The sequence below is a fragment of the Pseudonocardia sp. DR1-2 genome (genome assembly GCF_023717215.1).
Taxonomy (GTDB): Bacteria; Actinomycetota; Actinomycetes; order Mycobacteriales; family Pseudonocardiaceae; genus Pseudonocardia; species Pseudonocardia alni.
The window spans coordinates 911,047-968,481 of record NZ_JAMQOF010000001.1 but is presented as its reverse complement, the minus strand read 5'-3'; the positions used below and the strand labels follow the sequence as shown (position 1 = coordinate 968,481).

49 protein-coding genes (2 of these 49 cut by a window edge) are annotated in these 57,435 nt (G+C 74.8%); 21 read left to right on the top strand and 28 right to left on the bottom strand.

Annotation, left to right across the window (positions count from 1 at the left end):
• Positions 1-1,923 carry the start of a nitrate- and nitrite sensing domain-containing protein gene (locus tag ND486_RS04475; protein WP_251782944.1) on the bottom strand. 2,457 nt of this gene lie to the left of the window's left edge, so the window shows 1,923 of its 4,380 coding nt (coding positions 1-1,923); it begins with the start codon at positions 1,921-1,923; its stop codon lies beyond the left edge, outside the window.
• Positions 1,924-2,286: 363 nt separating this feature from the next.
• Here ND486_RS04475 and ND486_RS04470 point away from each other — a divergent pair, with 363 nt between their 5' ends.
• From ND486_RS04470 to ND486_RS29555, 3 genes are all read left to right on the top strand, one after another.
• Positions 2,287-3,948, top strand: coding sequence for a DNA repair helicase XPB (locus ND486_RS04470; protein ID WP_251782943.1), 1,662 nt, complete (start codon positions 2,287-2,289; stop codon positions 3,946-3,948).
• Positions 3,949-4,026: 78 nt separating this feature from the next.
• Positions 4,027-4,245, top strand: a complete 219-nt coding sequence (locus tag ND486_RS04465; RefSeq protein WP_251782942.1) for a hypothetical protein — start codon at positions 4,027-4,029, stop codon at positions 4,243-4,245.
• A gap of 120 nt (positions 4,246-4,365) precedes the next feature.
• Positions 4,366-4,947, top strand: coding sequence for a PspC domain-containing protein (locus ND486_RS29555; RefSeq protein WP_308215801.1), 582 nt, complete (start codon positions 4,366-4,368; stop codon positions 4,945-4,947).
• Between the two features lie 82 nt (positions 4,948-5,029).
• Here ND486_RS29555 and ND486_RS04455 read toward each other — a convergent pair whose 3' ends face one another.
• Positions 5,030-5,638 (bottom strand): TIGR03086 family metal-binding protein, encoded by a 609-nt coding sequence (locus tag ND486_RS04455; RefSeq protein WP_062398267.1) that lies wholly within the window; start codon positions 5,636-5,638, stop codon positions 5,030-5,032.
• 63 nt (positions 5,639-5,701) lie between these two features.
• Between ND486_RS04455 and ND486_RS04450 the strand changes: the two genes are divergently transcribed.
• Positions 5,702-6,667: a YafY family protein gene (locus ND486_RS04450; protein ID WP_251782941.1), complete on the top strand. Its 966-nt coding sequence runs from the start codon at positions 5,702-5,704 to the stop codon at positions 6,665-6,667.
• A 91-nt stretch (positions 6,668-6,758) separates the two neighbouring features.
• On the opposite strand, the gene groL is transcribed toward ND486_RS04450, so the two are convergent.
• A complete protein-coding gene (groL, locus tag ND486_RS04445) occupies positions 6,759-8,387 on the bottom strand; it encodes a chaperonin GroEL (RefSeq protein ID WP_020622657.1) in 1,629 nt (542 codons plus the stop codon).
• A gap of 218 nt (positions 8,388-8,605) precedes the next feature.
• Here groL and glp point away from each other — a divergent pair, with 218 nt between their 5' ends.
• From glp to ND486_RS04425, 4 genes are all read left to right on the top strand, one after another.
• Positions 8,606-9,859, top strand: coding sequence for a gephyrin-like molybdotransferase Glp (gene glp, locus ND486_RS04440; RefSeq protein WP_251782940.1), 1,254 nt, complete (start codon positions 8,606-8,608; stop codon positions 9,857-9,859).
• A 603-nt stretch (positions 9,860-10,462) separates the two neighbouring features.
• Positions 10,463-11,173, top strand: coding sequence for a phosphatidylserine decarboxylase (locus tag ND486_RS04435; RefSeq protein WP_226354032.1), 711 nt, complete (start codon positions 10,463-10,465; stop codon positions 11,171-11,173).
• 10 nt (positions 11,174-11,183) lie between these two features.
• The gene (gene pssA / locus ND486_RS04430; protein ID WP_062398260.1) at positions 11,184-12,191 is read left to right on the top strand and encodes a CDP-diacylglycerol--serine O-phosphatidyltransferase; all 1,008 of its coding nucleotides are present in this window, start codon (positions 11,184-11,186) and stop codon (positions 12,189-12,191) included.
• 22 nt (positions 12,192-12,213) lie between these two features.
• Positions 12,214-14,583 carry an AAA family ATPase gene (locus ND486_RS04425; RefSeq protein WP_251782939.1) on the top strand — a complete coding sequence of 790 codons (2,370 nt, stop codon included), beginning with the start codon at positions 12,214-12,216 and terminating at the stop codon, positions 14,581-14,583.
• A gap of 77 nt (positions 14,584-14,660) precedes the next feature.
• On the opposite strand, the gene ND486_RS04420 is transcribed toward ND486_RS04425, so the two are convergent.
• Positions 14,661-15,356 (bottom strand): LytR C-terminal domain-containing protein, encoded by a 696-nt coding sequence (locus ND486_RS04420; RefSeq protein ID WP_251782938.1) that lies wholly within the window; start codon positions 15,354-15,356, stop codon positions 14,661-14,663.
• 16 nt (positions 15,357-15,372) lie between these two features.
• Entirely contained in the window at positions 15,373-15,690 is a 318-nt protein-coding gene (locus tag ND486_RS04415) for a DUF3263 domain-containing protein (RefSeq protein ID WP_100878847.1), read from the bottom strand.
• Positions 15,691-15,894: 204 nt separating this feature from the next.
• On the opposite strand from ND486_RS04415, the gene ND486_RS04410 reads away from it, so the two are divergent.
• Both ND486_RS04410 and ND486_RS04405 read left to right on the top strand, forming a co-directional pair.
• A complete protein-coding gene (locus ND486_RS04410) occupies positions 15,895-16,476 on the top strand; it encodes a peptide deformylase (protein WP_251782937.1) in 582 nt (193 codons plus the stop codon).
• A 106-nt stretch (positions 16,477-16,582) separates the two neighbouring features.
• Positions 16,583-16,837 carry a hypothetical protein gene (locus ND486_RS04405; RefSeq protein WP_179761701.1) on the top strand — a complete coding sequence of 85 codons (255 nt, stop codon included), beginning with the start codon at positions 16,583-16,585 and terminating at the stop codon, positions 16,835-16,837.
• A gap of 31 nt (positions 16,838-16,868) precedes the next feature.
• Here the strand turns inward: ND486_RS04405 and ND486_RS04400 are convergent, their stop codons facing one another.
• From ND486_RS04400 to ND486_RS04340, 13 genes are all read right to left on the bottom strand, one after another.
• Positions 16,869-17,636, bottom strand: coding sequence for a formylglycine-generating enzyme family protein (locus ND486_RS04400; RefSeq protein ID WP_251782936.1), 768 nt, complete (start codon positions 17,634-17,636; stop codon positions 16,869-16,871).
• 179 nt (positions 17,637-17,815) lie between these two features.
• Positions 17,816-18,145: a DUF202 domain-containing protein gene (locus tag ND486_RS04395; RefSeq protein WP_251782935.1), complete on the bottom strand. Its 330-nt coding sequence runs from the start codon at positions 18,143-18,145 to the stop codon at positions 17,816-17,818.
• A complete protein-coding gene (locus tag ND486_RS04390; protein ID WP_251782934.1) occupies positions 18,142-18,528 on the bottom strand; it encodes a DUF202 domain-containing protein in 387 nt (128 codons plus the stop codon). Before ND486_RS04390 ends, ND486_RS04395 begins: the two co-directional genes overlap by 4 nt.
• Entirely contained in the window at positions 18,525-20,174 is a 1,650-nt protein-coding gene (locus ND486_RS04385; protein ID WP_251782933.1) for a sulfatase, read from the bottom strand. Before ND486_RS04385 ends, ND486_RS04390 begins: the two co-directional genes overlap by 4 nt.
• Positions 20,171-21,535: a sulfatase gene (locus ND486_RS04380; RefSeq protein ID WP_251782932.1), complete on the bottom strand. Its 1,365-nt coding sequence runs from the start codon at positions 21,533-21,535 to the stop codon at positions 20,171-20,173. Before ND486_RS04380 ends, ND486_RS04385 begins: the two co-directional genes overlap by 4 nt.
• Positions 21,532-23,106 carry a sulfatase gene (locus tag ND486_RS04375; protein ID WP_251782931.1) on the bottom strand — a complete coding sequence of 525 codons (1,575 nt, stop codon included), beginning with the start codon at positions 23,104-23,106 and terminating at the stop codon, positions 21,532-21,534. The genes ND486_RS04380 and ND486_RS04375 overlap by 4 nt, the downstream gene beginning before the upstream one ends.
• 38 nt (positions 23,107-23,144) lie before the next feature.
• The gene (locus ND486_RS04370; RefSeq protein WP_251782930.1) at positions 23,145-25,232 is read right to left on the bottom strand and encodes an ABC transporter ATP-binding protein; all 2,088 of its coding nucleotides are present in this window, start codon (positions 25,230-25,232) and stop codon (positions 23,145-23,147) included.
• Entirely contained in the window at positions 25,229-26,089 is an 861-nt protein-coding gene (locus ND486_RS04365; RefSeq protein WP_179761709.1) for an ABC transporter permease, read from the bottom strand. Before ND486_RS04365 ends, ND486_RS04370 begins: the two co-directional genes overlap by 4 nt.
• Positions 26,090-26,092: 3 nt before the next feature.
• Positions 26,093-27,040 (bottom strand): ABC transporter permease, encoded by a 948-nt coding sequence (locus tag ND486_RS04360; RefSeq protein WP_251782929.1) that lies wholly within the window; start codon positions 27,038-27,040, stop codon positions 26,093-26,095.
• Positions 27,037-28,581 (bottom strand): ABC transporter substrate-binding protein, encoded by a 1,545-nt coding sequence (locus ND486_RS04355; RefSeq protein WP_251782928.1) that lies wholly within the window; start codon positions 28,579-28,581, stop codon positions 27,037-27,039. The genes ND486_RS04360 and ND486_RS04355 overlap by 4 nt, the downstream gene beginning before the upstream one ends.
• Positions 28,582-28,675: 94 nt before the next feature.
• Positions 28,676-29,272: a TetR/AcrR family transcriptional regulator gene (locus ND486_RS04350; protein ID WP_251782927.1), complete on the bottom strand. Its 597-nt coding sequence runs from the start codon at positions 29,270-29,272 to the stop codon at positions 28,676-28,678.
• Positions 29,273-29,319: 47 nt separating this feature from the next.
• The gene (locus tag ND486_RS04345) at positions 29,320-30,723 is read right to left on the bottom strand and encodes a sulfatase-like hydrolase/transferase (RefSeq protein WP_251782926.1); all 1,404 of its coding nucleotides are present in this window, start codon (positions 30,721-30,723) and stop codon (positions 29,320-29,322) included.
• Positions 30,720-32,516: a sulfatase gene (locus tag ND486_RS04340; protein ID WP_251782925.1), complete on the bottom strand. Its 1,797-nt coding sequence runs from the start codon at positions 32,514-32,516 to the stop codon at positions 30,720-30,722. Before ND486_RS04340 ends, ND486_RS04345 begins: the two co-directional genes overlap by 4 nt.
• Positions 32,517-32,631: 115 nt before the next feature.
• Between ND486_RS04340 and ND486_RS04335 the strand changes: the two genes are divergently transcribed.
• Positions 32,632-35,085, top strand: coding sequence for a glycoside hydrolase family 3 C-terminal domain-containing protein (locus ND486_RS04335; RefSeq protein WP_251782924.1), 2,454 nt, complete (start codon positions 32,632-32,634; stop codon positions 35,083-35,085).
• Between the two features lie 3 nt (positions 35,086-35,088).
• On the opposite strand, the gene ND486_RS04330 is transcribed toward ND486_RS04335, so the two are convergent.
• Both ND486_RS04330 and ND486_RS04325 read right to left on the bottom strand, forming a co-directional pair.
• Positions 35,089-35,733, bottom strand: a complete 645-nt coding sequence (locus ND486_RS04330; RefSeq protein ID WP_308215800.1) for a response regulator transcription factor — start codon at positions 35,731-35,733, stop codon at positions 35,089-35,091.
• Entirely contained in the window at positions 35,730-36,884 is a 1,155-nt protein-coding gene (locus tag ND486_RS04325) for a sensor histidine kinase (protein ID WP_251782923.1), read from the bottom strand. The genes ND486_RS04330 and ND486_RS04325 overlap by 4 nt, the downstream gene beginning before the upstream one ends.
• Positions 36,885-37,006: 122 nt before the next feature.
• On the opposite strand from ND486_RS04325, the gene ND486_RS04320 reads away from it, so the two are divergent.
• Positions 37,007-37,819 (top strand): ABC transporter ATP-binding protein, encoded by an 813-nt coding sequence (locus ND486_RS04320; protein ID WP_226367756.1) that lies wholly within the window; start codon positions 37,007-37,009, stop codon positions 37,817-37,819.
• The gene (locus ND486_RS04315) at positions 37,816-39,930 is read left to right on the top strand and encodes an FtsX-like permease family protein (RefSeq protein WP_251782922.1); all 2,115 of its coding nucleotides are present in this window, start codon (positions 37,816-37,818) and stop codon (positions 39,928-39,930) included. Before ND486_RS04320 ends, ND486_RS04315 begins: the two co-directional genes overlap by 4 nt.
• A 47-nt stretch (positions 39,931-39,977) precedes the next feature.
• Here ND486_RS04315 and ND486_RS04310 read toward each other — a convergent pair whose 3' ends face one another.
• Positions 39,978-40,409 carry a nitroreductase family deazaflavin-dependent oxidoreductase gene (locus ND486_RS04310; RefSeq protein ID WP_251782921.1) on the bottom strand — a complete coding sequence of 144 codons (432 nt, stop codon included), beginning with the start codon at positions 40,407-40,409 and terminating at the stop codon, positions 39,978-39,980.
• Positions 40,410-40,608: 199 nt separating this feature from the next.
• On the opposite strand from ND486_RS04310, the gene thiC reads away from it, so the two are divergent.
• The 5 genes from thiC (at position 40,609) to ND486_RS04285 (ending at position 47,105) form a co-directional block, all read left to right on the top strand.
• Positions 40,609-42,246 (top strand): phosphomethylpyrimidine synthase ThiC, encoded by a 1,638-nt coding sequence (thiC, locus tag ND486_RS04305; protein WP_251782920.1) that lies wholly within the window; start codon positions 40,609-40,611, stop codon positions 42,244-42,246.
• 195 nt (positions 42,247-42,441) lie between these two features.
• The gene (gene thiD, locus ND486_RS04300) at positions 42,442-43,293 is read left to right on the top strand and encodes a bifunctional hydroxymethylpyrimidine kinase/phosphomethylpyrimidine kinase (protein ID WP_174525526.1); all 852 of its coding nucleotides are present in this window, start codon (positions 42,442-42,444) and stop codon (positions 43,291-43,293) included.
• Positions 43,294-43,483: 190 nt separating this feature from the next.
• On the top strand, positions 43,484-45,745 hold the full coding sequence (locus ND486_RS04295; protein WP_178375839.1) for a xanthine dehydrogenase family protein molybdopterin-binding subunit: 2,262 nt from the start codon (positions 43,484-43,486) through the stop codon (positions 45,743-45,745).
• Positions 45,742-46,290 carry a (2Fe-2S)-binding protein gene (locus ND486_RS04290; RefSeq protein ID WP_073576649.1) on the top strand — a complete coding sequence of 183 codons (549 nt, stop codon included), beginning with the start codon at positions 45,742-45,744 and terminating at the stop codon, positions 46,288-46,290. The genes ND486_RS04295 and ND486_RS04290 overlap by 4 nt, the downstream gene beginning before the upstream one ends.
• Positions 46,287-47,105, top strand: coding sequence for a xanthine dehydrogenase family protein subunit M (locus ND486_RS04285; protein ID WP_208818860.1), 819 nt, complete (start codon positions 46,287-46,289; stop codon positions 47,103-47,105). Before ND486_RS04290 ends, ND486_RS04285 begins: the two co-directional genes overlap by 4 nt.
• Positions 47,106-47,156: 51 nt before the next feature.
• Here the strand turns inward: ND486_RS04285 and ND486_RS04280 are convergent, their stop codons facing one another.
• Together ND486_RS04280 and ND486_RS29550 are read right to left on the bottom strand one after the other, a co-directional pair.
• Entirely contained in the window at positions 47,157-47,840 is a 684-nt protein-coding gene (locus ND486_RS04280) for a response regulator transcription factor (RefSeq protein WP_251782919.1), read from the bottom strand.
• On the bottom strand, positions 47,837-49,189 hold the full coding sequence (locus ND486_RS29550) for a histidine kinase (protein WP_251782918.1): 1,353 nt from the start codon (positions 49,187-49,189) through the stop codon (positions 47,837-47,839). The genes ND486_RS04280 and ND486_RS29550 overlap by 4 nt, the downstream gene beginning before the upstream one ends.
• A gap of 110 nt (positions 49,190-49,299) precedes the next feature.
• Between ND486_RS29550 and ND486_RS04270 the strand changes: the two genes are divergently transcribed.
• Positions 49,300-49,899, top strand: coding sequence for a hypothetical protein (locus ND486_RS04270; RefSeq protein ID WP_251782917.1), 600 nt, complete (start codon positions 49,300-49,302; stop codon positions 49,897-49,899).
• The gene (locus ND486_RS04265) at positions 49,889-51,025 is read left to right on the top strand and encodes a DUF418 domain-containing protein (protein WP_251782916.1); all 1,137 of its coding nucleotides are present in this window, start codon (positions 49,889-49,891) and stop codon (positions 51,023-51,025) included. The genes ND486_RS04270 and ND486_RS04265 overlap by 11 nt, the downstream gene beginning before the upstream one ends.
• Here the strand turns inward: ND486_RS04265 and mftM are convergent.
• Positions 50,979-51,689, bottom strand: coding sequence for a mycofactocin oligosaccharide methyltransferase MftM (gene mftM, locus ND486_RS04260; RefSeq protein WP_208818864.1), 711 nt, complete (start codon positions 51,687-51,689; stop codon positions 50,979-50,981). The two genes, ND486_RS04265 and mftM, sit on opposite strands and share 47 nt — an antisense overlap.
• Before the next feature lie 127 nt (positions 51,690-51,816).
• Positions 51,817-52,419, bottom strand: coding sequence for a hypothetical protein (locus tag ND486_RS04255; protein WP_251782915.1), 603 nt, complete (start codon positions 52,417-52,419; stop codon positions 51,817-51,819).
• 135 nt (positions 52,420-52,554) lie between these two features.
• Here ND486_RS04255 and ND486_RS04250 point away from each other — a divergent pair, with 135 nt between their 5' ends.
• A complete protein-coding gene (locus ND486_RS04250; RefSeq protein WP_251782914.1) occupies positions 52,555-53,550 on the top strand; it encodes a zinc-binding alcohol dehydrogenase family protein in 996 nt (331 codons plus the stop codon).
• A gap of 85 nt (positions 53,551-53,635) precedes the next feature.
• Here the strand turns inward: ND486_RS04250 and ND486_RS04245 are convergent, their stop codons facing one another.
• The 3 genes from ND486_RS04245 to mdo all read right to left on the bottom strand — a co-directional run.
• Positions 53,636-55,177 (bottom strand): VWA domain-containing protein, encoded by a 1,542-nt coding sequence (locus tag ND486_RS04245; protein ID WP_224401329.1) that lies wholly within the window; start codon positions 55,175-55,177, stop codon positions 53,636-53,638.
• Positions 55,178-55,189: 12 nt separating this feature from the next.
• Positions 55,190-56,464, bottom strand: a complete 1,275-nt coding sequence (locus tag ND486_RS04240) for a MoxR family ATPase (protein ID WP_251782913.1) — start codon at positions 56,462-56,464, stop codon at positions 55,190-55,192.
• Positions 56,465-56,600: 136 nt separating this feature from the next.
• Positions 56,601-57,435, bottom strand: partial view of an NDMA-dependent methanol dehydrogenase gene (gene mdo, locus ND486_RS04235; RefSeq protein ID WP_062398219.1) — the 3' portion only. It continues 458 nt past the right edge of the window; 835 of the gene's 1,293 nt are visible here — the last part of the coding sequence; the start codon falls outside the window, past its right edge — the gene reads right to left on this strand; the stop codon is at positions 56,601-56,603.

The window sequence follows — 57,435 nt, the reverse complement described above, 5'->3', positions numbered from 1 at the left end:
CTGCGGCGGGACGGTCACCGAGGCGCTCAGCCCACCCGAGCCGCCGCCGACGGCGGCCGAGGCGAGCCGGACGCCGACGCGGTGCCGTGCGGCCAGCCGGCCGACCACGAACAGGCCCATCCGCCGCGAGGCCGACACGTCGACCTCGGCCGGGCCGGACAGCCGCTGGTTGGCATCGACCAGCTCGGAGTCGGTCATGCCGACACCGCGGTCGGAGATCTCGACCAGTAGCGACTCGTCGGCGGTGCGGGTCGTCGACATGACGACCTGCGAGTCCGGCGGCGAGAAGTTCGTCGCGTTGTCCAGCAGCTCGGCGAGCAGGTGGACGAGGTCGTTCGCGGCGCGACCGGCGATCGTCGCGTTCGGCGGGGTCTGCACGACGACCCGCTGGTACTGCTCGACCTCCGACACCGCGGCCCGCAGGACGTCGACGACCTGCACCGGCGCCACGTTCCGCTTCGCCAGGTCGGTGCCCGCGAGGACCAGCAGGTTCTCGCTGTTGCGGCGCATACGGGTCGCGAGGTGGTCCAGCTGGAACAGGTTCGACAGCTGGTCCGGGTCCTGCTCGTTGCTCTCCAGCTGCTCGATCAGCTGCAGCTGGCGCTCGACGAGCGCCTGCGAACGGCGGGAGAGGTTGACGAACATCGAGTTGACGTTCTGCTGCAGCGCGGCCTGGTCGGCGGCGAGGCGGATCGCCTGGCCGTGCACGGCGTCGAAGGCCCGCGCCACCTGGCCGATCTCGTCGCGGCTGTCCAGCGGGACCGGCTCGACGAGTGCGTTCGGTGCCTGCCCGGACCGCATGCTCTGCACCGCCGCGGGCAGCTTCTGCTCCGCGACCTCGAGCGCCGAGCTGCGCAGCAGGCGCAGCGAACGGACCATCTGACGGCCCAGCAGCAGGATGATGCCCGCGGTCAGCAGGATCGTGAGCATCAGCAGCACGGAGTTGAGGCCCGCGGTGTTGCCCGCCTGCTCGGCCGCCGCGGCCCGGCCGTCGACGAACGCCTGCTCGGCGGCGGCGGTGGACTGGTCCACCGCCGCGACGGACCGGTCGACGGCGGCGTTCCACGCGTTCGGGTCGACCGGCGGCGCGACCCCCGGCGGGACCGAGAGTGCCTGGTCACGCAGCGCGTTGCGCTCGCCGTTCGCCTGTCCCGCACCGAAGTTCCCGAAGGACTCGGCCTGCTCCGGCGTCAGCGACGACTGGAAGTCACCGGCCGCGGCCTGGAACGAGGCCTCGGCCCCGGTGGCCTGTGCGCGCTGCTGCTCCTCCAGCGTCCCCGCGGCGAGCGCGCCACCGATCACGGTGCGCTCGAGCTGCAGGGCCTCGCGGGCGCTCGACCCGGCGGCGATCGCCGTGGTCAGGCCGGCGGTGTCGGCGGTCTGCAGCCGCCCCACCAGCGCCCGGTCCAGCCCCAGCGTGCGCTGGACGACCGCGGTGTAGCGGCCGGTGAGGTCGGCGGCCGCGGTCGGCCCCTCGGCGACCTGCGACCGGATGACCGGCAGCTGGCCCAGCGTGGTGTCCGCCTGCCTGCGGGCCGTGGCCAGGTCGGGGGCCTGCTGCTCGGCGGTGTCGAGCCCCGCCGTGGTGGCCTGCAGCGCCTGGTCGGTCGTGGCCTGCGCCCGGTCGACGGCGGCCCGGTCGCCGAGCCGGTTGCCCGCCACGAAGCGGACCGCGGCGTCGCGCTCGGTCTGCAGTGCGCCGGTCAGCGTCTCGATCTGGCGGTGCACGTCGACCAGGCCGCTGCCGCGGCCGAGCTCCTCGGCCACGTTGGCCTGGTCGACGACGCGGACGGCGCCGATGGACAGGGCGAGGACCGTGGGCACCAGACCGACGACCGCCAGCTTGGCGACCAGGCTCCAGTTCCGCGGGTCGAGTCGCTCCGACCACGTGCTCGGGCGTTCCGTGCTGGTCACGGTGGTCACGGCGAGATCTCCCTGTCGGTCTCCGGTCCGGGGACGGGCGGCGCGGCGGGCACGAGGTCGGGGAGCATCAGCTGGTCCGGTGCGCCTTTCGGGGTCACGACGGGAACCGCTCGACCACACCACGACCGACACGGGGCGGCGGTTGCCGCGTCCCGGGGGAGTCGGACGGATATGATCGTGCCGGGTCCCGTCTGTGCGTGACGGACGGCTGCCGAGTCTAGCCCCCGGAACCCTCGTCTCCCGAGTGGCGTAGGGCCGGTTGCCTCATGGTCACGTGACGTGACACACGCCGACCGCTCGTCTCCGCTCGGCGTCCGGCGGACCCGCACAGCTCCGTTCCCCGGCCTCGAGAGGATTCGTTCCGTGACCGACGGCCCCCTGATCGTCCAGTCCGACAAGACGCTGCTGCTCGAGGTGGACCACCCCGACTCCGCGGCGGCCCGCGCGGCCATCGCGCCCTTCGCCGAGCTGGAGCGGGCACCCGAGCACGTCCACACCTACCGGGTCACCCCGCTGGCCCTCTGGAACGCGCGCGCGGCCGGGCACGACGCCGAGCAGGTCGTCGACGCGCTGGTCCGCTGGGCCCGCTACCCGGTCCCGCAGCCGCTGCTGGTCGACGTCGTCGACACGATGGGGCGCTACGGCCGGCTGCAGCTGTCCAACCACCCCGCGCACGGCCTCGTCCTCACCGCGCTGGACCGCGCCGTGCTGGAGGAGATCCTCCGGCAGAAGAAGATCAGCCCGATGCTGGGCGCGCGGCTCGACGACGACACCGTCGTCGTGCACCCGTCCGAGCGCGGGCACCTCAAGCAGGCGCTGCTGAAGGTCGGCTGGCCCGCCGAGGACCTCGCCGGGTACGTCGACGGCGAGGCCCACCCCATCGAGCTGGAGCAGGACGGCTGGACGCTGCGGGACTACCAGCGCCACGCGGTCGACGGGTTCTGGGAGGGCGGCTCCGGGGTGGTCGTGCTGCCCTGCGGCGCGGGCAAGACCCTCGTCGGTGCGGCCGCGATGGCCAAGGCGGGCGCGACGACCCTGATCCTGGTGACCAACACCGTCTCCGGGCGGCAGTGGAAGCGCGAGCTGATCGCGCGGACGTCGCTGACCGAGGAGGAGATCGGCGAGTACTCGGGCGAGAAGAAGGAGATCCGCCCGGTCACCATCGCCACGTACCAGGTCGTCACCCGCAAGACCAAGGGCGAGTACAAGCACCTGGAGCTGTTCGACTCCCGCGACTGGGGCCTGGTCGTCTACGACGAGGTGCACCTCCTCCCGGCGCCGGTCTTCCGGATGACGGCGGACCTGCAGTCCCGCCGCAGGCTCGGCCTCACCGCGACCCTGGTCCGCGAGGACGGCCGCGAGGGCGACGTGTTCTCCCTGATCGGCCCGAAGCGCTACGACGCCCCGTGGCGCGACATCGAGGCGCAGGGCTGGATCGCGCCCGCCGAGTGCATCGAGGTGCGGGTGACGCTGACCGACGCCGAGCGCATGTCCTACGCGACGGCGGACTCCGAGGAGCGCTACCGGACGGCGTCGACGGCGAACACCAAGCTCAACGTCGTGCAGGCGATCCTGGACCGGCACAAGGGCGAGCAGACGCTGGTCATCGGGGCCTACCTCGAGCAGCTCGACGCGCTGGGGGAGAAGCTCGGTGCCCCGGTGATCCAGGGCTCGACCCGCAACAAGGAGCGGGAGAAGCTGTTCGACGCGTTCCGCCGCGGCGAGATCGACACCCTCGTGGTCTCCAAGGTCGCGAACTTCTCCATCGACCTGCCCGAGGCGACGATCGCGGTGCAGGTCAGCGGCACGTTCGGGTCCCGGCAGGAGGAGGCCCAGCGGCTCGGGCGCCTGCTGCGCCCGAAGAACGACGGCCGCCAGGCGCACTTCTACTCGGTGGTGTCCCGCGACACCGTGGACACCGACTACGCCGCGCACCGGCAGCGCTTCCTCGCCGAGCAGGGCTACGCCTACCGGATCGTCGACGCCGACGACCTCCTCGGCCCCGCCCTGCCCGACGCAGGCTGAGCCCCCCCGGATCGGGGGCCTCCGTACGGCGCCGATCACGGGCACACTGGTGCGGTCCGCGACGGCCGGGGAGGGCACATGTCGACCGCCCTGTGGATCCTCGTCGGGATCGGGGCGTGGCTGGTCCTGTCGGTCGTCGTCGCGCTGGTGCTCGGCCGGGTGGTGCGCATGCGGGACCGGCAGGTGCCCGACCCGCCGTACCGGCCGGGCCCGCCGTCCGCGGCCCCGCCGGAGCAGCGCGGCCCGGTCGAGCCGCCGCCCGGCCACCCCCCGCCCGGGCCCCGTCCGCCGGGCTGAGCGGCACCGCGACCCCGGGACGCGCGGGGCCGTGCCCCTGAGACGGGGCGGTCCCGGTTCCGGGTCGGTCTCCGGGCTCGTCCCGAGTCCCGGCGCGCGCCGGGGCGACAGCCTGGAGCCATGGAGAACAACGCGAGCACGACCGGTACGGCACCCACCGGGACCGACGTCCACGACGCCTCGACCGGGGCCGACGACGCCGCGGTGACCGACCGGGTGCCGGTCGCCGCGGCGGCCACCGGCTCCGACGCGACCGACCCCGGACCGCTCGGTGCCGCCACCTCCGGCATGCCGGAAGGCGCCGGTACCGCGGGCGCCGGCACCGCGGGACCCGAGGTCCCGCCCACCGGCACCGGTCCCTCCGACGCGGGCCCGGCCGCCGCTGCGGACCCCGGGGCCGCCCACCCCGGTCCGGGCACCGGGGCGCCCTACACGACGGGGGCGCCGCACACCGCGGGCACGCCGTACGGCGGCGCCGGGACCCGGACGACGGCGCAGGGGATCGGCGACCGCGTCGCCGCGTTCCGGCTCCGGCGCAGCAGGACCGACCGGATGCTCGGTGGTGTCTGCGGCGGTCTGGCCGCCGACCTGGGTGCGGACGCCGCGCTGCTGCGCATCGCGGTCCTCGTCCTGACCCTGGTCACCGGTGGCGCGGCGGCACTGGTCTACCTCGCCGCCTGGCTGATCGCACCGGCCGCCTGAGCCGGTGGGGCGGGCGGGGCTCCGGCGTCGCGGCTCACGAGGGGGAGCCGCGACACCGGAGCTCGTAGGTCCGCCCGGCCCGTCAGCCCACCCAGCCCGTCGACACCCGGCCCGACCAGTTCGCCAGCCGCTCGGTCGGCCCCGCCTCCGGGCGGTGCTCCACGACCGGGCCGAACGGCACCGGGCCGCCACGCCGCTCGGCGGGCAGGTACGCGTGGGCGGTGGCGAGCGCCGTCGTCGCCAGCTCCCGGTCGGCCTCCGGGTCCTGCCCGGTGGCAACGGCCAGGTCCCAGCCGTGCACCAGCGTCTCGTTCAGGTACACGGCCAGCGCGGCCCGCGCCGGGACCTCGCCGAAGGGCAGCCGCGCGACCCGGTCGAGCAGCGCCTCGCCGTCCGGGCCGGACCAGACGGCCTGCAGCGCCGCCGCCTCGTCGACGTAGGCCGACACCGGGTCGTCGAGGACGTCGTCGCTGACCAGCGGGGCGGCCATTGGGTCGGTCCCGGCGGCGAGCGCCGCCGGTCTGCGCAGTGTCGTGACCAGGTGCGCGAGCAGGGTGCGGACGTCGAAGTCGTCGCAGGGCGTGGGGTCGGCCATCCGGTCGGCGGGCACGGCCCGGGCGAGGCCGGCGACCCAGTCGAGGGCGGCCAGGTAGGCGGGGCGGGGGTCGGTGGTGAGCGTCGGGTTCGTCATGGGCGCCAGCGTGCCCGCGATACCTGACACCTCCTGTCGTGATTCCATGCCATTCTCCGGGACGTGCGCGCCGACCGGCTCCTGTCCCTCGTGCTCCTGCTGCGCCACCGCGGCCGGACCACCGCCGCCGTGCTCGCGCGTGAGCTGGAGGTCTCCGAGCGCACCGTGCTGCGCGACGTCGAGGCGCTGTCGGCCGCGGGCATCCCGGTCTACGCCGAACGCGGCAGGCACGGCGGCTTCGCACTGCTGCCCGGCTTCACCACCGACCTCACCGGCCTGACCCCGGGGGAGGCGGTCGCGCTGCTCGGCTCCGGCGCGACGTCGACGCCCGGCGCGCTCGGGCTGGGGCCGGAGTTCGCCTCGGCCATGCGCAAGATCGTCGCCGCGCTGCCGGACGCCGCCCGGGAACAGGCCACCGACGCCGCCGGACGGGTGCTGGTCCGGCGTGGTGGCTGGCTGCGCGACACCGACGACGGCGCGACCACCGACGTGCTCACCGCCGTCCAGCGCGCGGTGTTCGGCGGGGTCCGGCTCCGCATCCGCTACCGGACCGGGACCCGGCCGGGCGCGGAGCCCGGACCCGCCGCCGAACGCGTCGTCGACCCGGTCGGGCTGGTCCAGGCGTCGGGGCGCTGGTACCTGCTGGCGCTGCGCGACGGGGAGGACCGCACCTACCGGGTGTCGCGGATCGAGGAGGCCGAGCCGCTGGCCGAGCCCGCGCACCGGCCCGAGGGCGTCGACCTGGAGGAGCTGTGGCTGCGCCGCCGTGAGGACTTCCGGGCGCGGCGGCCCGGGGTCCGGGTCCGCCTCGCGCTGCCCGCCGACCGCCGCGACGCGCTGTCGGCCGTCACCGTGGACGAGGAGCGGACACGGGACGGGACGACCGAGGTCGTCGCCGCGTTCGGGGACCTCCTCCACGCCGGGCGGGCGCTGTGGCCGCTGCTGCCGGACGTGCGGGTGCTGGACCCGCCGGAGCTGGTGACGGCGCTGCGGGAGCGGGCCCGCGCGGCCGTCGTCGCCCTGGGGTGACGGCGGCCCCCGGACGCGCCGCGGGGGCGGCACCGGCGAACCGGTACCGCCCCCGCGGGGTGGTGCTGTGTGCCTGGTGAGGCAGGACCGATCAGAAGTCCATGCCGCCCATGCCACCGGTCGGGTCAGCGGGGGCGCCGCCGCCCTTCTCCGGCTTGTCGGCGATGACCGCCTCGGTGGTGAGGAACAGGGCCGCGATCGAGGCCGCGTTCTGCAGCGCCGAGCGGGTCACCTTGGCGGGGTCGATGATCCCGGCCTTGATGAGGTCCTTGTACTCGCCGGTGGCGGCGTCGAGGCCCTCACCGGTGGGCAGGTTGCGGACCTTCTCCGCGACGACGCCGCCCTCGAGGCCGGCGTTGACCGCGATCTGCTTGAGCGGGGCCTCCAGCGCGACCTTGACGATGTTCGCGCCGGTGGCCTCGTCACCGTCCAGGCCGAGGCCCTCGAACAGGCCGGCACCGGCCTGGATGAGCGCCACGCCGCCGCCGGCGACGATGCCCTCCTCGACGGCCGCCTTCGCGTTGCGGACGGCGTCCTCGATGCGGTGCTTGCGCTCCTTGAGCTCGACCTCGGTCGCCGCGCCGGCCTTGATGACGGCGACGCCGCCGGCCAGCTTGGCGAGGCGCTCCTGGAGCTTCTCGCGGTCGTAGTCGGAGTCGGTGCGGTCGATCTCGGCACGGATCTGGTTGACCCGGCCGGCGATCTGGTCGGCGTCACCGGCGCCGTCGACGATGGTGGTCTCGTCCTTGGTCACGACGACCTTGCGGGCGGTGCCCAGCAGGGACAGGTCGGCGGTGTCGAGCTTGAGGCCGACCTTCTCCGAGATGACCTCGCCACCGGTCAGGATGGCCATGTCGGCCAGCATCGCCTCGCGGCGGTCACCGAAGCCCGGGGCCTTGACGGCGACGGACTTGAAGGTGCCGCGGATCTTGTTGACGACCAGGGTGGCCAGGGCCTCGCCCTCGACGTCCTCGGCGATGATGGCGAGCGGCTTGCCCGACTGCATGACCTTCTCCAGCAGCGGGAGCAGGTCCTTGACGGTCGAGATCTTGGAGGAGACGAGGAGGACGTACGGGTCCTCCAGCTCGACCTCCATGCGCTCGGCGTCGGTCACGAAGTAGGGCGAGATGTAGCCCTTGTCGAAGCGCATGCCCTCGGTGAGCTCGAGCTCGAGCCCGAAGGTCTGCGACTCCTCGACCGTGATGACGCCTTCCTTGCCGACCTTGTCCATCGCCTCGGCGATGAGCTCACCGATCTGCGGGTCGGCGGCCGAGATGGAGGCCGTGGCAGCGATCTGCTCCTTGGTCTCGATCTCCTTGGCCGACTTCAGCAGCGCCTGGGAGACGGCCTCGGTGGCCTTCTCGATGCCGCGCTTGAGCGACATCGGGTTCGCGCCGGCGGCCACGTTGCGCAGGCCCTCACGGACCAGCGCCTGGGCCAGCACGGTGGCGGTGGTGGTGCCGTCGCCCGCGATGTCGTCGGTCTTCTTGGCGACCTCCTTCACCAGCTCGGCGCCGATCTTCTCCCAGGAGTCCTCGAGCTCGATCTCCTTGGCGATCGACACACCGTCGTTGGTGATGGTCGGCGCGCCCCACTTCTTCTCGAGCACGACGTTGCGGCCCTTCGGGCCCAGCGTCACCTTGACGGCGTCGGCGAGGGTGTTCATGCCCCGCTCGAGGCCCCGACGGGCCTCCTCGTCGAACGCGATCTGCTTCGCCATGGGGGTGTTGCCCTCCGATAGAGGTGAGTCGAGTGATCGGATGCGGTGCCCGCGACGGACGCCCGGCAACCCTGCGCCGGACTCACCGACCCGACCTTGGCACTCCACGGACACGAGTGCCAGTGGATGCTGAGCCCGTTTCTAGCACTCGCCCGTGGTGAGTGCAAGCGGACCCCGCCGGGCTGCGGGCCGTCCGCGACGGCGGGCAGGATGGGGCCATGAGCACCTGGTCGCAGACTGGTCCGCGCACCGTCTCCGAGCACGCCGCGGCGGTCGCGGCCCTGCTGCCGCCGACCGGGACCGAGCCGGTCGCGCTGGCCGCCGCGAGCGGCCGGGTGCTGGCCGAGGACCTGACGGCGGGCGTCGCGCTGCCGCCCTTCGACAACTCCGCGATGGACGGCTACGCGGTCCGTGCGGCCGACCTCGCCGGCGCCTCGGCTGCCTCGCCGGTGGAGCTCCCGGTCGCGGCCGACATCCCGGCCGGGCGCACCGACGTCCCCGCGCTGGCGCCGGGCACGGTGGCCAGGATCATGACGGGTGCCCCCGTGCCCGAGGGCGCGGACGCGATCGTGCCGGTCGAGCAGACCGACGCCGGTCCCGGTGGCGGGCTCGACCGCGTCCGGATCCACGAGGCCCCGCAGCCGGGCGCGTTCGTCCGCCGGGCCGGTGAGGACGCCGCGTCGGGTGCCGTCGTGCTGCGGGCCGGGACGGTGCTGGCCGCGCCCCAGATCGGGCTCGCCGCCGCCGTGGGCCGGGCGGAGCTGCCGGTCCGCCGTCGCCCGCACGTGCTCGTGCTGTCCACCGGCTCGGAGCTCGTCGCCCCGGGGGGCACGCTGCAGCCCGGGCAGATCTACGAGTCCAACGGCACGATGCTGGCCGTCGCGGTCCGGGAGGCCGGCGCGACGGCCGAGCAGCTGTCCTTCGTCCCCGACGACGTCGAGCGGTTCCGCGCGGTGCTCGCGGAGAGGGTCGGCGACGGCGTGGACCTCGTCCTCACCTCCGGCGGCGTGAGCGCCGGCGCCTACGAGGTCGTCAAGGACGCCATGACCGGCCACGGCGTGGAGTTCGGCAAGGTCGCGATGCAGCCCGGCGGTCCGCAGGGCTGCGGCCGGCTCGAGCTGGGCGGGACCGGGGTCGCCACCGTCACCCTGCCCGGGAACCCGGTGAGCTCCCAGGTCTCGTTCGAGGTGTTCGTCCGGCCCGCGCTCCGGGCGGCGGCCGGGCACCCCGCACCGGCGCGGCCGGTGGTGACCGCCCGGCTGTCCGGGGCGCTGGCCTCGCCCGCGGGGCGCCGCCAGTTCCGGCGCGGCCTGCTCGACGCCGCCGCCGGGACCGTGTCCGAGGTGGGGTCCACCGGGTCGCACCTGATCGCGGCGCTCGCCCGGGCCGACTGCCTGATCGACCTGCCCGCCGACACCACCTCCGTCGCCGACGGCGAGCAGGTCGCGGTCTGGCTGCTCGACGCCCCGTGAGCCGGCGTCCGGTGGCGGCGGCCCGGCGCGCCGGGCGGCGACCCGCGGAGCCGGGCGGACCGGAACGGGCGTCCGGGTGCCGCGAGCGGGATCGCGCTGTGCGACGGGCCCACCACTCGCGCGGACGTGCGGCTGCGCCGAAAGTGTGAGCTGTGTCATCGGCCGTCGGGGCAACGATCTCACCGCGGGCGACGTCCTAGGGGGTGTCCGTTCGGCCGAAAGAGGTAGATCACGGCGGACATCCGTCGTGATCTGGACTGCCGGTCGTCGGAGAGGAATACTTTCTGCTGTGGAGGGGTAGACCCTTTACAGCACAAGACCCACCGCCCGTCGCTGGGGAGCGGACGAGCGGTTCCAAGGCCGGGGTCGTCGTCTCGGGGGACGACGGCCCCGGCCCTTTTACTGCCCCCGACCGGCCCGCGGGATCGCGCACCGCGTGCGGACGGCGCCGGGCACGAACCGACGATCGTGCCACCGGTCCCGTCCCGGCGCGGGGACCCCCGGATCCTCGGCGTGTCCCGGTCGTCCCGCCGGACAGCCGTCCGCGGCGCCCGCGTAGCGTTGGTGATCCCCCACCGGAGCATCAGGAGCCGACGACCCACCATGGCCGAAGGAACCGGGACCTCCCCGACCCACATCGCCCGACTGGTCCGGGACGCGATCCCCCCGATGCACCCGGGCGGGCGCCCGATCGTCGCCGGTGTGGCGCTCGCCGCGGCGGGGGTGCGCGCCCTCACCGGCCGCGGCACCCTGCCGGGCCTGCTCGCCACCGCGGCCACCGCGCTGTTCTTCCGCGACCCCGTCCGGACCCCGCCGCTGCGCACCGACGCGGTGCTGGCCCCCGCCGACGGCGCGGTCGCCACCGTGACCGAGACGGTCCCGCCCGCCGAGCTCGACCTGCCGCGCGTCCCGCACACCCGGGTCTCGATCTTCCTGACCGTGCTCGACGTGCACGTCCAGTGGGTCCCGGTGCACGGCCGCGTCGCGCGGGTCCAGTACTCGCCCGGCACGTTCCTGTCCGCGGACCTGGACAAGGCGAGCGAGGACAACGAGCGCAACGCGATCACCGTGGTCCGCGCCGACGGCGTCGGGGTCGGGGTCGTGCAGATCGCCGGCCTGCTGGCCCGCCGGATCGTCTGCGCCCTGCGCGACGGCGACGAGGTCGCCGCGGGCGAGCGGTTCGGCCTCATCCGGTTCGGCTCGCGCGTGGACACCTACCTCCCGCCCGGGACGACCGCGCTGGTCCGCCCCGGCCAGCGGACCGTGGGCGGGGAGACCGTGCTCGGCCTGGTGGCCGGGCCGGCGGAGCGCTGAGGTCGTGGGGATGTCCCGCCCCGCCGGCGGTTATCCCGCCGGCGTGCGGCTGCTGCCGAACGCGGTCACCGTCCTCAACCTCTGTGCCGGCCTGACGGCGGTCTACTTCGCGCTCCAGTCGCGCTTCGACTTCGCGATCATCGCCGTCCTGGTGGCCGCGCTCTGCGACGCCCTCGACGGGGGCCTGGCCCGGCTGCTCGACGCCTCCAGCCGGATCGGCGCCGAGCTCGACTCGCTGGCCGACCTGGTGTCCTTCGGTGTCGCCCCCGCCCTGGTCATCTACATCTGGGCGTTCGAGGGCACCCGGGCCGGCTGGATGGTGGCCCTGGTGTTCGCGGTGTGCATGGCGCTGCGCCTGGCACGCTTCAACACCCTGATCGACGACGACAGCGCCCCGCCGTTCGCCCGGGAGTTCTTCGTCGGCGTCCCGGCTCCCGCGGCCGCGCTGACCGCGGGCATCCCGATCTACCTGTGGCTGCACTTCGGTCAGGGCTGGTGGTCGGAGCGGCCGCTCGTCGCGGTGTGGGCGCTGGTCACGGCCGGGCTCATGGTCAGCCGCATCCCGACGCTGTCGCTCAAGACGGTCCGGGTCTCCCCGCGCACCACCCGGTGGCTGCTCGTCGGGGTGGCCGCGGTTGTCGCGATCCTGATCACGATCCCGTTCCTCGGGATCGCCGTCGCCGGGCTCGTCTACCTGCTGCTCCTGCCCTGGACGGCCTACCGCTACCGCTGGCTGTCGCGCCACCCCGAGGCGTGGGACGTGCCGACCCGCCAGCGCCGCGCCGTCGCCCGCGCGGCCCGGTCCGCCCGTCGGCTCGGTCTGCGCCCACCGCTGCGCCGCCGGGTCGCCGGCCGTGCCGGTGCGGTGGCCCGCGGTGTCCGGCGCCGGCTCGACCCGGAGGGCGAGGCCCGCCGGGACGGCATGCGCGAGACCGGCGCCGTCCGCGACCCGCGCGGTCCGGGCGTCGCCGCCGCGCCCCGCGGTTCCGGCCGCCGCCTCGGCCTGCGCCGTCGCTGACCCGATCCCCGGAGGACCGCCCGTGCTGGAGCTCGTCGCCCGACTGGCCCCCGCGGCCGCCGACGCCCGCCGCGGTGTCGTCCGGCTGCACCCCGAGGTGCTCGCCGCGCTCGGCCTGCGCTCCTGGGACGCGGTGACGCTCACCGGGGCCCGGGTCACCGCGGCGCTCGCCGTCGCCGGTGAGCCGGGCGACCCGCACGGTCAGGCCCGTTTCGACGACGTCACCCTGTCCAACGCCGGGCTGACCGACGGCGCGACCGTCGTCGTCGCGCCGGCGTCGGTCACCGCGGCCCGCGAGGTGCGCCTGGTCGGGTCCGCGCTGACCACCGCGACGGTCGCCCCGGCGACACTGCGGCTCGCCCTGACGGGCAAGGTCCTGGTCCGCGGCGACGCCGTGTCCCTGCTCCCGCAGGACATCGCCCCGGCGGCCGGGGCCGACGTCCGCTCGGTGCGCCGCGCGCTGGCCGCGGCCGTCGGCGGGACGTGGACCTCGGAGCTGCTGACCGTCGCGGTCGCCGACCCGGCGGGGCCGGTCGTGGTGACGCCGTCGACGGTCGTGGGCTGGCAGGGCGGCCGCGACACCGGCGACCCCGCCCCGGCCACAGCCGGCGCGCTCCGCATCCCCGGTTCCGGCGCCCCCGGGAACGGCGGCCCGGCCCTCGCGGGACCGGCGGCGCCCGGGCCCGGTGTCCCCGGCCCGGGCGGGGCCGGGCGCGGCTCCACCGCCCCCTCCGCCGTGCGGGCCACGGGAGCCGCGGGAGCCCCGGCCGGGGCCGACGCGCCGGCCGGACCCGCCGAGCCCGTGCTGCCGCTGGAGGACCTCGCCGCGAACGAGGCCGTCGCCCGCCGCCTGCTGGACTGGTTCGAGCTCATGTTCCGCCGCCCGGAGCTGCTGACCCGGCTCGGCGGCGACGCCCGGCTCGGCGTGCTCGTCTCGGGGCCGGAGGGCGCGGGCAAGGCGACACTGGTCCGCAGCGCGGCCGCGGCGGCGGGCGCCCGGTGCGTCGAGCTCGTGGCCCCGGCGGTCGCCGCCGTCGAGCCGGCCGCCGCGGCCGAGCGGGTCCGGGCGGCGATCGCGCAGGCGCGCACGGGCGGGACCGGCACCGGCGCACCCGCGGTGCTGCTCGTACACGACGCGCACGCCCTGCTCCCCGCCACCGACCCGCCGCCGCTGGCCACCCTGGTGCTCGACGAGCTGCGCGCGGCGACCGCGCCGGGCGGGCCCGCGCTCGTCGTCACCAGTGCCGAGCCGGAGGCCCTGGACCCGCGGCTGCGGGCGCCGGACCTGGTCGACCGCGAGCTGTCGGTCGGTCTGCCCGACGCCGCGACCCGGCGTGCGCTGCTGGAGCGGCTGCTGGCCGACGTACCCCGGGCCGACGACGTCGACCTGGGCGCGGTCGCCGCCCGCACACCGGGGTTCGTCGTCGCCGACCTCGCGGCGGTCCGCCGGGAGGCCGCGGTGGGCGCGGCGCTGCGCGGCACCGGCTCCGACCCCACCGAGCAGGTCCGTCAGTCCGACCTGCTCGACGCCGTCGGCTCGGTCCGCCCGATCTCGCTGTCCGGTGGCGGCACGCTGGGCAGCGGCGGCCTCACCCTCGACGACGTCGGTGACATGACCGAGGTCAAGGCGGCCCTCACCGAGGCCGTGCTGTGGCCGCTGCGCCACCCGGACTCGTTCGCCCGGCTCGGGGTCGACGCCCCGCGCGGGGTGCTGCTCTACGGCCCGCCGGGTGGTGGCAAGACGTTCCTGCTGCGTGCGCTCGCCGGCTCCGGTGACCTCAACGTGTTCGCGGTGAAGGGCGCCGAGCTGCTCGACAAGTACGTCGGCGAGTCCGAGCGCGCGGTCCGCGAGCTGTTCCGCCGGGCGGCCGAGGCCGCCCCCGCACTGATCTTCCTCGACGAGGTCGACGCGCTCGCCCCGCGCCGCGGCGGCTCCACCGACGCCGGGGTGGCCGACCGCGTCGTCGCCGCGCTGCTGACCGAGCTGGACGGCGCGACACCGCTGCGCGAGGTCGTCGTGGTCGGGGCGACGAACCGGCCCGAGCTGATCGACCCCGCGATGCTGCGGCCGGGCCGGCTGGAGCGGCTGGTGTTCGTGCCGCCGCCGGACGCTGAGGCGCGGGCGGACATCCTGCGCGCGGCGGGCCGCGACGTGCCGCTGGCCGACGACGTGGACCTCGACGCGCTCGCGTCCGAACTGGACGGTTACTCGGCCGCGGACTGCGCGGCGCTGCTGCGCGAGTCCGCGCTGACCGCGATGCGCGAGTCCCTCGACGCGGGCGAGGTGACCGCCGCGCACCTGGCGACGGCGCGCCGCACGGTGCGGGCGTCGCTGGACCCGGCGCAGGTCGCCGAGCTGGAGGCCTACGCCCGTCGCCGCAGCGACGGCTGAGTCCGGCACACGGACGGCCCCGGAACGCCGACGGCCCCGGACGCGGAGGCGTCCGGGGCCGTCGTGCGTGTGGAGCGTCAGGCGGCGGAGAAGTCCCGCGTCACGATGACGATGACGCCGGGCGTCGCGTCCTGGATGCCGTCGAAGCGGGGCTCGGAACGGATGCCGAACTTCTTCGCGATCTCCTCGGCGGCGGCCTTCTCGTCGGTCCCCTGCCGGTAGTAGACGGTCGTGGTCGGGATGACGCCCTGGGAGTAGTTCTGCACCTGGGACACGGTCCAGCCGTTGGTACGGAACTCTCCGGCCGCCTTCTCGGCGAGACCGCGGATGGTCGAGTTGTTGTAGATCCGCACGACCGGGCGGGCCGCGACGGCGGACCCCTCACCGGCGGCGGAGCCGGAGCCGCCCTGGCCCGCGGAGCCGGAGCCCGCGGCGGGCGGCGCGGCGACGGCCGGGCCCGCGCCGTCGTACCCGGGGGAGCCCGGCGTGCCGGGCGCTCCGGGGGTGAACGGCGAGGTCTCCCCGGGGGTGCCCGGGGCGGGGGTGCCACCGGTGCCGGGCGCGGCGCCGTCGCCGGTGCCGTCCCCCGGAGCGGGGGCCGGGGCCGGGGCGGGCTCGGCCGACGCCGACGGGGGCGCGGCCTGGTTGCCGCCGTCCTCACCGCCGCCGGTGAGGCCGATCAGGCCGACGACAGCGGCGACCACACCGACGCCGATCAGCGCGATACCGGCGATCTTCAGCGGTGACTGCCCGCCGGACGCGGGTGCGGTCATCGTGACCTCCTGGCTGTCAGGGCTCGAGGCCGAGGCGACGGGCGGCGCGGGTGCGCTGCCTGCTGGAACGCAGCCGGCGCAGACGCTTGACCAGCAGCGGGTCCACCGCCAGCGCCTCGGGCTTGTCGACCAGGGCGTTCAGCACCTGGTAGTAGCGGGTGGCCGACATGTCGAACAGCTCGCGGATCGCCTGTTCCTTGGCACCCGCGTACTTCCACCACTGGGCCTCGAACGCGAGGATCTCGCGTTCGCGACGGTCGAGCTCGCGGGGGGACGCGGCAGCGGTGCGCCGGTGCGCTCCGCGGCGTTCCGGCAGGGACCCGGCGGACTCCATCACGCTCCTCGAGCGGACGACGATCTCGTGCTGCGGCGGCCCCGCCCGGGCGCCGCGACGACGAACGACACGTCTGTCATTCGCGGTGCGGATTCAACCACAGGGGACCGACGGTCCCGGGCTGCGACGCGCCTGGAGGGCGGGTCGGACGACACCGAAACCGCCCGGCCGGGTCACGCCCGGCGGCGACCGTAGGCTGCACCGGTGACGGTTCTGCGCATCCGCATGGTCGGCGACCCCGTGCTCCACACCCCCACCCGCCCCGTCGGCACGGTCGACGACACGATCCGGACGCTGGTCGAGGACATGTTCGAGACGATGGCCGCGGCGAACGGCGTCGGGCTCGCGGCCAACCAGGTGGGAGTGGACCTGCGGCTGTTCGTCTTCGACTGCCCCGACGAGGAGACGCGCACGATGCGGCGCGGTGTCGTGGTCGACCCGGTGCTGGAGACCGACGGGATCCCGGAGGTCATGCCCGACCCGGACGACGACCAGGAGGGCTGCCTGTCGGTGCCCGGCGAGAACTTCGCGACCGGCCGGGCGGAGTGGGCCCGGGTCACCGGCACCGATCTCGACGGTGAGCCGGTCTCCTACGAGGGGCGCGGGTTCTTCGCCCGGTGCCTGCAGCACGAGACCGACCACCTCGACGGTCACCTGTACCTGGACCGGCTGATGGGCCGCCACCAGCGCGCGGCGAAGAAGATGCTCAAGCGCAACGGCTGGGGCTCGCCGTCGGACTCGTGGGACCCGTCGGCCGTCGAGGCCGAGGACGTCCCCCGGGGATGACCCCGGGTCCGACCCCGGGAGTCATACCCCGGTACTAGGGGTCGGCCCGGGAGACCGGCCCCGCGGCCGATGTGGCGGGGCGCCCCCGGCGGGCACCGTGGTCCCCATGCTGCTCTCGATCCTCGCCGTCGCCCCCGTCCTCGCGGTGCTGCTGGTCATGGCCGCGCAGCCGCTGTTCGAGCTGTGGGACGCCCGCGCCTCCGACCACGACCGCGCCCGCTCCGTCGCGCCGGCGCCGTCGTTCCCCGATGTGCCCGTGTCCGCGGGCCCGGTGGCGTTCCCGGAGTCGCTGGGCGACGTCACCGCCGCCCTGTCCATCCCGCACCCGCGCCGCCCCGGGGTCCCGCACCTCGTCCGCTGACCCGGCGTCCGCGGCCCGCCGCCGCGTCCGGTCAGGACACGGCGACCGTGCGGAAGCCGGTGTTGCCGCTGGAGCTGTCGGGCGTGTTCGCCGTCCGCGCGGCGACCCGGTAGCGGTTGCAGTACGAGTCGTGGCACAGGTAGGAGCCCCCGCGCATGCTGCGGTTCGCCCGAGCCGGGTCGAACCAGTCCGCGCACCACTCCCACACGTTGCCGGCCACGTTGTACAGCCCGAAGCCGTTCGGCGCGAAGCTGTCGGCCGGAGCGGTGCCGACGTGGCCGTCCTCGGCGGTGTTGCGCACCGGGAACCGGCCCTGCCAGATGTTGCAGCGGTGCTCGCCGCCCGGGGTCAGTTCGTCGCCCCAGGGGTAGCGCGCCTGGTCGAGCCCGCCGCGCGCGGCGTACTCCCACTCCGCCTCGGCCGGGAGCCTGCGGCCCGCCCAGCGGCAGTACGCGTCGGCGTCGTTCCACGACACGTGGACGACGGGGTGGTCCCACCGGTCGGCGACGTCGCTGCCCGGACCCTCGGGCGCCGACCACAGGGCACCCCGGACCCCGCACCACCAGGGTGTCTGTTCGGGGCGGGGGGAGTCCCGCCGCAACGGGCCCGGCAGGAACGACGCGAAGACGTAGCTCCACCCGAACCGCTCGGCGTCGGTCCGGTACCCGGTCGCCTCGACGAACCGCGCGAACCGCGCGTTGGTGACCGCGTGGACGTCGACGGCGAACGGGGGCACGGTCACCGCGCGGACGGGGCCCTCGTGGTCGTCGGGGAAGCCGTCGGCGTCGTCGGTGCCCATCCGGAAGGTCCCACCGGGCAGCGGGACCTCCTGGTGGTCGGCAGGGCCGGGGGCGACCGTCCCGACCCGACCCGGGCCGCCGGGTGCAGGGGGACCCGCCGGACGCGGGGGTGGACAGCAGCCGGGCATCCGGCCTCCTTCCTGCGACGACACGGCCCGCCGCGGGGCCGGCACGGGGGTCAGCGGGTGAGCACGAATGCGAGGCCGGCCACCGCGGGCAGCAGGGCGCACAGCGTGCAGACGAACGGTAACCCGCCCCCGCCGAGCGGCTCCGGCGACGGGCCCGTGAGCCTGCGGTGCACGTCGCGGCGCCGGCGCTCCGCCCCGACCGCGAGCCCCCCGGCGGCGGCGAGCCCGGCCGCCCCGAGCGCCAGCGGCAGGCTGCAGCCGCAGACCGAGGCCAGGATCCGCCAGGCTGCCAGGACCCCGACGGCGACGGCGAGCGCCGTGCGCCGCCAGGCGAGTGCGGTGCGCTCGGGCTGCAGACCCGGGTCGAACGGCGCGGTCACCGGAACAGCACCGCGAGCCCGACGAGTACGCCGGCGGCGAGGAGCAGGACGACCAGCGGCAGCGCGAGGACCGGGGTCGGCAGGGACCGGCCGCGGCGCAGCGCCCGCTCGGTGGCGTACCAGCCCGCCCAGGCCTGCAACGGGGCGAGGACGCCGGCGACGACGAGCAGCACCGACGCCGCCAGCCGGTAGCCGGGGTGCAGGTCGAGGCCCAGTGCCTCCAGCGCGACCCCGGTCGCCACCAACGCCAGCGCGGTCCGGATCCAGGCGAGGAAGGTGCGCTCGTTGGCGAGGGTGAAGCGTGGATCGGGGTCGGTGCCGTCGCGGAACAGCCGCGCCGGGAACCGCCGGTCCACCCGGCGGGTGCGGGTCGGTGCGCTCACGCCGCTCCCTCCGGCGGTACGACCACCTCGTCGGAGGGGACGTGGCCCAGCCGCCACGCGGCCACGTGCACGGTGGCACCGGGTGGCGGGGTGAACGGACCGGTCGCGAGCAGCCAGCGGCGCCCGTCGCCGGGTGGCTGCCCGATCAGCTCGTCCATCGGCCCCGGGACGGGCCGGTCCTCCGGCGGCGGGTCGACGGTCCAGCCGACCGACGCGCCCGGGGTGGGGCAGGTCGCGACGAGCCCCCGCGCGGACGCGGCCACCTGCGGGGTCGCGGTCCGCGGACGGACGCCCCCTGGCAGCCAGCAAGCGGTCAGTTCGTCCTCGTCGAGGAGCCCCAGGTCGCCGTGCCGCTCCTGCCAGCCGTCGAGCTCGCCGCGCAGCCGGGAGAGCACCGCGGCGTGCCGGGGGTCCGCGGACAGGTCGGTCGTCTCGTACGGGTCGGCGAGCACGTCGTAGAGCTCCTCGGCGGGCTTCTCCGGTGCCACCAGGGTGCGCTGCAGCGGCGTCAGGCGGTCCGGGACCTCACCCCGGCCCCGCTGGCGGGCCTCCTCGGCGTGCAGCGTGCGCAGCTCGGCCCAGGTGGGCAGGCCGTCCGGGTAGGCGAGGTGCGGCATCGGGGGCCGGCCCGGATGGACGTGGCGGATGTAGCGGTAGCGCGCGTCGCGGACCGTGCGACTGGTGTCGGACTGCTCGTCGAGCCGGTCCCGCCCGCCGAAGCAGAGACCGCCCGGGCGCGGGACCCGACGACCGTCGGCGGCGAGGACGGGCCGGGACTGCATGTGCTCCGGCACGTCCAGCCCGCCGAGCGTCAGGGTGGTCGCGGTGAGGTCCAGCAGCTCGACCGGGTCCGGGTGGGTGCTGCCGGCCCGGACCCGGCCGGGCCAGCGGACGATCATCGGGACCCGCAGCCCGGAGTCGTGCAGCCAGCGCTTCTCCCGGGGCATGCCGCGCCCGTGGTCGCTCCAGAACACGACCACGGTGTCCCCGGCGAGCCCGTCCTCGTCGAGCTGGGCGAGCAGCCGGCCGACCTCGTGGTCGGCCTCGGTGACCAGGTCGGCGTACCGGGCGACGGTGCGCCGGGTGGTCGGGGTGTCGGGAAGGTACGGCGGGACAGGGGCGTCGGCGGGGTCGTGGCGCTGCTCGGGCCGCACGTGCCCGGTGGCGGCGGCGAACGCGTCGTCGTCGAGGTACAGCCGCGACTCGTGGGTGGTCATCCCGTGGAAGGCGGCGAAGAACGGGGTGTCCGGGTCGGGCCGGTTGCGCCAGTGCGCGGACGGGCCGCACTCGTCGAACGCGGTGCCCGGCACGGTCAGCTGGAAGTCGGTGAACGCGGCGTTGGTGCAGTAGTACCCGGCGGCGCGCAGGTACTCGGTGAACAGCCGGACCTCCGGCGGCGGGACTGCCTTGGTGCGCATGTGCATCGTCCCGATCGCGGTCGGGTGGCAGCCGGTCATGACCGCCGACCGGGACGGTCCGCACACCGGTGCCGCGGCGTGCACGGAGTCGAACCGCATCCCCTCGGCGGCGAGCCGGTCGAGGTGCGGGGTCCGCGCGTACTCCGCACCCGGCCAGACACCGGCGTAGCACCCGAGGTCGGGGTTGATGTCGTGGGTGGTGACCCACAGGATGTTCGGCCGGGTCACGCAGGCTCCCGGGAGCGGTCGAGGTGCGCCCGGAACGCCTCCCGCAGCGGGTCCTCCACCTGTTCCATCCAGGCGAGCAGCCGGGTGCGGGAGTCGTCGAGCGCGGTCCGCCACCCCGGGTCGGCGCCGAGGTCGTGCAGGCAGTCGGGGTCGGCGGCCAGGTCGTAGAGCTCGTCGGGGGTGCGCCGCCGGTAGAACTCGACGCGGCCCCGCAGCGCCGGGTCGTCCTCGGCCGCGGCGACCATGGCGGGCCAGGTGCGGCCCCGCATGTTCTCCGCGACGTACTCGGTGTCCCCGTCCGACCAGGCGTTCCAGATGTAGGCGGTGCTCCCGTCCTGGACGCAGCGCATCTCGTAGCGCCGCTTGCCCGCCGTCTCGTGGAAGACGGTGACGATGTCGTCGCGCCCCGGTTCCGGCGACCCGCGCAGCAGGGTCCCGAGCCCCGTCCCGTCGAGTCCCTCGGGGAGCTCGACGCCCGCGGCCGCGCAGAACGTCGGGAACAGGTCGAGCGCGGACACGAACTCCTCGCGCACCCGGGAGCCGGGTGCCGTCACGCCGGGCCACCGGACGAGCAGCGGGGTCAGGCTGCCGTGCACGTAGCAGTTCGCCTTCGCGAACGGCACGGCGATGCCGTTGTCGGACAGGAACACGACCAGCGTGTCGTCGGTGGCCCCGGCACGCTCGACCGCGTCGAGGACCGCGCCCACGGTGTCGTCGCAGCGGCGGACCGAGGCGAGGTACTCGCGGTACTCGCGGCGCACCTCGGGCAGGTCGGGCAGGAACCCCGGCACGGTGACGGGCTCGTCGTCGAACCGGCGCGACGGCGCCGGGTACCCGGCGCGCTGCTCGGCGGAGAACATCTCCCGCTCCTGGTCGCCGCCGGAGAACGGCCGGTGCGGGTCGTGTGCGTTGGCCATCAGGAACCACGGCCGGTCGCCGGCGTCGGCCAGGAACCCGTCGACGGCGGCGGCGTAGGCGGCCGGGTCGCGGCCGGACCCGAGCCGCTCGCGGTCGAGGGCGAGGTCCCAGCCGAACGCCTCCACCGGCTGCAGGTGGGTGACCTTGCCGAGGATGCCGGTCCGGTACCCGGCGCCGGCGAGCAGCCGGGTCAGCAGCGGGACCCCGGCGCGCACCGGCTCGAAGCCCTCGGCGCCGTTGCGGTGCGGCCAGCGCCCGGTCATGATCGCCGACCGGCTCGGCTGGCACACCGCCGCCGCCACATGGGCGCGCTCGAAGGTCGTGCCCTCGGCGGCGAGCCGGTCCAGCCGGGGCGTGACGTCCGGCGGACCGCCGACGCAGCCGGGGGTGTCCCCGCCCATGTCGTCCGCGGTGATCAGCAGGATGTTCGGCGGCCGGGTCATCGCGCGACCTGCCGGGCCCGGCGCTCGGCGACCCGCCGTTCCCACGCCTCGCGCCGCCCGGGCGGCCATGCCTCGTCGGTGGCGTGCCAGGACACCGGCGTCGCGCCGGTCGCGGCGGCGAGGTTCGCCTCCAGGTGCTCGGCGAGGTGCTCCCGGCCGGTCGCGCGCAGGTGCTCGGCGTAGGCGGGCGGGTCGTTGTAGTAGACCGGTCCGACCTGCAGGGTCGTCTGCATCGGGTCCGGGAGGGCACCCGGGCGTCCCGCGTAGGTGTGCCACCACTCCGCGAGCCGGGTGCGCATCCGGTCCGCCAGCCCGGGCTCGGCGTAGAGCAGGTCGGTCGTGAGGTGCGGGTCGGCGGTGACGTCGAACAGCTGCTCCCACTCCGTCCGGTTGCAGCCGGGGTGGTAGGTCCGGATGTAGAGGTGGTCGCGGGTGCGTACCGACCGCTGGTAGGTGTGCGCGCCGTGGCCGAGCACCAGGTACTCGCGCGACGGGCCGGGCTCGCCGTGCACGGCGTCGGCGAACGAGGTGCCCTGCCAGCCGGCCGGGACCGGGACGCCGAGCAGCTCGCACAGCGTCGGGGCGAGGTCGATGTTGTAGAGCAGGTTGTCGCAGTGCCGCGCCTCGTCCGGGAGGTCGTCGGTGACCCCGGGCCAGTAGACGACGAGCGGGACCCGGTGGACGGGCTCGGTGGCGTGGCCGTGCTCGCCGTAGGAGCCGTGCTCGCCGAACGACTCGCCGTGGTCGGCGCTCACGACGATCGCGGTGTCCCCGGCGATGCCGAGCTCGGTCAGCGTCGCGAGCAGCTCCCCGAACAGCGAGTCCCAGTACATGATCGTGCCGTCGAACCCGTCGATCAGCTGCTCGAAGTCGGCCCGGGTCCGGATCGCGTCGGGGGTGGTGCGCGGGTCCGGCGAGTCCTGCGGGACGCCCGAGTAGTGCAGGTCCAGCGCGCTGCGCGGGCCGTAGACCTCGGCGTGGGCGTCGATCGCGGCCTGGTCCGGCCAGGCCGGGGGCGGACCGGAGGCCGCGGCCCGCCCGGTCCAGCCGGGATCGGCCAGGTAGGGCGTGTGCGGCTCCCAGTAGGTCAGGTGCAGGTACCAGTCGTCCTCGTGCGCGTGCCGGCGGATCCAGTCCAGGCCGACCCGGTTGACCTCCCGGCCGTCCTCGTCGTTGATCTCGTTCGTCGCGCGGACCGACTCCCGGAAGTTGCCCAGGAAGTGGTAGGCGCGGTGCCGCTCGGCGAACATCGACACGGCCGCGGTGTAGTGGCCGTGCGCCCCCAGCTGCTGCCCCAGCAGCGGACGGGTGGGGTGCGCGTTGTGCCCGGGGTCGAGCCGGAACCGGGCGGCCTCGCCGAAATGCCCGATCACGCCGTTGGTGATGCCGAACTGTCCGCTGGTGAGCGCGGTCCGGGACGGCAGGCAGGGCGAGTCGGAGCAGTAGTAGCGGTCGAACGTGACCCCCCGGTCGGCGAGGCGCTGCAGGTTGGGGGTGGTCGGACGCCGGTAGCCGTACGGGGTCGTGTGGTCGGCTCGCAGGGTGTCGACGTCGACGTAGATGACGCGCATGGAGGCCTTTCGTGCGGGTGGGCGGGGTCGGGACCGGATCAGTCCCGTACCCCTGTCCCGGCGAGCTCGCCGGGGAAGTGACAGGCGGCGAGCTGTCCGCCGGGCGTGGCGGTGAGCTCCGGCGCGCGCTCGGCACAGACGGTGCGGTCCGGGTGGGTGAGCGGTCCGATCGGGCACCGGGTCCGGAACCGGCAGCCGCTCGGCGGGTCCTTCGGGCTCGGCAGGTCACCGCCGAGCACGATCCGCTCCCGCTCGGGCGCCCCGGTGGCAGGCACCGGCGACGACGACAGCAGCGCGGCCGTGTACGGGTGCTGCGGTGACCGGTAGACCGACTCCGCAGGCCCGGTCTCCACGATCCGGCCCAGGTACATGACCGCGACCCGGTCGCTGATGTGCCGGACCACCGAGAGGTCGTGGGCGATGAACAGGTAGCCCAGGCCCAGCTCGTCGCGCAGGGACTCGAGCAGGTTGACGATCTGGGCCTGGATCGACACGTCGAGGGCCGAGACCGGCTCGTCGAGCACCAGCATCCGGGGCCGGGCCGCCAGCGCCCGCGCGATGCCGACCCGCTGGCGCTGCCCACCGGAGAAGGCGTGCGGGTAGCGGTCGAGGTGCTGCTCGAGCAGGCCGACCCGGTCCAGCAGCGACGACATCTCCGCGGCCCGCTCGGCGACCGGGACGCCGCGCACCGCGAGCGCCTCGTCGAGGGACTGCCCGATCGTGCGGCGCGGGTTGAGCGAGGCGTACGGGTCCTGGAACACGTACTGGACGGCGGTGTGGGCGCCGCCGTCGTCCCCGCGCCGCCCGGTGCCGACGGCCCGGCCGTCGACCCGGATCTCGCCGCCGGCGACCTCGTTGATCCCGACGATCGCGCGGGCCAGCGTCGACTTGCCGCAGCCGGACTCGCCGACCAGGCCCAGGGTCTCCCCGGGGGCGACCTGCAGGTCCACCCCGTCGACGGCGTAGACGGGCCGGGCGCGGCGGAACAGGCCGCGCGAGGCGCCTGCCACGTCGACCCGCAGGCCGGAGATCTGCAGGAGCGGCTCCGCGGTCGTGCCCCGGTCCCGGGCGGTGCCGGCCTCCTCGGGCGCCAGCGGCGGGATCGCCGTCCCGGCCGCGGTGACGTGGCAGGCGGCGGCGTGGCCGGAGGTGTCCCGCGGGGTGAGTGCCGGGACCTCGGCCGAGCAGGTGTCGGTGGCGAGCCGGCAGCGCGGGTGGAACGCGCAGCCGCTCGGCAGCCGGGCCGGGTCGGGTGGCGAGCCCGGGATGGCGGGCAGCCTGCGGCCGTCGGGGCGTTCGTCCAGGCGCGGCATCGCGGAGAGCAGGTCGGCGGTGTAGGGCAGCTCCGGGCGCTCGAACAGCACCTCGACCGGCCCGCGCTCGACCACCCGCCCGCCGTACATGACCACGACCTCGTCGCACATCTCGGCGACCACGCCCATGTCGTGGGTGATGAGCAGGACGGCGATGCCGAGCTCGTCGCGCAGGCGACCCAGCAGCCGCAGGATCTGCGCCTGGATGGTGACGTCGAGGGCCGTGGTCGGCTCGTCGGCGATGAGCAGCGACGGGGAGCTCGCCAGCGCGACGGCGATGACGACCCGCTGGCGCATCCCGCCGGAGAACTGGTGCGGGTAGTCGCCCAGCCGCCGGTCGACGTCCGGGATCCCGACCTGGTCGAGCAGCTCCCGGGCCCGCGCCCGGGCGCTCGCCTTGTCGGTGCCGTGCACGACCAGCGCCTCGACGATCTGGTCGCCGACGGTCATCACCGGGTTCAGCGCGGACTGCGGGTCCTGGAACACCATCGCGATCTCGCGGCCCCGCAGCTCGCGCATCGACCGCTCGGGCAGCGTGAGCAGGTCGACGCCGCGATAGTGGACGGAGCCGCCGGCGATCTCGCCGGGGGCGCGGACCATGCGCAGGATCGAGCGCGCGGTCACCGACTTGCCGGAGCCGGACTCGCCGACGATGCCGACCACGCGGCCGGGCTCGACGGTGAAGCTGACGTCGTTGACGGCGCGGACGAGGCCGTCGCGGGTCGGGAAGTGCGTCCGCAGGTCCCGCACCTCGAGCAGCGGGGTGCCGGTCCCGGCCCGGCCGGCGGGGGAGGTGGTGGAGGTCTGGGTCATCGTCGGTTCGCCGCCTGGTTCAGAGCGTCGGACAGCAGGGTGAAGGCCACGGCGAGGGCCAGGAGCACCAGGCCCGGACCGATCACGTAGCTGGGCAGGACGTCGACGTAGCGCGCGCCGACGTTGAGCAGGGCCCCGAGCGAGGGGATCGGCGGGTCGATGCCGAGACCGACGATGCTGAGGCTGGCCTCGATGAAGATCGCGATCACGGTGAACACGGTGGCCTGCACCAGGATCGGGTCGATCACGTTGGGCAGGATGTGCCGGACCATCACGGTGCGCCGGGGGACGCCCAGCACGCGCGCGGCCAGGACGTACTCGCGTTCGGACTGGGCGAGCAGCCCGGCCCGGGCGAGCCGGGCGAACGTGGGCAGGCCGGCGATGACGATGGCGAGGAACAGCGACACCCAGCCGGACCCGACCACCAGCACGATCATGATGCCGAGGATCAGGCCCGGGAAGCCGAGCACGATGTCCATGATCCGCTGGGTCAGCGACCCCAGCGCCGCGGACAGGTAGCCGGTCAGCCCGAGCAGCGTGCCGATCACCATGCTGACCGGTACGGCCGCGACGATCAGGCTCAGGTCGGTGCGCAGGCCGTAGATCGTGCGCACCAGGATGTCGCGGCCGAACTCGTCGGTGCCGAGCAGGTGCGCGGCCGACGGCGCCCCGAGCGCCCCGCGGCCCTGCGCGTCGTAGCCGCCGGGGAACAGGACCGGCGCCAGGACGGCGACGCCGACCAGCAGCGCCAGCAGGATCGCGCCGGCGATGCCCTTCGGTGAACGGAAGGCCGTGGCGTAGCGGGACAGCAGCGTGGCGCGCCGGCGGCGCCCGGTGGGGGAGGTGGTGGCGGTCATGGCTCAGCGCCCCAATCGGATGCGAGGGTCGAGCGCGGACAGGGCGATCTCGGTCAGGAGCTGGGCGGCGACGGCGATGAACACCGCGCCGACGATCAGGACCTGGACCACGGCGTAGTCGGCGCTCTGCGCGCCGGTGACGGCGAGCTGGCCGAGCCCGTTGCGGGCGAAGATGGCCTCGATGACGACGGCCCCGGCGAGCAGGTCGCCGAACCGGATCCCGAGGGCGACGACGGCGGGCCCGAGGCTGTTGCGGAGCACGTGCCGGGTGGTGATGCGCAGCGGCGGGACGCCCTTCGCCGTCGCGAGGTCGACGTACTCCTCCTGGCGCGCGGCGTACATCGTGGTCTGGATCAGCCGGGCGACCCCGGCGCTCATCGGCAGGGCCAGTGCGAGCGCGGGCAGCAGCAGGTACTGGATACCGATCTCGGGGTCGTCGAGCAGCGAGACCTCGCCGCTGATCGGCAGCACCCGGTAGGCGACGCCGAACAGGATGACCAGCAGCAGGCCGACCAGGAACGGCGGCGCGGCGAGCAGTCCGGTGTTCGTGGACTCGACCAGCGTCCGGGCCCAGGGCGCACGGGCCGACCCGGCCAGGACGCCGAGGCCGATGCTGAAGACCGCGAGGAGGAGCCCGGCGAGCAGGGCCAGCTCCACGGTGCTGGGCAGGCGGTCGGCGATCAGGTCGGCGACCGGGACCTGGTACTGCAGGGACTGTCCGAGGTCGCCGGTGAACAGCCCGCCCATCCACTGCAGGTACTGGACGACGAGCGGCCGGTCGAGCCCCATCTCGGAGCGGATCGCCTCGATCAGCTCCGGGGTGGCGTCCGGACCGGCGACGACAGCCGCGGGGTCGCCCGGCACCAGGCGCGGGAGCAGGAAGGCGATGACGGTGGTGGTGAGCAGGACGAGGAGGACGGACGGCAGGCGCCCGATCAGGAAGCGGGTCATCGCGTCATGCAGGTTTCTCGGGAGAGGAGACCGGACGGGCCGAACGTGGCGGCCTGGACGTCGAGGCTGCGCACCACGGGTCCGGGGACGACGACGAGGTTCTGGACCACGGCGTCGTCGAGGATCCGGTCGCTCAGCCTGCCCAGCGCGGGACCGGCGGCCGGGCCGGCGCCCGCGGCGACGACGGCGTCGACGAGCGGGGCGTAGCCGGGCGGGGTGACCGGGCGGTGCGCGCCCCGGAGCCGGTAGTCCGGGTTGGTCTGCACCAGCAGCGAGGCGGTCTCGGACTGCGCGCGGAAGGACAGGTAGTTGCCGCCGTCGCCGGCCGCCAGGCGCGACTGGTAGTCGGGTGCGGTGAGCGCCACGAGCGACGGGCGCAGGCCGATCTCGGTCAGGTTGTTCGCGAGGATCTGGTAGGTGGCCTGCAGCTGCGGGTTGTTGATGATCGTGATCGGGACCGCGGCGCCCTCGGCGCCCGCCTCCCGCACCAGCTCGCGGGCCTGGTCGGGGTCCCAACCCGGGGGCGACACCGAGCCGGGGGCGGGCTCGGCTCCGGGCCACGGCTCGGCGTCGGGGGCGCCCTGGCCCGCGAAGACCTGGGCGACGATGCGTTCCCGGTCGATCGCGTGGCCGATCGCCTGCCGGACCCGCACGTCGGCGAGCGGACCGCGTGGGTCCAGGACGAGCGCGTAGAGGATGTTCTGGGTCGAGCCCAGCTCCATCCGTCCGGAGCGGGCCAGGGTGTCGGCGTCCTGGGTGGTCATGCCGTAGGCCAGCTGTGTCCGCCCGGAGCGCATCGCGGCGATCTGGGCGGTGGTGTCGGGCACGACCACGTTGTCGATCCGGTCCAGGCGGGGCAGTCCCGCCTGCCAGTAGTGGTCGTTGCGGACCAGGGAGACCTCGGCGCCCGGCCGGAAGCGGTCGACCCGGAACGGCCCGGTACCGACCAGCGCGCTGCCGTCCTCGAGCCCGGCGGCGGTCTCCCGGTCGAGGATCGGGGTGTTGTCCAGGACGCTGGCCAGGACCGGGGTCAGCGGGGCCGGCGAGGTGATGGTGATCTCGTGGTCACCGGTGGCCCGCACGTCCCAGCGGGACAGGACGGCCTTCACGCTCGACGGGCTGGAGGGCTCCAGCGCCCGCGCGACGGTGTAGAGCACGTCCTGCGCGGTGAACGCACGGCCGGTGTGGAACCGGACGCCCTCACGCAGCCGCAGGACGGCGGTCCGGTCGTCGGCGCTGATCGTGTAGCCGGTGGCGAGGAGCTCGACCGGGCCGTCGGGGCCGACCGCGAGCAGGGGTTCGAAGACCCCGCGCACCCACATGACGTTCGCCGCCGATCCGGCCAGCACGCGACCGGGCACCGGCGCCTGCGCGACCGCGGCGACGAGCGTCCCGCCGTCGACGCAGTTGGCGATGTCGGCGCCGGTGGCCTCCCGGTCGGCGAGTTCGACGGCCGACCGGCAGCCGCCGGCGAGGGTCACGGAGACGAGGGTCAGGGCGAGCACGTTCCGTACGGACCGTCCTCGTCGGGACAGGGGCATTCGGGACTCCTCGCTGAGTCGGGCGCGCGGCATCGCGGGACGGCCGTGTCCGGCGTCCGTCCGCGGTGGAAGGTGTGGTGGGTGGAGGTGTCGTTCAGCGTTCGCCGGCGACGAGCCGGTCGAGGCGGGCCTCGAGGACCCCGCACATGTCGACCGACGGGTCGCGCAGCCACTGCAGCTGCAGGCCGTTCATCAGCGCCATCAGCTCGATCGCGAGCTGGTCGGCGTCGAGGTCCGCCGCGAGTACGCCGCGTTCCTGGTCGCGGCGGACGAGCGCGCCCATGCTGGCGCGGACCCGCCGGTTGCGTTCGAGGAAGAACTCGTGCGCGGGGTGCTCGGGTGCGAGCGCCTCGGCGGCGGTCACCGTGAACAGCCGGACGAGCTCGGGCTGGGTCTCGTTGCGTCTGCCCATCGCCGTCAGCCACTCCCGGGTGGTGGGGGTGGCGTCGGCGAAGTGGGCCTCGAGGTGCCGGTCGTCGTCGAGGTCACGGTGCCGCAGCACGGCGAGGATCAACGAGTCCTTGGTCGGGAAGTGGTGGAGCAGGCCCGGCTGGGAGACCCCCACCCGGGAGGCCACCTCGGCCAGGCTCGTGCCCCGGTACCCGCCCACGGCGAAGGCCGCGGCGGCGACGTCGAGGATCTGCTCGCGCCGGGCGCCGGCGGGCCGGCGGGTGCGGGGTGCTCGCGTCATCGCGGGCCTCCTTCGGGGTCGGGTTCAACTTACCGAGTACTCGGTAGTTAGGGAAGAGGGTGGGCCGGCCCCGTCGTCGCCGGTTCGACCGCGTCCCGGGCCCGCGCGCGGACGAGGGTCAGGAGCCGGTCGCGGACCTCGGCGTGGGCCGGGTCGCCGGCGAGGTCGTGCACCTCGAACGGATCCCGCAGGGAGTCGCAGAGGAAGACGTCCTCGTCCCGCGGCGCGGCGGGGGCGCCGTCGATCCGGACGGTCGCGTCGAGCCGGAACCGGCCGTCCCGCACGCAGGTGCGCCGGGGCCAGCCACGGCCGTCGGTCCAGGTGCCCGCGTCGCGGTTGGGGAACGCCCGGCTGCCGGGGTCGCCGTAGCCGATGGTGGACAGGACGTGGCCGGGCGCCGGATCGGCGAACAGGTCCCGGCCGCCGAACCCGTCGGGGAGGGTGACCCCGGCGAGCCCGGCCAGCGTGCGTCCGAGGTCGGTGGAGCAGGCCGGGTCGGCACGGCGGGCGGGGGCGACTCGGCCGGGTGCGTGCACGACCAGCGGGACGCGGTGGCTCTGCGGGGCGAAGGTGTGCTTGCCGAACGCGCCGCCCTCACCCAGGTGGGCGCCGTGGTCGGCGGTGACGACGACGGCGGTGTCCCCGGCGTGGCCGGTCGTCGCCAGCGCGTCGAGGAGCAGGCCGACCTGCTCGTCGACCCAGGCGACGCAGGCGAGGTAGTCGGCCTGGGCGCGGCGCAGTTCGGCGTCGGTCAGCGACCCGTCGTCACCGAGCGCGGCGAACCGCCGCTCGAACGCGTTGTCCGCCGGGCCGGGACCCAGCGCGCGACCGGGCTGGTCCGCGGGGTCGAACCGCTCCCGCCAGCGCCGCGGCGGGAGCACCGGGGTGTGCGGCTGGAGGAACGAGGCGCGCAGCAGGAACGGCCGGTCGACCTCGGCGAGGAAGGCCGACGCCCGGCGCACGATCCCGTCCGGCGGGTACTCGCCCGCGTGCTCGCCGCCGATCACGAACCCCATGCCGGGGCTGCGCAGGAGCGACGCCGGGTCGGCGCCGCCGATGGTGTCCCGCATCCCGGCCCCGGTGCCGTCGTCGACCTGCCAGGGGTGCAGGGCGGCGGGGACGTGCTCCTTGCCGAAGCTCGCCGTGGTCGCGCCCGCGGCGGCGAACACCTCGGGGAAGGTGACCGGGGCGCCGGGCAGCACGAACCCGGGGGCGGCCGCCTCGTTGTGGTAGACGCCGGTGCGCTCCGGCGGGAGCCCGGTGAGCGCGGCCGTGCGGGACGGCACGCACACCGGCGACGTGGCGTAGCAGTGGTCGAACACCACGCCCTCGCGGGCGAGCCGGTCCAGCACCGGCGTGTGCGGGCGCAGCCCGCCCGGGCGGGCGTAGCAGCCCAGCGCGTCCGCCCGCAGCTCGTCGCAGTAGATCCACAGGACGTTCGCCGTGGTCACGCCCGCACCTCCGCGCCGGCCGGAGGCAGCGCCCGCAGCGCCGCGGAGATCTCGCCCAGCCGGGGCGCCGGGAGCACCCCGACCGCGAACGCCGCGATCTCGACGAGTGTCAGGTGTCCCGCGATCCGCGTCAGCGGGCCGTCGAGCAGGCCGGGGACGAGCTCGTGCACGACCGCCCGAGCGCCGTCGTCGGCCAGCAGGTCGGCCAGCGGGGTGTGCACGCTCAGCGGCCCGTCCGGGTGGTCCTCACGGCGGACGGGGGTCCGGGACGCCTCGACCTGCGGCCACTGGAGCCGCACCTGCAGGTGCTCCGGTCCGGGCGCGCCGGTCGGCGGCAGGCCGAGACGCTCGTACTGCTCGGGCGGGGCGTCGGAGTCGCGCAGCAGGTCCAGGAGGTGGCCGAGCATCGTCGTCTCCAGCCCGTCGTCGACGACGGGATGCTCCTGGCCGGGGTCGGCGGCCAGGTCGAACAGCAACGTGCCGAACGCCCACGGGTTGGACATGACCTGGCCGCGGGTGCGCAGGACGGGCGCCCCCCGGGTGAACGGCAGCGGCCCGACCAGCTCGGCGTCGGCCAGCTCGGACGGCGCGAAGCGCGCCATCATGTGCGTCGGCATCAGCGTGTACTCGGCGAGCGGCCGGTTGCTCCGGTCCGCCGGGGCGCGCATGTAGACGTGGGTGCCGTCGGTGACCGACACGTGCCCGCCGTAGGCGCCGAACAGCCCCGCCGTGCGGACCGGTGCGTCGTGGGCGACGGTGCCGCGCAGCGCCCGGCCCTGCATGCGGGCGGTGGGCGCGACGCCGAACGCCTCCAGCAGCGTCGGGCCGAGGTCGATGGTCTGCACCAGGCTCGTGCGGTGCGCGCCCGCGGCGCCGGGGTGGCGCGGGTCCCACACGAACAGCGGGGTGTGGATGGTCTCGTCGTACCAGGGCGGGGCGTTCTTGCCCCACCAGCCGTGCTCGCCGAGCAGGTAGCCGTGGTCGGTGACGACCATCAGCAGGGTGTCGTCCCAGAGGTCGAGCGCGTCCATCCGGTCGAGCACCCGGCCCAGCGAGTGGTCGCACATCGAGGCCAGGGCGGCGTACCGGTTGCGGACGTGCTCGACCTGCTCCGGGGTCTCCAGCACCTGGGCGTAGTCCGGCCACTCCAGCGACGGGCCGTCGTAGCCGTCGGGGTGCAGCTCGTGCCAGCGCGGGTAGCTCGTGAACGGCTCGTGCGGATCGAACATCTCGATCTGCAGCATCCAGCGGTCCTCGGCGTGATTGACGTCGAGGAAGTGCAGCCCGGCCTCGACGGTCAGCGTCTGCGGGTGGTCGGCCTCGTCGCGCAGGTACTGCCGGTTCACCAGGTCCTGGCGGTACGCGGGCCTGCGGATCCGCTTGAGGTCCGGCGGGTACTCGGGGTCGCGCACCTGCCCCTTCCAGAAGTCGCCCTCCTGGCCGCGGAAGAACTCGTAGGTGCTGAACCGGTTGTGGTACGTGGCGCCGCCGTCCTCCCAGTAGTGGGCGTGGTCGGTGACCAGGTGGGTGTGCACCCCGGCGTCGCGCAGCATCTGCGGCACGGAGTCGTCGAACGGTTCCAGCGGTCCCCAGGACCGGTGCAGGAAGTTGTAGCGGCCGGTGTGCATCTCCCGCCGCGCCGGCATACACGGCATGCTCCCGGCGTAGCAGTGGTCGAAGACGGTGGTCCGCTCGGCGAGCCTGCGGAAGTTCGGCAGGTGGGTGGCATCGCCGCCGTAGCCCGGCAGGTGCCGCCGGTTGAGGCTGTCGAACATGACCACGATCGCCCGCACGGGACCCCCTCGTCTTGTGGCTTACTTACCGAGTGTTCGGTAAGTAGGGTTCCGGCGCAAGGGGCAGGCGCGCGCCGCCCCGATCCTGGATCCCGTCACCCACCGCGGAGGGCCCGTGACCACCGAACCCGTCCTGCGTGCACCCCGGCTCGTCGCGCTGCGCGAGGAGCTCACGCTCGCCGAGAAGGTCGGCCTGGTGACCGGCGCGACCATGTGGTCGACCCGCGAGGTGTCGCGGATCGGCCTGCGCCGGATGACGTTCTCCGACGGGCCGTCGGGCGTCCGCGGGGAGGTCTGGGACGAGCGGCGCCCGTCGCTGTGCCTGCCGTCGGCGTCCGCGCTGGCCGCGAGCTGGGATCCCGGGCTCGTGGCCCGGGCCGGAACCGTCCTGGCCGGTCAGGCCGTCGAGCGGGGTGTCGACGTCGTACTCGGACCGACGATCAACCTGCACCGGTCGCCGCGGGGCGGCCGGCACTTCGAGGCCTACAGCGAGGACCCCTTCCTGACCGGGCGCACGGCGGCGGCCTACGTCGCCGGGCTGCAGGCCGCCGGGGTCGCGGCCTGCCCCAAGCACTTCGTCGGCAACGACTCCGAGACCGAGCGGCAGACCGTCGACATCCGGGTCGGCGACCGGGCCCTGCACGAGGTCTACCTCGCCCCGTTCGAGGCCGCGGTCCGGGCCGGGGCGTGGGTCGTCATGAGCTCCTACAACCGGGTCGGCGGCACCACGATGACCGAGAGTCCGCTGCTGGCCGAGCCGCTGAAGGGCGAGTGGGGGTTCGACGGCGTGGTGGTCAGCGACTGGACCGCCGTCCGGTCGGTCGCGAGCGCGTCCGCGGCGCAGGACCTGGCCATGCCCGGGCCGGCCGGGGTGTGGGCCGAGGGGCTGCTCGACGCGGTCACCGCCGGCGTCGTCGACGAGCGGGTGCTCGACGACAAGGTCGACCGGCTGCTGCTGCTCGCCGCCCGCGTCGGGGCGCTGGACGGCGGTCCGGCGCGGCCGGCACCTCCGTCGGTCGGGGACGGCCGTGCGACCGCCCGCGAGATCGCCCGCGAGGGCCTCGTCCTCCTCGACAACGACGGCCTGCTGCCGTTGGGGCCGGACGCCGACCTCGACATCGTGGTGGTCGGTCAGGCCGCGGTGCACCCGCGCATCCAGGGCGGTGGCAGCGCCACCGTCGTCCCCGACCGGGTGGTGACCCCACTGGACGGGATCACCGCGGCGTTGCGCCGCTCCCGGGTCACACACGTCCTCGGTGCGGCGAACGACCAGGTGCAACCGCTGGACCCGGACCGGGTGACCGACCCGGTCACCGGTGGGCCGGGGGTCCGGGTCCGGCTGCTCGACGAGCACGACCGGCCGCTGCTCGACGAGCTCCGGCACACCACGGCCCTGACCTGGTTCGGGGGCGACGCCCCGGTCGCGCGCAGCAGCACCGTCGAGGTGAGCGTCCGGTGGACGCCACGCGACGACGGCCCGGCCCGGGTCGGCTTCGCCGGCGTCGGCGACGGGCACCTGACCCTCGACGGCGCCACCGTGCTGCGCGCCCGGGTCGAGCCGGAGGGACACCCGATCGAGTCGGTGCTGGTGCCCCCGGGCACGAGTACGGAGGTCGAGGTCCGGGCGGGGGTGCCCGTGGAGCTGGTGCTGCGGTTCCGGCCCTCCGAGCGCAAGGAGAGCCTGGCGAACGCGACCGGCGTGACGCTCGGGGCGGTGACCAGCGCGCAGGAGCCGCGGCGCCTGATCGCCGAGGCGGCGCAGCGGGCCGCGCGGGCCGACGTCGCGGTGGTCTGCGTCGGGACCGACGCCGGGGCCGAGGCCGAGGGTCGCGACCGCCGTGACCTGAGCCTGCCCGGTCACCAGGACGAGCTGGTGCGCGCGGTCGCCGCGGCCAACCCGCGCACCGTCGTGGTGGTGGGGTCCGGGGCGCCGGTGCTGACCCCGTGGCGCGACGAGGTGGCCGCGGTCCTCCTGTCCTGGTTCGCCGGCCAGGAGGGCGGGACCGCGCTGGGCGAGGTGCTCGCCGGCGTCGCGGAGCCGGGCGGGCGGCTGCCCACCACCTGGCCCGCGGCGGAGGCGGACGTGCCGGTGCTCGACGTCCGTCCCGTCGACGGGGTGCTCGACTACGCCGAGGGCGTGCACGTCGGCCACCGCGGCTGGCTGCGCAGCGGTGCGGCCCCGGCGTGGCCGTTCGGGCACGGGCTCGGCTACACGACGTGGGAGGTCGGTGAGTTGCGGGTCCCGGAGCGCCACGACGCCCGCGGCCCCGGCCCGCTGCGGCTCGCGACGGCGGTGACGAACACCGGTGGCCGCCCCGGCAAGTGCGTGCTGCAGGTCTACGCGAGCCGGCCCGCGGGCGGTCCCGGCTACCCCGCCCGCACCCTGGTCGGCTACGCGGTGGTGCGGTCCGGGCCCGGGGTCACGACGACGGTGGAGATCGACGTCGAGCCGCGTGAGCTGGCCCGCCGTGCCGGGGACGGCTGGGTGGTCGATCCCGGACCCCTGTGTCTCGCGGTGGGCCGTTCGGTGACCGACCTGCCGGTCCACGCGACCGTCGAGCTGGTGTGACCCCTACTCGACCAGCCGGTTCTCCCAGGCCCACGCCGCGATCTCCACCCGGTTGCGGGCGTCCAGCTTGGACCCGATGTTGGCGATGTGGGTCTTCACCGTGGACAGCGAGACGAACAGGTCCCCGGCGATCTCGGAGTTCGTCCGGCCCCGGGCGACCGCCTTCACCACCTCCAGCTCGCGCGGTGACAGCGCGGCGTGGACCTCGGCACGGGCCGGCTCCGGCTCGGTCAGCCGCTCCAGCAGCCGCACGGTGACCGACGGCGACACCAGGGCGTCGCCCGCCGCGGCGGCCCGGACCGCCTCGACGAGCAGCCGCGGGCCCGCCGTCTTCAGCAGGAACCCGCAGGCCCCCGAGCGCAGCGCGCCGTAGACGTACTCGTCGAGGTCGAAGGTCGTCACCACCACGATCCGCGGGGGGAACGGGTCCGCGGTCAGCGCGCGGGTCGCGGCGATCCCGTCCATCCCCGGCATCCGGACGTCCATGAGCACGACGTCCGGGCGCAGCTCGCGGGCCATGGCGACGGCGTCGGTGCCGGTCGCGGCCTCGCCGACGACCTCGATGCCGTCCTCGGCGGAGAGGATCAGCCCGAAGCCGGTGCGCACCATCTCCTGGTCGTCGGCGAGCAGGACGCGGATCGCGGTCACCGGCCCGCCCCGGCGGGCACCTCGGCGACGACGATCCACCGGCCGGGCCCGTCCGGCCCGGCGTGCAGCGAGCCGTCGAGGGCCTCCACCCGCTCACGCATCCCGGCCAGCCCGAACCCGCCCGGGTCGCGCAGCGGGTTCTCGGTCCCGGTCCCGTCGTTGTGCACCACGGTCACCAGTCTCCCGGCCTGCAGGTGCACGCCGACCGACACCGTCGTCGCGCCGGGGGCGTGCCGGTGCACGTTGGTCAGGGCCTCGCGCACCACCCGGAACGCGGTCGCCGCGACCGCGGGCCCGAGCACGGCGGTCCGTACCTCGGGGGCGATCTCCAGCCGGGTGCGGGTCCGCTCGGGGTCGAACCGCGCGACGACGTCCTCGACGTCGGCGACGTCGTGGCCGGGGGCGCGGTCGGCGCCGCCGTCGGCACCGGCGCGCAGCACCCCGACCATGCGGCGCATCCCGTCGAGGGCCTCGGCGCCGGCCCGCTCGATGGACTCCAGCGCCCGGCCGGCCTCCTCCGGGCGGCTCCCCGCGACGACGACCCCGGCCTGCGCGGCCACCACGATCGCGGTCACGTGGTGGGCGACGGTGTCGTGCAGCTCGCGGGCCAGCTCCAGGCGCTCGTCGTTGCGGGCCTGGGCGAGCCGGGCAGAGCGGCGCTGCCACAGCTCGCGCGCCGCGGTCGCGACGACCATCGTCCCGGCCCAGCCGACCACGGTCAGGCTGGCGAACACCTCGCGGTCGATGTCCGGCACGCGCAGCAGCGGCATGCCCACGATGAGGCACAGCGACACCACCGCCGTCGCGAGCACGACCCGGACCGGTGCGGTCCGCACGACCGACACCGTGATCACGGCCAGCGCGAACAGCTCGGTCAGCGACACGAACGGGATCCCGCCGGTCACCAGCCCCGCGACCGAGCCGGCTGCGGACAGTCCGTAGGCGACCGCCGCCACGGGGAGCGCCGTGCTGCCCGTCCGGTACCGGAGGAGCACCACGCCTGCCACGAGCAGGCCGTACACCGCTCCGCTCGGCACCCAGAAGCCCACGTAGTTCATCGCCAGGACGGCGTCGCACCCCGCCCAGAACAGGTAGGCGAGCAGCTCGAGCCCGGCCAGGAGCGGGCGGCCGCGGCGTGGTGCGGTGCTCATGGGACACACCGTAGGGCGGGCGGCGACCCTCCGACCTCGGTCGGAAGTACGACGACCCGGTCGGGCAACGCCCTACCACGGGCCGATGCCCCGGACCCCCGTCGAGCGGCAGCCTCGTCGTCATGATCGAGGGGTTGAGGAATCCGGCCGACGTGCCGTCGCAGGTCGCCGCGGCGACGGTGAACCTGGTGCGCACCTACGGGCGGGGGCGCGCCACGGTCCGCGCGCTCGACGGCGTCACCCTGTGGCTGCCCGCGGGGCGGTTCACCGCGGTGATGGGCCCGAGCGGATCGGGCAAGTCGACACTGCTGCACTGCCTGGCCGGGCTGGACCGGCCCACGTCCGGGCAGGTGCTGCTGGGCGGGACCGACCTCGGGAGCCTCGACGACACCGCGCTGACCCGCGTCCGGCGCGACCGGATGGGCTTCGTCTTCCAGGACGGCAACCTGCTGCCGCACCTCACCGCGGGCGAGAACATCGACCTGGCCGCCTCCCTGGCCGGGCGCAGGCCGAACCACGCCTGGCGGGCCGAGCTCGTCGAACGGCTCGGCATCGCCGACCGGCTCACCCACCTGCCCTCGGAGCTGTCCGGCGGGCAGCGTCAGCGCGTCGCGGTGGCCAGGGCGCTGCTCGGCCGCCCGGAGATCGTCGTCGCCGACGAGCCGACCGGTGCGCTCGACACGCGTTCCGGGCGCGAACTGCTGGGTCTGCTGCGGGCCTGCGTCGACGACTACGGCCAGACCGTCGTCATGGTCACCCACGACCCGATCGCCGCCTCCGCGTCGGACCAGGTCCTGCTGCTGCGCGACGGCCGTGCCGCCGGCCGGTTGGACCGGCCCACCCCGGACCGGGTGCTGTCCGCGATGGGCGCGCTGACCGGCGCCGACGACCCCGCCCTGTCCGACGTCACGGCCACCGGGCCGGTGACCCGGTGAACCCCGCCACCCGTGCCGCGGTCGCCGGTGCCCGGCGCAGCCCGCGCCGGCTGCTGCTGACCGGACTGGCCGTGCTGGTGGCGACGGTGTTCGCCGCCGGTGCGGTGCTGCTGACCGCGAGCCTGCGCGCCGACCTCGTCGGGAGCACGTCCTCGGTGCCCGCGGGCGCGACGTTCGCCGTGGAGACCGACACCTCCGACGGGGCCGCCACCACGGGGCTGGAGGAGCGGCTGCGCGCGGTGCCCGGGGTGACCGGGGTGTCGACCGCCCGGTCGGGGCCGGCCGCCGTCGTCGCGGGTGGTGCGAGCGGTAGCTGGCTGCTGAGCACCGACCCGATGACCGGGCCGCTGCAGGGACCGGAGCCGGTGACGGCCGGTCGCCTGCCGTCCGGGCCGGGGGAGGCACTGATCGGGGCGGTCACTGCGGAGCGCACCGGGCTCGTCCCCGGCGCCACCGTCGGCCTCGGCGACCGCACGCTGACCGTCACCGGCGTGGTGCCGGTCCGTTCCGGGTACGGCGACGTGCTCGTCGTGCGCGACGACGACCCGGCCGCCGCCGGTCTGTCCGGCCACCGGACCGCCGTCGCGGGGGACCCGGACCCGGCCGCGCTCGCCGCCGTCCCGGGCGTCACCGGTGTCCGGACCGCCGACGACCAGCGCACCGAGGACCTGGCGTCGGCCTCGGCGTCGGCGGACGCGCTGCTCGCCGGGCTGTCGGTGTTCGTCGGGCTGGCGCTGGTCGCCGCGGCCGTGGTGGTCGCCTCGACGTTCCGGATCGTCCTGGCCCGCCGTGCCCGTGAGCTGGCGCTGCTGCGCTGCGTCGGCGCGGGCCGCGGGCAGGTGACGCGGTCGGTGCTGGTCGAGGCGGCGCTCACCGGGCTGGTCGCGGGGGTCGCCGGGGCGCTCGTGGCCGTCGCGGGCGGGTGGGCCGTCCTCGCGGCGGCGGGCGCGGCCGGGCTGGACGCCCCGGCGCTCGTGGTGCCGTGGGGGCGGCTCGCGGGGTGCGTACTGCTGGCGGTCCTCGTGACGGTGGCGGCCGCGCTGGCCCCGGCGCTCGCCGCCGGGCGGACCCCGCCGGTGGTGGCGCTCGGCGCGGCGGACGCGAGCGGGGCCCGTGCACCGCGGGCCCGGGTACGGCTGCCGCTCGCCGCGGTCGCGCTCGTCCTGGCCGTGGTCCTCGCCGTCGCCGGGGTGGGCATGGGGAGCCCGCTGGCGGGGACGGCGCTGGCCGCGCTGTCCGGGATGCTGGTGTTCGCGGCGCTCGTGGTGACCGGGCCGTTCGTGGTGTCCGGGGCGGCGGCGCTGGTGGCGCCGGTCGTCGCACGCTGGGCACCGGGCCGGATCGCGGTGGGCAACGCGCGGCGGATGTCGCGGCGCACCGCGGCGATGACGACGGTGCTGTCACTGGGCGTGGGCCTGACCGCGGCGCTGCTGGTGGCCGTGGCCGGCGCCTCGGCCGACGCGACGGCGTCGATCGAACGGAACTACCCGGCCGACGTCGTCGTGTTCGCCGGCGACGACGCCGAGGCCGCGACGCTCGTGGCCCGGCTCGACGCCGAGCCCGGGCTGACCGCGAGGGTGTCCGACGGCACGGTGCTCGTCGACCCGGCGCCGGGGGCCGACCCGGTCGCGGTGCGTACGGCGGTGGTGCGGGCCGCGGGCGAGGCGCCCGTCACGTTCACCCCGGAGCTGCGGGAGCAGACCGAGTCCGCGGTCGGGGCGGTCCGCGGGGTCGGGCTGGGGCTGGTCGGGATCACGCTGCTCGTCGCCGTCGTGGGGGTCGGGGTGACCCTCGCGCTGTCGGTCAGCGAGCGGACCCGGGAGATCGCGCTGCTGCGCACGCTCGGTCTGTCGCGGGCCGCGGCCCGGCGGGCGGTGGCGTTCGAGGCGGCACTCGCCGGTGCGGTCGCGGCGGTGCTCGGCGTCGTGCTGGGCGGTGTCTACGGCCTGCTGGCGCTGCGGGCGACCGGCATCGGCTCGGTGACGGCGCTGCCGCTGGGCCAGCTCGGCGGGCTGGCCGCCGTGGTGGTCGCCGTCGCCGTGGTCGCCTCGGTGGGGCCGATGCGCCGCGCCGGACGGGTCGAGCCCGCGCACGGCGTCGCCGCGGCCTGAGGGGCCGCCCGCGCGCCCGGTGCGGACCGGGAGCGCGGGCGCCGGGCTCAGCTCGCGGGCTCCAGCACGAACACCGGGATGATCCGGGAGGTCTTCTCCTGGTACTCGGCGTAGGGCGGGTAGGCGTCGACGGAGCGGTCCCACCACTCCTGGCGCTCGTCCCCGGTGACCTCGCGGGCGACGAAGGTGCCGGTCTGCGTACCGTCCTGCACCTGGACCTGCGGGTTCGCGACGACGTTGTGGTACCAGGCCGGGTGCTCCGGGGTGCCGCCCTTGGACGCGATCATCGCGTAGGAGCCGCCGTGCTCGACGCGCATCACCGGCACGTAGCGCTGCTTGCCGGACTTCGCGCCGGTCGTCGTGACCAGGATGATCGGACGGTCCATGACCGTGACGCCCTCGGTGGTGCCGTTCTCGAGGATCTTCTCGGTCTGCTCGCGGACCCAGTCGGTCGGGGAGAGCTCAGCGTTCTGCGTCATAACGGTGGAGAACCCGATACCTCCTGTGATCATTCCTCGCAGCCGGGTGAGGGGCTGGTGCGCGTCGCCGGACGGTGCCTACGGTGCGGGTGCACGACCAACTGAACACGCGGGAGCTCCGTCGCGCGGGGCTGAGAGGGCGACTCGCCGGTCGCCGACCGCAGAACCGGCCGGGTAATGCCGGCCAGGGAGGACTGTCATGACAACGGCACCAGTGCGCCCGCAGCAGGTCACCACCGGCCCGATCCAGGGGTCGGCCAAGGCCTGGATCCCCGGACCCGACGGCATCACCGTCCCGGTCCGGCGGATCCCGCTCTCCAACGGCGAGCACCACGACGTCTACGACACCTCCGGCCCGTACACCGACTCCGACGCGACCGTCGACCTGCACGCCGGGCTGCCCCGGCTGCGGGAGCCGTGGGTCGGGTCGCGGGAGCCGGGGACCCAGATGTCCTGGGCGCGGGCCGGGATCGTCACCCCCGAGATGGCCTACATCGCCGTCCGCGAGCGGTGCGACGCGGAGCTCGTCCGCGCCGAGGTCGCCCGCGGCCGGGCCGTGATCCCGGCCAACCGCAACCACCCCGAGTGCGAGCCGATGATCATCGGCAAGCGGTTCCTCACCAAGGTCAACGCCAACATCGGCAACTCCGCGGTGACCTCCTCGATCGCCGAGGAGGTGGAGAAGATGGTGTGGGCGACGCGGTGGGGTGCCGACACCGTGATGGACCTGTCGACGGGCCGGGACATCCACGAGACCCGCGAGTGGATCCTGCGCAACTCGCCGGTCCCCATCGGCACCGTCCCGATCTACCAGGCCCTGGAGAAGGTGAACGGTGACCCGGCCGCCCTGAGCTGGGAGGTCTACCGCGACACCGTGCTCGAGCAGTGCGAGCAGGGCGTGGACTACATGACCGTGCACGCCGGCGTGCTGCTGCGCCACGTGCCGCTCACCGCGAAGCGGGTCACCGGGATCGTCTCCCGCGGCGGGTCGATCATGGCCGCGTGGTGCCTGGCGCACCACGCCGAGTCGTTCCTCTACACCCACTTCGACGAGCTGTGCGAGATCCTGCGCCGCTACGACGTCACGTTCTCCCTCGGCGACGGCCTGCGCCCCGGCTCGATCGCCGACGCGAACGACGAGGCCCAGCTCGCCGAGCTCGCCACCCTCGGCGAGCTGACGAGGATCGCCCGCGGCCACGACGTGCAGGTCATGATCGAGGGTCCCGGCCACGTCCCGATGGACAAGATCGTCGAGAACGTGCGGCTGGAGGAGGAGTGGTGCGACGAGGCGCCGTTCTACACCCTCGGCCCGCTGGCCACCGACATCGCGCCCGGCTACGACCACATCACCTCCGCGATCGGCGCGGCCCGCATCGCCGAGGCCGGGACCGCGATGCTCTGCTACGTCACGCCCAAGGAGCACCTGGGACTGCCGAACCGCGACGACGTCAAGGTCGGGGTGATCAGCTACAAGATCGCCGCGCACGCCGCGGACCTGGCCAAGGGCCACCCGCACGCCCAGGCCCGCGACGACGCGCTTTCGCAGGCCCGGTTCGAGTTCCGCTGGCGTGACCAGTTCGCGCTCTCGCTCGACCCGGACACCGCGACCGCCTACCACGACGAGACGTTGCCGGCCGAGCCCGCGAAGACGGCGCACTTCTGCTCGATGTGCGGGCCGAAGTTCTGCTCGATGAAGATCACCCAGGACGTCCGGGACTACGCCGAGGCGCACGGGCTGACCAGTGTGGAGGCGATCGAGGCCGGGATGGCGGAGAAGTCCGGGGAGTTCCGGGACGAGGGCGGCCGGGTGTACCTGCCGATCTCCGCCACGGACTGAGGCCCGGACCGGGACGTGCACCGCCGGGGCCGCGGGGATCCCACCCGCGGCCCCGGCACCGTCTACCGTCGTCGGCGACCACGCACGACGCGGGAGCTCGCGGAGCAGGCGGGCTGAGAGGGCGGCCGGGTCCCACCGGACCGGCGTCGCCGACCGCGTACCGGCCGGGTAATGCCGGCCAGGGAGGACACGTCCATGGAACCCACCGTCGGCACCACACCCCCGCGGGTCATGACGATCGCCGGGACCGACTCCGGCGGCGGCGCGGGCATCGCCGCGGACCTGCGCACCTTCGCCGCCTGCGGGGTGCACGGCTGCCTCGCCGTCTGCGCGGTGACCGTGCAGAACTCGGTGGGCGTCACCGGCGTGCACACGATCCCGGTCGACACGATCGCCGGGCAGATCTCCACGGTCGCCTCCGACATCGGGCTGCAGGCCGCGAAGACCGGGATGCTCGCGAACGCCGAGATCATCGAGGCCGTCGCGCGGGCCTGCGACGGATGCGGCATCGGCGCCGGTCTGGCCACGCCGTTCGTCGTCGACCCGGTCGCGGCCTCGATGCACGGGGACCCGCTGCTGGCCGCCGAGGCGCTGGACGCCTACCGGCACACGCTGTTCCCGCGGGCCACGCTGGTCACCCCGAACCTCGACGAGATCCGACTGCTCGTCGAGCACGACGTCCACGACCGCGCGGGCCAGTACGCCGCGGCGAAGGCGCTGCACGCGCTCGGCCCGCGCGCGGTCCTGGTGAAGGGCGGCCACCTCGCCGAGGACACCGACGGCTGCCTGGACCTGCTCTACGACGGCGAGACCGCCGTCGAGCTGCCCGGCCCGCGCTTCGACACCGGCCACACCCACGGCGGCGGGGACTCCCTGGCCGCCGCGATCGCGTCCGGGCTCGCCCGCGGGATGGAGCTGGAGGCGGCGGTCCGGTTCGGGAAGCGCTACATCGTCGAGGCGGTCCGCCACGCCTACCCACTGGGCGCCGGGCACGGCCCGGTCTCGGCGCTGTGGGCCGTACGGCCGTGGTGGGACGAACGCGACTGACCCTCGCCGGTCCTTGGATACGAGATGGATGCGATCTCAACAGATCCGAGGTCGGGGCCGACCGGCCCCCGGCGTGCCGCAGATGCGGTGATCCGCCCGCGCGTCGCTCCGCGAAGGGTGCCCTGACCTGGGGATCGGGCGCTGTGGTCTGCATCGCACAGGCCGGTCGAGATGTATACGCTCGCGTCCGATGAGCATCTTGGGCACCCGCGTCGTCCGCACCGAGGATCCGGTCTTCCTCACGCGCGGCGCGACCTACACCGACGACCTGACCGAGGAGCGGCTGACCGGGGCGTTGCACCTGACGCTCGTCCGCTCCCCGCTCGCCCACGCGACGATCACCTCGATCGACACCTCGGCGGCGCTCGCGTCGCCCGGCGTCGTCGCCGTCGTCACCGGGGCCGACCTCGACATCACACCGGCGCTGCTGTTCCCGGGCGCGAACAAGGCCATGACCCGCCCGTTCCTCGCGACCGACCGCGTGCGGTTCGTCGGCGAGCCGGTCGCCGCGGTCCTCACCGAGGAGTTCTACCAGGGTGAGGACGCGGCCGAGCTGGTCGACGTCGAGTACGAGCCCCTGGACGTGGTGATCGACCCGCTGGCCGCCGCCCGCGACGAGACGCTGCTGTTCCCGGAGGCCGGGACCAACACCGCGGCCGCCTACGGGCACGACGAGGAGCAGGACGCCTCGTTCTTCGACGGCTGCGAGGTCGTCGTCACCCGGGACCTGGTGAACCAGCGCCTGGCCGCGGCCCCGCTGGAGACCCGCGCCGCGAGCGCCTTCTGGGAGGGCGACCGCGTCACCGTCTACATGTCCAACCAGAACGCCCAGGGCGGCCGCGACGAGATCGCCGGCTGGCTGGGTCTGGACAAGGAGAAGGTGCGGGTCGTCCTGCCGGACGTCGGCGGCGGCTTCGGCGCGAAGATCGGGTCCGACCCCGAGTTCGCCCTCGTCGCGTGGCTCGCCCGGCAGCAGGGCCGTCCGGTCCGCTGGAACGAGTCCCGCTCCGAGAACATGACCGGCATGGTGCAGGGCCGCGCCCAGCGCCAGACCGTCACGATCGGCGGCACCCGCGCGGGCAAGGTCACCCACTACCGGCTCGACGTCGTGCAGGATCTCGGCGCCTACCCGCGCCTGGGCACCTTCCTGCCGATGTTCACGCGGATGATGGCGCCCGGCACCTACGACATCGAGCACGTCGACTCCCGCGCGAAGGCCGTCGTCACCAACACGACCTCGGTCGCCGCCTACCGCGGCGCCGGCCGCCCCGAGGCGACCGCCGCGATCGAGCGTGCGATGGACCTGTTCGCGGCCGAGATCGGCAAGGACCCGGCCGAGGTCCGCAAGCTCAACGTCGTCGCCCCGGACCGGTTCCCGTTCCAGACCAAGGGCGGGGTGGAGTACGACTCCGGCGAGTACGCCAAGGCCATCGACCTCGCCCTGGAGAACGCCGGCTACGACCGGCTGCGCGCCGAGCAGAAGGCCCGCCGCGAGTCCGGCGACGCCCGCCAGATCGGCATCGGCGTGTCCTCCTACGTCGAGATCACCGGTGGTGGCGCGTTCGCCGAGGACGCCTCGGTCGAGGTCCACCCCGACGGCTCGGTGACGGTGCTGACCGGCACCTCCCCGCACGGCCAGGGGCACGCGACGGCGTGGGCGATGCTCGCGTCCGACCAGCTCGGCGTCCCGATCGAGAAGATCACCGTCAAGCACGGCGACACCGACCTCGTCCCGCGCGGCGGCGGCACCATGGGGTCGCGGTCGCTGCAGACCGGCGGCGTCGCGGTGCACCAGGCCTCGGCCGAGCTGATCGACCTGGCCAAGCAGCGCGCGGCCGACCTGCTCGAGGCGAGCGTCGAGGACCTGGAGCTCGACCCGGCGAACGCCGCGATCACCGTCAAGGGCGTCCCCGGCGCGAAGTCGGTCACGCTGGCGGAGCTGGCCGCCGCCGAGCAGCTCAAGGTCGACACCACCTGGGACGGCAAGAAGCCGACCTTCCCGTTCGGCGCGCACGTCTGCGTCGTCGAGGTCGACACCGAGTCCGGCAAGGTGACGGTCGAGAAGATCATCGCCGTCGACGACGCGGGTCCCATCCTCAACCCGCTGCTCTGCGACGGGCAGCGGCACGGCGGGATCGCCCAGGGCATCGCGCAGGCGCTGCTCGAGGAGGTCATGTACGACGAGGAGGGCCAGCCGCTCACCGGGACCTTCGCCGACTACGGCATCCCGTCGGCGGCCGAGCTGCCCAGCTTCGACCTGGTCGAGATGACGACCCCGACGCCGGTCAACCCGATGGGCTACAAGGGCATCGGCGAGGCCGGGACGATCGGCTCCACCCCCGCCACCCAGAGCGCGGTCATCGACGCCCTGTCCCACCTCGGCGTCACGCACATCGACATGCCCCTCACCCCGATGCGGGTCTGGGAAGCCATCCAGGAGGCCTCCAAGTGAAGGTCGAGATCACCGTCAACGGTGAGCCCACCAGCGCCGACGTGGAGCCCCGCCAGCTGCTCGCGCACTACCTGCGGGAGACCGTCGGGCTGAAGGCCACCAACATCGGCTGCGACACCACGTCCTGCGGTGCGTGCACCGTGCTGCTCGACGGCGACGCGGTCAAGTCGTGCACCGTGCTGTCGGTGCAGGCCGACCAGCAGTCGGTCACCACCATGGAGGGGCTCGACGGCGCGTCCGAGGGCCGCCCCGAGCACCCGGTCACCGCGGCGTTCCGGTCCGAGCACGGGCTGCAGTGCGGCTTCTGCACCCCGGGCATGGTCATGTCCGCGGTGTCGTTGATCAGCCACGACGACGACCTGGACGAGCGGAAGGTCCGTGAGGGCCTGGAGGGCAACCTCTGCCGCTGCACCGGTTACCACAACATCGTGCGCGCCGTGCTCGTCGCCGCGGGCAAGGACCCGGACGCCGCGCAGAAGGCCGAGGCCGAGTCCGACGCGCTGCGCACCGCGCCCGCCTTCTCCCGTGGGGAGGCCGGCGCATGATCCCCCTCGCGTTCGACTACGCCCGCCCCGACACCCTCGACGATGCCATCGCGCTGCTCGCCGAGAAGGGCGAGGACGCCAGCGTCCTGGCCGGCGGCCACTCCCTGATCCCGGTCATGAAGGTGCGCCTCGGCGCGCCGGAGTTCCTGATCGACATCGGCCGGCTGCCGGAGCTGAGCTACATCCGCGTCGAGGGCGACGAGCTCGCCGTCGGTGCGGCGACCAAGCACCGCGACGTGGTCGACTCGGCCGAGGTCGCGAAGGAGGTCCCGCTGCTCGGGGCCGTCGCCCGCACCGTCGGCGACCCGCAGATCCGGGCGCGGGGCACGCTGGGCGGCACCGTCGCCCACGCCGACCCGGCCGCGGACCTGCCCGCCGCGCTGCTCGCGCTGGACGCCACCGTCGTCCTGCAGGGGCCGCGCGGGAAGCGGACCGTGCCGATCGGCGAGTTCTACACCGGCGTGTTCACCACGGTCCGCGAGCCCGACGAGCTGATCGTCGAGATCCGGATCCCGCGCTGCGGGGACAAGGGCTGGGCGTACGAGAAGTTCACCCGTCGCAGCAACGACTGGGCGATCGTCGCCGTCGCCGTGTCCGACGACCGCATCGGCCTGGTCAACATGGGCTCGACCGCGCTGCGGGCGTCCGCCACCGAGCGGGCGCTGGCGGAGGGGAAGAGCATCGCCGAGGCGGCCGCGCTGGCCGCCGAGGGTGCCGAGCCGCCCGCCGACACCCACGGGTCGGTCGCCTACCGCACCCACCTGGTGCAGGTGCTGACCCGCCGCGCCCTGGAGACCGCGCACGGCGCGCGCTGACCCGCGCACCCACGGCCCGCGTCCCTCCCCGGGGCGCGGGCCGTGGTCGTGTCAGGGCCCGGGACGGACCAGCCCCGCCTCCTGGGCGGCGATCGCGGCCTGGGTGCGGGAGCGCAGGCCCAGCTTCGCGAGGACGCGCGAGACGTGCGTCTTCGTCGTCCCCTCCGAGATCATCAGCTCCGCGGACAGCTCCGCGTTGGACAGCCCGCGGCCCAGCCCAGCGAGCACGTCGGTCTCGCGTGCGGTGAGCCTCTCCAGCCCCGGCACCGACGACGGCCGCGGCGCCCCCGCGTAGCGGCGGATCACCCGCCGGGTCACCTCCGGCGCCAGCACGCCCTCGCCGCGGGCGACGGCCCGGACCCCGTCGGTGAGCCGGGCCGCGTCGACCGACTTGAGCAGGAACCCGCCGGCACCCGCCGCGAGCGCGCCGTCGACGAGCTCGTCGAGGTCGAACGTGGTCAGGACCAGGACCTGCGTGGCCCCCGCCGCGGTGCCGGCGCCCGTTCCGGTGGGCCTGCTCCCGGTGATCCGCCGGGTGGCCTCGATGCCGTCGATGCCGGGCATCCGGATGTCCATCAGCACCACGTCGGGCCGGTGCTCGGCGGCGGCCCGCACCGCGGCGAGCCCGTCGGCGACCTCGGCGACGACGTCGATGTCCGGTGCCGAGCCGAGGATCAGCACCAGCCCGGTGCGGACGGCCTCCTGGTCGTCGGCGACGACCACCCGGATGGTCACCGCCCCACCTCCTCGCCGGTGCCGGTGCCGGTGCCGGTGCCGGTGCGGATGTCCAGGGTCGGGTCCGAGGCCGGTGCCGGGCCCAGGGGCAGGTCGGCCCGGACCAGCCAGCCGTCGTGGTCGGGGCCCGCGTGCAGGGTGCCGCCGACGGCCCGGGCGCGCTCGCGCAGCCCGTCGAGCCCGGTGCCGCCGTGCAGCCCCGGGCCCGCCGCGGGACGCCGGCCGGGGCCGTTGCGCACCTCGACGAGCAGCCGGCTCGTCGAGTGGCACACCACGGACCCGGACGGGGCCGGGCCGCGTGCCTGGTGTGCCACTCGGCGCGGGGTGCCGTCGGTGCCGGGGGTGACGGCGAGGCGCACCGTCACGTCCGAGCCGGGCGCGTGCTTCGCCGCGTTGGTCAGCGACTCCTGCACGATCCGGTACCCGGCGAGGTCGACCGGGGCGGGCAGCGGGGCCGCACCGCGCCCGTCGCACAGGACGGGGGACAGACCGGCGGCGCGGGCCTCGCCGAGCAGGGTGTCGACCTCGGACAGCCGGGCGGGAGCCCCGGGCGGGTCGGCGGTGTCGCCGTCGCGCAGCAGCCCGATCATCGTGCGCATCTCCCCGAGCGCGGCGACGCCGGAGGACCGCACCGTCCCCAGCACCCGCCGGACCAGCGCGGGGTCGGCGCCGGGCTGCAGTGCCGCCTCGGACTGCAGCGCGATCGCCGACAGCCGCCCGGCGACGACGTCGTGCAGGTCGCGGGCCATCCGGGCACGTTCCGCGGCGACGGCGGCGTCCCGCTCCCGGGCCGCCGTCCGCTCCGCCGCGACGGCCCGTTCCCGCTCGACCGCCGCCAGGTCCCGGAACCGGCGCACCTCCAGCCCCCAGACCAGCGGGAGCCCGACCACCAGCGTCAGGTTGAGCACGGCGTAGGTGCCGGTGCGGGTGCCCGCCACGAGCAGCGCGGCGACACCGAGGACGGTGGCGACCCCACCGGCGGCGACGGCCACCGCACGCGCGGTGCGCCGTGGCGGGAACACCACGGCGCAGTAGAGCAGGTCGGTGAACACGAGCACCGTCCCGATCTCGGTGCGGCCACCCAGGACGGGGCCCGCGACCAGGGCCGCCGTGCCGACCAGCAGGCCGGCGGGCACCCCGATCCGGCGCACCGCCGACGCGGCGCAGCCCAGCCCCATGACCAGCAGCGACGCCGTCGTCGCCCCGGTGTCCGCGCCCGCCCAGGCGATCCCGGCGTCGGGCAGCGCCCAGATCAGCAGCAGCCCGACCACGAACCACACCACGCCGGTACCGGCGTCCCGCAGCACCGAGGGTGCGCCGCCGTCGCGGTTCACCAGGTACGTGATCACACCCCATCCCAGCACGGCCGGCGCCCGCGCGGCGTCCGTCGAAGGTGGTACGCGCGGATCGGTCGCACGCCGGACGCGTCACCGCGGCCGGGTCGGCACGATCACCGGCCATGGGGGAGTCCTTGTTCGCCGAGCCGCTGCTGTGGCTGATCGTCGGTGCCGAGATCGGGTTCTGGGTGTTCCTGCTGGCCGGGCTGGGGGCGCGCTACGTGCTGCGCCGCCGGGGCCTGGGGGCGGTGCTGCTGCTGGGGGTGCCGCTGATGGACCTCGTGCTGGTCACCGCCTCGACGCTGGACCTGGCGACCGGCGGCGCACCGTCGCGGGTGCACGGGCTCGCCGCGCTCTACCTCGGGATCACCGTCGCGTTCGGGCACTCGCTGGTGCGGTGGGCCGACGTCCGGGTCGCCCACCGCTTCGCGGGCGGCCCGGCACCGGTGCGCCCGCCCCGGGGCGGGGTCGCCCGGACGCGGTACGAGTGGCGCGAGTACGGCAAGGTCGTCGCCGCCTGGGTCGTCACGGCGGCGGTGCTGGTCCTGCTGTCGGTGGCCGGCGGCCGCGCGTTCCCGGCGCCGGGCGCCTGGCCGGAGGACCCGATGTGGTCCTGGCTCGCGACGGCGTCGCTGGTCGCCGGGATCTGGTTCGTCGTGGGCCCGCTGTGGGCGACCGTCTTCCCCGGCAGCGGGGACCGGGAGCGCACCGGTGTCCGGTGACCGCCTCACCGCCCCGGACGTGCTCCGTGGCCTCGCGATCGCCGGGACCTTCGCGACGAACGTCTGGGTGTTCGCCGACCCGCGCGGGCCGGGCGCGGTGTTCGCCGGCTTCGCCGGGGGCTGGTGGCTCGACACCGTGCTCCGCGCCGTCGCGAACGGGAAGTTCCTCGCGCTGCTCACGCTGCTGTTCGGGATCGGGATGGAGCTGCAGTACCGCTCCGCGGCGCGTCGCGGCCTGCGGTGGCCGGGCCGCCACCTCGCCCGCGCCGCGATCCTGTTCACCGAGGGACTGCTGCACTACGTGCTGGTCTTCGAGTTCGACGTGCTGATGGGCTACGCGATCGCCTCGGTGCTCGTCGCGTGGCTGGTGGGGCGGTCGTCGCGGGTGCGGGTGGCGGCCGCCGGCGTCGCCGGGGCGGTCACGGTGCTGCTGGTGGGTGGTGCGACCGCCGCGACGGCCGGGAGCACCGGCGCCGGCGTGCCGCTCCCGCCGTACCCGGCGACCTGGACCGGGCAGGTGGCCGCACGGCTGGCCGACCCGCTGCTGTACCGGGTCGAGCTCGTGCTGATCGTCCCGTCGGCGGTGGTGCTGTTCCTGGCCGGGTCCGCGCTGCTGCGCGCCGGGCTGTTCGACGCCGGTGCGACCACCCTGCGCCGACGGCTGATCGGCAGCGGCGTCGCCGGCGCGCTGCTCACGGTGTTCACCACGCTCGGCGGTGACCCGTGGTTCCTCGTCGAGCGCTACCTGGTCGCCCCGCTGGTCGCGCTGGGGCTGCTCGGCCTGGTCCCGGAGGTCCTGGCCCGGCTGCGCGGCCCGGCCGGTCCGGTGCGGCGCGGGCTCATCGCGCTCGGCCGGACCGCGATGAGCTGCTACGTCGGCCAGAACGTCGTGTCCGCGGTGCTGTTCGGCGCCTGGGGGCTCGGCGTGGCCGGGGCGCTCGCCGGTGTCGCGGCGCCGCTGCGGACCGGGGCGGTGGTCGGGGTGTGGGTCCTCGTCGTCGCCGGGTCGGCCGCGACGGCGGGGTGGTGGCTGCGCCGCCACGACCGCGGGCCGCTGGAGGCCCTCACCCACGCCCTGCTCAGAGGTCGATCACCAGCCAGCCGCCGTGGTGCTCGGACACCGTGAACGGATGGCCGGTGCGCTCCCCGATCCGGGTCAGGACGCGCTCGTCGAAGACCCGGACGTGACCCCAGGCGGGGTTCGGCTCGTCCTCGAACGGGACGGCGACGACCACCCGTCGCCGGGCCAGGCGCAGCATCTCGCCGACGACCTCGTCGCCGTCGGACTCGGACAGGTGCTCGACGAGGTGCACGGCGAACACGGTGTCCGCGCAGCCGTCGGGCAGGGCGACGGCACGCGCGTCGGCGACGTGGGTCTCGACGTCGGCGCCGAGCTGCGGCGCCATCCGGGTCAGCAGGTCGACGGTGCCGCCGGTCAGGTCGGTGGCGGTGACGCGGTGGCCGTCGCGGGCCAGCTGCAGCGACAGGAAGCCGAAGCAGCAGCCGAGCTCCAGCACCTCCTCGCCCAGCACGAGGGAGCGGGCGCGGGCGTGCACCGGGGCCATCTCGGCGTTGGTGCCGCCGGGCTCGGGCTCACCGGCCAGCGCGTCGAGGGTGTTGCGGTAGAAGGCGAGCCACGCGTCGTCCGGGAGGTCGGGGTCCTTCGCGGCGCTCGCGACGCAGGCGACGAACGCCTCCTCGAAACGCTCGGCCGGCAGGATCCCGGGCTGCACCAGGGTGCGGTCCAGCCAGCCGGCGAGGTCGTTGGAGAGCCGGTCGGTTCCGATCATGGATCGCTCCTGTGCGTGCGGGGGCCCGCTCCACGCTAGGCGGTCGCGGGCACGCCGCACCACGTCCGACGGCCGGGTCCCTCCCCGTCCGGACGGTGGGGGTGGGCCCCGGTGCCGGTCGGGATGCTCAGGCGCCCTGGGCGGCGAGCAGCCGGGCCTTCAGCGCAGCGTCCTTGTTGACCGGGTCGTGGGCGCCGTCCGGGACGGTCCCCGCGGCGACGGCGATCGCGTTCATGGTGCCGACCATCCGGCACAGGTGGGCGATGCGGCGCTCGTCGGCGTCGACGGGCGGGGCGCCGTCGAGCAGGGCCAGGGTGCGGTCCACCCAGATCACCTCGGCGTGCATCCCGGCCTCCTCGAGCACACCGCGCAGCCGCAGCCCGATCTCGCGGCGGGACAGCCCGCTCCAGCTCTCGAGGGTGCGGGCGTCGAGCGGGAACAGCAGGTCCCGGTCGCGCAGGTGGATCAGTTCCAGGGCGTGCGCACGACCGTAGGCGCAGTACGTGCACCCGTTCACCAGGGAGATCGTGAGCCCGGCGAGGTGGGTGCGCACGGGGCCCAGCACGCGCAGGGTGACCAGGAAGCGCGGGAAGTTGACCGCGAACCAGCGCAGCGCGGGCCCGCTGCCCATCGTGGCGACCATCGCCGGGATCACGCCCGGCGTGTAGCCCCACAGCGCGGTGCACACGCGACCGACGATCCGGAGGACCGCTCCGCCACTGTCCGACATCCGGCCCTCCTTCCCGAAGGGGACGCCCGATCGTACTCCGGGCCGCCCCTGCGGCGGCACGAAATCGGCCGATCGGCCCAGCCGGGGTCATCGGTGCGGCGGGCGGCGGCCCGGTGGGGCGGATAGCGTCCGGTCATGGCTTCCGTACCCGCCGTCGTGGCGCCCCGACCGCTGCCCGTCGACGACCCCGAGTGCCTCGTCGACGCCGAGATCGAGGTCGGTGCGCCCGGCCCGCACGACCTGCTCGTCGACGTCCGCGCCGTCTCGGTGAACCCGGTGGACGGCAAGGTCCGCTCGTCGTTCGACGCGGCCGACGGGCCGAAGGTCCTCGGCTTCGACGCCGCGGGCGTCGTCGTCGAGGTGGGCGACCGGGTGCAGGGGTACGCCCCCGGCGACGAGGTCTACTACGCCGGCGCGATCGACCGGCCCGGCAGCAACGCCCACCGCCAGCTCGTCGACTCCCGCATCGTCGGGCGCAAGCCGTCGACCCTGGACTTCGCCGCCGCGGCCGCGCTGCCGCTGACCTCGATCACCGCGTGGGAGTGCCTGCACGACCACCTGCGCGTCACCGCCGACACCACCGGGACGCTGCTCGTCGTGTCCGCCGCGGGCGGGGTCGGGTCGATGGTCCTGCAGCTCGGCCGGCGCACCGGGCTGACGCTGGTCGGCACCGCCTCCCGCACGGAGTCCGCGGACTGGGCGCGGCAGATGGGTGCGCACGCGGTCGCCGACCACCACGACCTCGTCGGCACGGTGCGCGAGGTCGCCCCGGACGGCGTGCAGTACGTGTTCTCGCCGGTGTCGGCGGGCAACGTCGAGGCCTACGCGGAGCTGATGACCCCGCGCGGGATCGTCGTCGCCATCGACGAGCCGGAGGGCCTGGACACGCTCCCGCTGAAGACGAAGTCGCAGGCCTGGCACTGGGAGCTGATGTTCACCCGGCCGCTGTCGGAACCGGGCTCGACGGTGCAGCGGGAGATCCTGGACGAGGTGTCCCGGCTCGTGGACGCAGGCGAGCTGCGGACCACCGAGACGCGGCGCCTGCAGGGGCTGACCGCGGCGTCGCTGCGGGAGGCGCACCGGCTCATCGAGTCCGGCGGCACCGTCGGGAAGATCGTGGTCGAGCGCTGACCCGAGGTGTCGCACGAACGGGCCGTTCGTACGAAAGGTTCGTGCGAACGGCCCGCTCGTGCGCACCGGGAGACGTGGGCCGGGGTCAGCGGCCGATCAGCTCGCCGGCCATCTCGTTCGTGGTCGCCTCGAAACCGGACAGGTCCCGGACCACGCGGACGCGGTCGCAGTACTCGGCGTAGGCGGGCAGGTCGCAGCGGCCGAGCCCCCACGAGTACCGCGGCTCCGGGGTCAGCCAGATCGTCTCCCGGGCCCGGCGGGTGATCTCGACGAACGCCTCCATGTTGGGGTCGTTGCCGTTCCCGCGGCCGTCGCCGAGCACCAGCACCGTCGTCCGGCGGGTGACCGCCGAGCCGTGGTCCTCCAGGAACTGGCCGAAGGCCAGGCCGTAGTTGGAGTTGGCGTCGACGTCGAGCTGGTCGCCCCCGAAGATCAGCCCGAGGGCGTGCTCGACGGGGTGGTCGGCGAACAGGTCGGTCACCTCGACCAGGTCGGCCACGAACGCGAACGAGCGCACCTGGCCGAACAGGTCCTGCAGACCGTGCACCAGGTGCAGGGTGAACCGCGCGGTGGCCCGGACCGACAGCGACACGTCGGCCAGCACCACCAGGCGCGGCTTGTCCTCCTGGCGCTGCACGGTGACCGGGGAGAACGGGACGCCGTCGTAGCGCATGTTCTTGCGCATGGTGCGGGCCGAGTCGATGCGGCCCCGCGGCGAGACCCGTCTGCGGTGGGTCAGCGCGCCGTGCAGCGACTTCGCGAGCCGCCGCAACGAGTCCTCCAGCTGCATGCGCTCGGTCTCGCTTGCCCGGTCGACCTCGGCGACCCGTTCCGCGTCGTCGTGGCCCTCGACGATGCGCTGTTCGATCGCGAGCAGCTTCTCCAGGTGCGCCTTGAGCAGCTCCGGGAGGTTGTCGAGCACCCCGGCCAGGCGCCGGCGCAGCGCGGCGGCGTCGTCCTCGGTGCCCTGCTCCTCGTCGGAGAGCCGGTCCTCCTCGGAGTTCAGCCAGCCCAGCAGCGCGTCCTGCTGGGCGACCGAGAGGTCGGCGTCGACCTTGGTGCCCTGCTGCTGGGAGATGTCACCGGGTTGACCGCCGCCGGAGAACCGGTCGGTCTCGATCTGGACGCGCTGGCCGTCGGTGATGTCGTTGGCCTGCTCCTTGGACAGCACGATCTCGTCCGTCATCGAGGCCATGTCGATCTTGTTGGCCTCCTGGTGCAGGTTGTACTGCTCGGCCAGGTCCTCCGGGTCGAAGAACTCCTTGATGTCGACCGGGGCGCCGTGGTCGTGACCCTCCTGAGGGGTCTCCGACGGCTCCTCGGACAGCGTGAAGTTCTCCAGCGGGGTGTCGTCGGACAGATCGCCGTGGCCGTGGCCGTGCCCGTGGCCGGTGTCCGCCTCGCCCACCCTGACCAGGGCGAAGAACAGGTCGAAGACCTCGTCGAAGGTCGCCTCGTCACGCCGGTCCTTGATCAGCGCGATGCGCAGCGCCTCCTTGAGCACCGCCTTGTCGGACAGCACCCCGGGCTGGGCGGCGCAGGCCATCGCGTCGAGCGCCTCGGACACCGAGATGCGCACCGACCGGATCCGCAGCAGCCGGACGAAACGGTGGATGCTCGCTTCCACTCCGGGCCCCGATCAGACCGGGCGCTTGCGGGAGCCGCCGAAGGAACGGGTGCCCTGGCCGGGCGAGACCTTCCGGATCGCCGACGGCGGCGGCGCGACCCCGCCGGGCAGGCCGCCGTAGATGCCGCCGTGCCGTCCCGCCTGGTCCTTCGCGGCCCGCTTGGCGCGGCCGTCGACGTCGCCGTCGTCGTGGTCGTCGTCCACGCGGGCGGCCGGAGCACTCGGGGTCCGGGCCGAGGGCTCGCCGTGGTCGTGGTCCCCGTCGTGGCCGTGCCCGTGGCCGTGCCCGTGTCCGTGGCCGTGCTCGGGGACCACGGCGTTCGGGTCGACCAGCCGCGGCAGGGCGTCCAGGGCCTTCTTGACGTCCTTGTCGTACTTGACGACGACGGACACGGTGTCGGACAGGATCTGCGAGTTCAGCTCGTCGACCCCCAGCACGGCCAGGGTGCGGGCCCAGTCGATGGTCTCCGAGATCGACGGCGACTTGCGCAGCTCCAGCTCGCGCAGCCCGCGCACGACGTTGACGAGTTCCTCGGCCAGCTGGTCCGACAGCCCGGTCTTCTTCGACTTGACGATCTCCAGCTCGCGGGAGGCCGACGGGTAGTCGAGGAACAGGTGCAGGCAGCGGCGCTTGAGCGCGGCGGCGAGGTCGCGGGTGTTGTTCGAGGTCAGCAGCACGTACGGGCGCTGCTCGGCGACGAAGGTGCCGATCTCGGGCACGGAGATCTGGAACTCGCCCAGTGTCTCCAGCAGGACGGCCTCCAGTGCCTCGTCGGCGCGGTCGACCTCGTCGATCAGCAGCACGACGGGCTGTTCGGAGCGGATGGCTTCCAGCAGCGGGCGCGGCGCGAGGAAGCGCTCGGAGAAGAACACGCTCTCCTGGGACCCGATGCGGTCGACCGCGGAGGCGAGGTCGGGGGCGTCCTCGACGAGCTGCCCGATCTTCTCGCGGAGGATCTGGGTGTACATGAGCTGCTTGCCGTAGTCCCACTCGTACAGGGCCTTGGTCTCGTCCTGGCCCTCGTAGCACTGCAGGCGCAGCAGCCGGCGCCCGGTGGCGACGGCGAGCATCTTCGCCAGCTCGGTCTTGCCGACCCCGGCGGGCCCCTCCAGCAGCAGCGGCTTGTCCAGCCGGGTCAGCAGGAACACCGTCGTGGCCAGGCGGGTGTCGGCGATGTAGCCCTGCTCCCGCAGGGTCTCGATCACCTGGTCGACGGACTCGAACGGACCGGTCGAGGCGACGGCGTCCGCCGCCTCGGTCACAGTGGGGACGACAGCCTCGGACACGCGGATATCTCCTTCGCGGGCCGCACCGGCTCTGGTGCGGAGAAGAGCGGGGCCGCAGCCAGCGGGCCCACCCACCCGAGTATCACCTCGGATGGCTGGGCCCGCTGGTGCGACGGTGGACGTACTGACCTGCGGATCAGGTCAGCAGGTCGTCCAGGTCACCGTTGATGGAGTGGTCGACGACCGGGCGGACGGTCTCGAACGTGCACTCCTTCGGGTTGCCCGGGGTGCAGGCGTCGCCGAGGACGTGGTTGGTGATCCGGTCGACGTCGGCCGCGTCACCGACGATGGTGGGCGCGTTCTCGTAGAACTTGGTCGGGCCGATGCCCAGCCGGTTCTTCGAGTAGGTGTCCTGCTTGACGTCGGCGAACTTCTCCGGGATGCCCACGTCGCGCAGCAGCCGGATGGAGGCGGCGAGCGCGGCGTCGGCGGCCTGCGGCTTGGTCATGCCGCGGGTGTCGACCCCCATCGCCTCGGCGATGTCGGCGAAGCGCTCGTACACGACCGGCATGTTGAACGCCCACACGCGGGGCAGCGCGATGGCGTTGTTCAGGCCGTGGTGGGTGTCGTAGAACGCCGACACCGCGTGGCTGATCGAGTGGATGATGCCGAGACCACCGGAGTTGAACGCCTGGGCGGCGATGTACTGCGCGTACATCATGCCCTCGCGGCCGGAGAGCTCCTGGCCGTTCCAGACGGCCTTGCGCAGGTTCTGCGAGGTCAGCTTGATCGCGTGCAGCGCGTTGCCCAGCGACGGCTGGAAGTCCAGCCGCGAGACGTAGGGCTCCGAGGCGTGCGCGAGCACGTCGAACCCGCACTGCGCGGTGTAGTCGATCGGGCAGTCGTAGTAGAGCACCGGGTCGTCGATCGCCAGGGTGGTGACCGAGGCGTCGTCGAACGCGACGTACTTGTGCGGGTTGTCGGGGTCGGTCGTGGTGTCGGTGATGACGTAGGCCCACGAGGTCTCCGAG

Bases quoted from the DNA above. Each gene is read 5' to 3' on its own strand.
- ND486_RS04465 (WP_251782942.1), top strand. From the start codon at position 4,027: ATGTCGACCGCCCTGTGGATCCTCGTCGGGATCGGGGCGTGGCTGGTC.
- ND486_RS29555 (WP_308215801.1), top strand. From the start codon at position 4,366: ATGGAGAACAACGCGAGCACGACCGGTACGGCACCCACCGGGACCGAC.
- ND486_RS04455 (WP_062398267.1), bottom strand. From the start codon at position 5,638: ATGACGAACCCGACGCTCACCACCGACCCCCGCCCCGCCTACCTGGCC.
- groL (WP_020622657.1), bottom strand. From the start codon at position 8,387: ATGGCGAAGCAGATCGCGTTCGACGAGGAGGCCCGTCGGGGCCTCGAG.
- glp (WP_251782940.1), top strand. From the start codon at position 8,606: ATGAGCACCTGGTCGCAGACTGGTCCGCGCACCGTCTCCGAGCACGCC.
- ND486_RS04435 (WP_226354032.1), top strand. From the start codon at position 10,463: ATGGCCGAAGGAACCGGGACCTCCCCGACCCACATCGCCCGACTGGTC.
- pssA (WP_062398260.1), top strand. From the start codon at position 11,184: ATGTCCCGCCCCGCCGGCGGTTATCCCGCCGGCGTGCGGCTGCTGCCG.
- ND486_RS04420 (WP_251782938.1), bottom strand. From the start codon at position 15,356: ATGACCGCACCCGCGTCCGGCGGGCAGTCACCGCTGAAGATCGCCGGT.
- ND486_RS04415 (WP_100878847.1), bottom strand. From the start codon at position 15,690: ATGGAGTCCGCCGGGTCCCTGCCGGAACGCCGCGGAGCGCACCGGCGC.
- ND486_RS04405 (WP_179761701.1), top strand. From the start codon at position 16,583: ATGCTGCTCTCGATCCTCGCCGTCGCCCCCGTCCTCGCGGTGCTGCTG.
- ND486_RS04400 (WP_251782936.1), bottom strand. From the start codon at position 17,636: ATGGGCACCGACGACGCCGACGGCTTCCCCGACGACCACGAGGGCCCC.
- ND486_RS04380 (WP_251782932.1), bottom strand. From the start codon at position 21,535: ATGACCCGGCCGCCGAACATCCTGCTGATCACCGCGGACGACATGGGC.
- ND486_RS04375 (WP_251782931.1), bottom strand. From the start codon at position 23,106: ATGCGCGTCATCTACGTCGACGTCGACACCCTGCGAGCCGACCACACG.
- ND486_RS04370 (WP_251782930.1), bottom strand. From the start codon at position 25,232: ATGACCCAGACCTCCACCACCTCCCCCGCCGGCCGGGCCGGGACCGGC.
- ND486_RS04365 (WP_179761709.1), bottom strand. From the start codon at position 26,089: ATGACCGCCACCACCTCCCCCACCGGGCGCCGCCGGCGCGCCACGCTG.
- ND486_RS04360 (WP_251782929.1), bottom strand. From the start codon at position 27,040: ATGACCCGCTTCCTGATCGGGCGCCTGCCGTCCGTCCTCCTCGTCCTG.
- ND486_RS04355 (WP_251782928.1), bottom strand. From the start codon at position 28,581: ATGCCCCTGTCCCGACGAGGACGGTCCGTACGGAACGTGCTCGCCCTG.
- ND486_RS04350 (WP_251782927.1), bottom strand. From the start codon at position 29,272: ATGACGCGAGCACCCCGCACCCGCCGGCCCGCCGGCGCCCGGCGCGAG.
- ND486_RS04325 (WP_251782923.1), bottom strand. From the start codon at position 36,884: ATGAGCACCGCACCACGCCGCGGCCGCCCGCTCCTGGCCGGGCTCGAG.
- ND486_RS04320 (WP_226367756.1), top strand. From the start codon at position 37,007: ATGATCGAGGGGTTGAGGAATCCGGCCGACGTGCCGTCGCAGGTCGCC.
- ND486_RS04310 (WP_251782921.1), bottom strand. From the start codon at position 40,409: ATGACGCAGAACGCTGAGCTCTCCCCGACCGACTGGGTCCGCGAGCAG.
- thiC (WP_251782920.1), top strand. From the start codon at position 40,609: ATGACAACGGCACCAGTGCGCCCGCAGCAGGTCACCACCGGCCCGATC.
- thiD (WP_174525526.1), top strand. From the start codon at position 42,442: ATGGAACCCACCGTCGGCACCACACCCCCGCGGGTCATGACGATCGCC.
- ND486_RS04295 (WP_178375839.1), top strand. From the start codon at position 43,484: ATGAGCATCTTGGGCACCCGCGTCGTCCGCACCGAGGATCCGGTCTTC.
- ND486_RS04285 (WP_208818860.1), top strand. From the start codon at position 46,287: ATGATCCCCCTCGCGTTCGACTACGCCCGCCCCGACACCCTCGACGAT.
- ND486_RS04270 (WP_251782917.1), top strand. From the start codon at position 49,300: ATGGGGGAGTCCTTGTTCGCCGAGCCGCTGCTGTGGCTGATCGTCGGT.
- mftM (WP_208818864.1), bottom strand. From the start codon at position 51,689: ATGATCGGAACCGACCGGCTCTCCAACGACCTCGCCGGCTGGCTGGAC.
- ND486_RS04255 (WP_251782915.1), bottom strand. From the start codon at position 52,419: ATGTCGGACAGTGGCGGAGCGGTCCTCCGGATCGTCGGTCGCGTGTGC.
- ND486_RS04250 (WP_251782914.1), top strand. From the start codon at position 52,555: ATGGCTTCCGTACCCGCCGTCGTGGCGCCCCGACCGCTGCCCGTCGAC.